Origin of the sequence: Streptosporangium sp. NPDC051023 (assembly GCF_040689595.1) — a bacterium.
In the GTDB taxonomy this organism is placed as follows: Bacteria; Actinomycetota; Actinomycetes; order Streptosporangiales; family Streptosporangiaceae; genus Streptosporangium.
The window spans coordinates 1-41,616 of record NZ_JBFBCE010000085.1; the positions used below are offsets into that span (position 1 = coordinate 1).

The 41,616-nt window shown below is 69.3% G+C and carries 37 protein-coding genes; 14 read left to right on the forward strand and 23 right to left on the reverse strand.

Annotation, left to right across the window (positions count from 1 at the left end):
* Positions 1–100: 100 nt before the first annotated feature.
* Complete coding sequence (arc, locus tag AB0395_RS38025) at positions 101–1,864, reverse strand: proteasome ATPase (RefSeq protein ID WP_366289759.1); 1,764 nt, start codon at positions 1,862–1,864, stop codon at positions 101–103.
* 205 nt (positions 1,865–2,069) lie between these two features.
* Positions 2,070–2,948: a tRNA (adenine-N1)-methyltransferase gene (locus AB0395_RS38030; protein WP_366289762.1), complete on the reverse strand. Its 879-nt coding sequence runs from the start codon at positions 2,946–2,948 to the stop codon at positions 2,070–2,072.
* 139 nt (positions 2,949–3,087) lie between these two features.
* Between AB0395_RS38030 and AB0395_RS38035 the strand changes: the two genes are divergently transcribed.
* On the forward strand, positions 3,088–4,200 hold the full coding sequence (locus AB0395_RS38035; protein WP_366289765.1) for a GNAT family N-acetyltransferase: 1,113 nt from the start codon (positions 3,088–3,090) through the stop codon (positions 4,198–4,200).
* Positions 4,201–4,205: 5 nt separating this feature from the next.
* On the opposite strand, the gene AB0395_RS38040 is transcribed toward AB0395_RS38035, so the two are convergent.
* Entirely contained in the window at positions 4,206–4,994 is a 789-nt protein-coding gene (locus AB0395_RS38040) for a serine/threonine-protein kinase (protein WP_366289768.1), read from the reverse strand.
* Between the two features lie 111 nt (positions 4,995–5,105).
* Here AB0395_RS38040 and AB0395_RS38045 point away from each other — a divergent pair, with 111 nt between their 5' ends.
* On the forward strand, positions 5,106–7,160 hold the full coding sequence (locus AB0395_RS38045; RefSeq protein ID WP_366289771.1) for a cation:proton antiporter: 2,055 nt from the start codon (positions 5,106–5,108) through the stop codon (positions 7,158–7,160).
* 57 nt (positions 7,161–7,217) lie between these two features.
* Here AB0395_RS38045 and AB0395_RS38050 read toward each other — a convergent pair whose 3' ends face one another.
* The 4 genes from AB0395_RS38050 to AB0395_RS38065 form a co-directional block, all read right to left on the reverse strand.
* The gene (locus AB0395_RS38050) at positions 7,218–8,771 is read right to left on the reverse strand and encodes an FHA domain-containing protein (protein ID WP_366289774.1); all 1,554 of its coding nucleotides are present in this window, start codon (positions 8,769–8,771) and stop codon (positions 7,218–7,220) included.
* Positions 8,768–9,205: a hypothetical protein gene (locus AB0395_RS38055; protein WP_366289777.1), complete on the reverse strand. Its 438-nt coding sequence runs from the start codon at positions 9,203–9,205 to the stop codon at positions 8,768–8,770. The genes AB0395_RS38050 and AB0395_RS38055 overlap by 4 nt, the downstream gene beginning before the upstream one ends.
* 36 nt (positions 9,206–9,241) lie before the next feature.
* On the reverse strand, positions 9,242–10,777 hold the full coding sequence (locus tag AB0395_RS38060; RefSeq protein ID WP_366289780.1) for a hypothetical protein: 1,536 nt from the start codon (positions 10,775–10,777) through the stop codon (positions 9,242–9,244).
* Between the two features lie 160 nt (positions 10,778–10,937).
* The gene (locus tag AB0395_RS38065) at positions 10,938–12,029 is read right to left on the reverse strand and encodes a site-2 protease family protein (protein WP_366289864.1); all 1,092 of its coding nucleotides are present in this window, start codon (positions 12,027–12,029) and stop codon (positions 10,938–10,940) included.
* A 182-nt stretch (positions 12,030–12,211) separates the two neighbouring features.
* On the opposite strand from AB0395_RS38065, the gene AB0395_RS38070 reads away from it, so the two are divergent.
* The 3 genes from AB0395_RS38070 to AB0395_RS38080 all read left to right on the forward strand — a co-directional run bounded on the left by AB0395_RS38070 (position 12,212) and on the right by AB0395_RS38080 (position 15,270).
* Positions 12,212–13,081, forward strand: a complete 870-nt coding sequence (locus AB0395_RS38070) for a RecB family exonuclease (protein WP_366289783.1) — start codon at positions 12,212–12,214, stop codon at positions 13,079–13,081.
* A 330-nt stretch (positions 13,082–13,411) separates the two neighbouring features.
* A complete protein-coding gene (locus AB0395_RS38075; RefSeq protein ID WP_366289786.1) occupies positions 13,412–14,587 on the forward strand; it encodes a sensor histidine kinase in 1,176 nt (391 codons plus the stop codon).
* A complete protein-coding gene (locus AB0395_RS38080; RefSeq protein WP_366289789.1) occupies positions 14,587–15,270 on the forward strand; it encodes a response regulator transcription factor in 684 nt (227 codons plus the stop codon). Before AB0395_RS38075 ends, AB0395_RS38080 begins: the two co-directional genes overlap by 1 nt.
* A gap of 114 nt (positions 15,271–15,384) precedes the next feature.
* Here the strand turns inward: AB0395_RS38080 and AB0395_RS38085 are convergent, their stop codons facing one another.
* The 8 genes from AB0395_RS38085 to metH all read right to left on the reverse strand — a co-directional run bounded on the left by AB0395_RS38085 (position 15,385) and on the right by metH (position 26,602).
* Positions 15,385–16,446, reverse strand: coding sequence for a dipeptide ABC transporter ATP-binding protein (locus AB0395_RS38085; protein ID WP_366289792.1), 1,062 nt, complete (start codon positions 16,444–16,446; stop codon positions 15,385–15,387).
* Positions 16,447–16,507: 61 nt separating this feature from the next.
* Positions 16,508–17,548 (reverse strand): ABC transporter ATP-binding protein, encoded by a 1,041-nt coding sequence (locus tag AB0395_RS38090; protein WP_366289795.1) that lies wholly within the window; start codon positions 17,546–17,548, stop codon positions 16,508–16,510.
* Positions 17,545–18,558, reverse strand: a complete 1,014-nt coding sequence (locus AB0395_RS38095; protein WP_366289798.1) for an ABC transporter permease — start codon at positions 18,556–18,558, stop codon at positions 17,545–17,547. Before AB0395_RS38095 ends, AB0395_RS38090 begins: the two co-directional genes overlap by 4 nt.
* An 81-nt stretch (positions 18,559–18,639) precedes the next feature.
* On the reverse strand, positions 18,640–20,421 hold the full coding sequence (locus tag AB0395_RS38100; protein ID WP_366289801.1) for an ABC transporter substrate-binding protein: 1,782 nt from the start codon (positions 20,419–20,421) through the stop codon (positions 18,640–18,642).
* A 61-nt stretch (positions 20,422–20,482) separates the two neighbouring features.
* Positions 20,483–21,493, reverse strand: a complete 1,011-nt coding sequence (locus AB0395_RS38105; RefSeq protein WP_366289804.1) for an ABC transporter permease — start codon at positions 21,491–21,493, stop codon at positions 20,483–20,485.
* Positions 21,494–21,755: 262 nt separating this feature from the next.
* Positions 21,756–22,298: a cellulose synthase gene (locus tag AB0395_RS38110; RefSeq protein WP_366289807.1), complete on the reverse strand. Its 543-nt coding sequence runs from the start codon at positions 22,296–22,298 to the stop codon at positions 21,756–21,758.
* A 169-nt stretch (positions 22,299–22,467) separates the two neighbouring features.
* A complete protein-coding gene (locus AB0395_RS38115) occupies positions 22,468–23,118 on the reverse strand; it encodes an HAD family phosphatase (protein ID WP_366289810.1) in 651 nt (216 codons plus the stop codon).
* 19 nt (positions 23,119–23,137) lie between these two features.
* Entirely contained in the window at positions 23,138–26,602 is a 3,465-nt protein-coding gene (metH, locus tag AB0395_RS38120; RefSeq protein ID WP_366289812.1) for a methionine synthase, read from the reverse strand.
* 250 nt (positions 26,603–26,852) lie between these two features.
* Between metH and AB0395_RS38125 the strand changes: the two genes are divergently transcribed.
* The 4 genes from AB0395_RS38125 (at position 26,853) to AB0395_RS38140 (ending at position 29,588) form a co-directional block, all read left to right on the forward strand.
* Entirely contained in the window at positions 26,853–27,707 is an 855-nt protein-coding gene (locus AB0395_RS38125; RefSeq protein ID WP_366289815.1) for a PAC2 family protein, read from the forward strand.
* A 189-nt stretch (positions 27,708–27,896) separates the two neighbouring features.
* Entirely contained in the window at positions 27,897–28,544 is a 648-nt protein-coding gene (locus tag AB0395_RS38130; RefSeq protein ID WP_366289818.1) for a hypothetical protein, read from the forward strand.
* A 152-nt stretch (positions 28,545–28,696) separates the two neighbouring features.
* On the forward strand, positions 28,697–29,173 hold the full coding sequence (locus AB0395_RS38135) for a peptide deformylase (RefSeq protein ID WP_366289821.1): 477 nt from the start codon (positions 28,697–28,699) through the stop codon (positions 29,171–29,173).
* Positions 29,174–29,384: 211 nt separating this feature from the next.
* Positions 29,385–29,588 (forward strand): cold-shock protein, encoded by a 204-nt coding sequence (locus AB0395_RS38140; RefSeq protein WP_366289824.1) that lies wholly within the window; start codon positions 29,385–29,387, stop codon positions 29,586–29,588.
* A 336-nt stretch (positions 29,589–29,924) separates the two neighbouring features.
* Here the strand turns inward: AB0395_RS38140 and mshC are convergent, their stop codons facing one another.
* The 5 genes from mshC to AB0395_RS38165 form a co-directional block, all read right to left on the reverse strand.
* Positions 29,925–31,148: a cysteine--1-D-myo-inosityl 2-amino-2-deoxy-alpha-D-glucopyranoside ligase gene (mshC, locus tag AB0395_RS38145; protein WP_366289826.1), complete on the reverse strand. Its 1,224-nt coding sequence runs from the start codon at positions 31,146–31,148 to the stop codon at positions 29,925–29,927.
* Between the two features lie 91 nt (positions 31,149–31,239).
* A complete protein-coding gene (locus tag AB0395_RS38150) occupies positions 31,240–31,956 on the reverse strand; it encodes an NRDE family protein (RefSeq protein WP_366289829.1) in 717 nt (238 codons plus the stop codon).
* A 33-nt stretch (positions 31,957–31,989) separates the two neighbouring features.
* Positions 31,990–32,751: an SCO1664 family protein gene (locus AB0395_RS38155; RefSeq protein ID WP_366289832.1), complete on the reverse strand. Its 762-nt coding sequence runs from the start codon at positions 32,749–32,751 to the stop codon at positions 31,990–31,992.
* Positions 32,748–33,326 carry a DUF3090 domain-containing protein gene (locus AB0395_RS38160; RefSeq protein ID WP_366289834.1) on the reverse strand — a complete coding sequence of 193 codons (579 nt, stop codon included), beginning with the start codon at positions 33,324–33,326 and terminating at the stop codon, positions 32,748–32,750. The genes AB0395_RS38155 and AB0395_RS38160 overlap by 4 nt, the downstream gene beginning before the upstream one ends.
* 10 nt (positions 33,327–33,336) lie before the next feature.
* A complete protein-coding gene (locus tag AB0395_RS38165; protein WP_366289837.1) occupies positions 33,337–34,035 on the reverse strand; it encodes a histidine phosphatase family protein in 699 nt (232 codons plus the stop codon).
* A gap of 65 nt (positions 34,036–34,100) precedes the next feature.
* Between AB0395_RS38165 and AB0395_RS38170 the strand changes: the two genes are divergently transcribed.
* Positions 34,101–35,045 (forward strand): aldo/keto reductase, encoded by a 945-nt coding sequence (locus AB0395_RS38170; RefSeq protein WP_366289840.1) that lies wholly within the window; start codon positions 34,101–34,103, stop codon positions 35,043–35,045.
* 175 nt (positions 35,046–35,220) lie between these two features.
* Positions 35,221–36,165, forward strand: coding sequence for a hypothetical protein (locus AB0395_RS38175; protein WP_366289843.1), 945 nt, complete (start codon positions 35,221–35,223; stop codon positions 36,163–36,165).
* A gap of 12 nt (positions 36,166–36,177) precedes the next feature.
* Here AB0395_RS38175 and fabI read toward each other — a convergent pair whose 3' ends face one another.
* Both fabI and AB0395_RS38185 read right to left on the reverse strand, forming a co-directional pair.
* Positions 36,178–36,942, reverse strand: a complete 765-nt coding sequence (gene fabI, locus AB0395_RS38180) for an enoyl-ACP reductase FabI (RefSeq protein ID WP_366289846.1) — start codon at positions 36,940–36,942, stop codon at positions 36,178–36,180.
* Between the two features lie 3 nt (positions 36,943–36,945).
* Positions 36,946–37,650 (reverse strand): beta-ketoacyl-ACP reductase, encoded by a 705-nt coding sequence (locus AB0395_RS38185; RefSeq protein ID WP_366289849.1) that lies wholly within the window; start codon positions 37,648–37,650, stop codon positions 36,946–36,948.
* Positions 37,651–37,727: 77 nt separating this feature from the next.
* On the opposite strand from AB0395_RS38185, the gene AB0395_RS38190 reads away from it, so the two are divergent.
* Positions 37,728–39,227, forward strand: coding sequence for a TldD/PmbA family protein (locus AB0395_RS38190; RefSeq protein ID WP_366289852.1), 1,500 nt, complete (start codon positions 37,728–37,730; stop codon positions 39,225–39,227).
* 121 nt (positions 39,228–39,348) lie between these two features.
* Positions 39,349–40,716, forward strand: a complete 1,368-nt coding sequence (locus tag AB0395_RS38195; RefSeq protein WP_366289855.1) for a metallopeptidase TldD-related protein — start codon at positions 39,349–39,351, stop codon at positions 40,714–40,716.
* A gap of 125 nt (positions 40,717–40,841) precedes the next feature.
* Here AB0395_RS38195 and AB0395_RS38200 read toward each other — a convergent pair whose 3' ends face one another.
* A complete protein-coding gene (locus AB0395_RS38200; protein ID WP_366289858.1) occupies positions 40,842–41,054 on the reverse strand; it encodes a dodecin in 213 nt (70 codons plus the stop codon).
* Between the two features lie 73 nt (positions 41,055–41,127).
* On the opposite strand from AB0395_RS38200, the gene AB0395_RS38205 reads away from it, so the two are divergent.
* Entirely contained in the window at positions 41,128–41,439 is a 312-nt protein-coding gene (locus AB0395_RS38205) for a DUF3099 domain-containing protein (RefSeq protein ID WP_366289861.1), read from the forward strand.
* Positions 41,440–41,616 lie beyond the last annotated feature (177 nt).

Below are 41,616 nucleotides of genomic sequence, written 5' to 3' on the forward strand. Positions count from 1 at the left end.
GCCCAGGACGAAGACAAGGTTGAGGACCGCGTTGAGCGCGAAGGAGCCGACGGAGACCAGCAGCGGGGTTCGGGTGACGCGCTGTTGTCCGGTCGTGCCGTCAGAGGTACTGACCGGTGTTGGCGACCGTGTCGATGGACCGGCCCGCCTCGGTGCCCTGCTTGCCCGTCACGAGGGTGCGGATGTAGACGATCCGCTCGCCCTTCTTGCCGGAGATGCGAGCCCAGTCGTCGGGGTTGGTGGTGTTGGGCAGGTCCTCGTTCTCGGAGAACTCGTCCACGCAGGCGGCCAGCAGATGCTGGATCCGCAGGCCCTTCTGCCCGGAGTCGAGGAACTGCTTGATGGCCATCTTCTTGCCGCGGTCCACGATGTTCTGGATCATCGCGCCGGAGTTGAAGTCCTTGAAGTACAGGACCTCCTTGTCGCCGTTGGCGTAGGTCACCTCGAGGAAGCGGTTGTCCTCGCTCTCGGTGTACATCCGCTCGACCACCCGCTGGATCATGCCGGAGATGGTCCCCCCACGGCTGCCGCCGTGCTCGGCGAGATCGTCCGGGTGAAGCGGAAGGTCCTCGATGAGGTACTTCGAGAAGATGTCCTTGGCCGCCTCGGCGTCCGGCCGCTCGATCTTGATCTTGACGTCCAGGCGGCCGGGCCGCAGGATCGCCGGGTCGATCATGTCCTCGCGGTTGGAGGCACCGATCACGATGACGTTCTCCAGGCCCTCGACACCGTCGATCTCGGACAGGAGCTGGGGAACGATGGTGTTCTCGACGTCGGAGGAGACGCCGGAGCCTCGGGTCCGGAAGATCGAGTCCATCTCGTCGAAGAACACGATCACCGGGGTGCCCTCGGACGCCTTCTCCCTCGCACGCTGGAAGACCAGGCGGATGTGGCGCTCGGTCTCACCGACGTACTTGTTGAGAAGCTCGGGACCCTTGATGTTGAGGAAGAAGCTCTTGCCGGACTGACCGGTCTTCTCCGCGACCTGCTTGGCCAAGGAGTTGGCGACGGCCTTGGCGATCAGCGTCTTGCCGCAACCGGGCGGGCCGTACAGCAGCACGCCCTTCGGGGGACGGAGCTTGTGCTCACGGAAGAGGTCGGCGTGCAGGTAGGGAAGCTCGATGGCGTCCCGGATCTGCTCGATCTGCCGCATGAGCCCGCCGATCTCCTCGTAGGAGATGTCGGGCACCTCCTCCAGAACGAGCTCCTCGACCTCGGACTTGGGAATGCGCTCGTAGACGTAGCCGGAGCGCGGCTCCAGCAGCAGTGAGTCGCCCGCCCGGATCGGCTGGTCGAGCAGTGACTCGGCCAGTCTCACCACCCGCTCCTCGTCGGCGTGCGAGATCACCAGCGCGCGCTGGCCGTCCTCAAGGAGCTCCTTGAGCATCACGATCTCGCCGAGCTCCTCGTATCCGAGGGCCTCGACCACGTTGAGCGCCTCGTTGAGCATGACCTCCTGGCCACGCTTCAGCGATTCGACGTCCACTGCTGGACTGACGTTCACTCGAAGTTTGCGACCGCCGGTGAAAACCTCCACCGTGCTGTCTTCCCTGGACTCGAGGAACACGCCGAAGCCGGATGGCGGCTGCGCCAACCGGTCGACCTCCTCCTTGAGCGCGACGATCTGGTCCCTGGCCTCCTTGAGGGTGGCCACCAGACGCTCGTTCTGGCCGGTTACGGCCGCGAGGTTCGCCTGCACTTCATGGAGACGCTCTTCGAGGATCCTGGCCTGCCGGGGAGACTCCGTCAGCTTCCGACGTAGCGCGGTGATCTCCTCCTGCAGGAAGGAGACCTGTGTTGTGAGGTCAGCGACCTCCCGTTCGCGCTGCGCGGCTCGAGCCTCAGCGTCGTCGCGAGCTGCCACGGCGTCACCTCCTTCCCAGTCGAGACCGACTACTCAAAACCCTACCCATCTGGGGGCTGTCCCTTACCTGGCCGAGCAGTGCTCGTATGACTACATTAAGTAGGCAATGAATAATCCCTTATGGTGCGTTTAGTCCATGGAGCATAAGAACACGGGAATCTGTTCCCGCGTCACGCCCTGACGCACCCTCGTGGCCGAATCGTCATCAAGTGGTGGAAGACGCGGAAGACGCAGCCTCTTCGCCATATGCCCCCTTTGCCGGACGCCTGCGACGGGGTGGTGGCGTCACCCCGTCCGCCATGCGACGTGCCGTGACGAGAAACCCGGTGTGGCCGACCATCCGATGGTCGGGCCGTACGGCGAGGCCCTCGACATGCCAGTCGCGAACCAGGGTCTCCCACGCATGAGGCTCGGTGAAACTCCCGTGTTCGCGGAGAGTTTCCACCGTGCGGGACAACTGGGTCGTAGTCGCCACATAACAGCAGATGACACCACCTGGAGTGAGGGCCTTGGCCGCGGCGTCGACGCACTCCCACGGAGCAAGCATGTCCAGGATGATCCGGTCGACGTCGGTCTCGTCGAGCGCGTCCACGAAGTCGCCGACGACCAGGCGCCACTGGTCCATCGGACCACCGTAGAACTTCTCCACGTTCTTGGTGGCGACCTCGGCGAAGTCCTCGCGCCGCTCGTAGGAGGTGACCCTGCCCTCAAGGCCGACGGCGCGCAGCAGGAAGCAGGTGAGCGCGCCCGAGCCGACGCCCGCCTCGACAACGCGCGCACCGGGGAAGATGTCGGCCATGCCGACGATCTGCGCCGAGTCCTTCGGATAGATGACCGCGGCGCCACGCGGCATGGACAGCGTGTAGTCCTGGAGCAGGTGTCTGAACGCGAGATACTGGGTACCGCCGGACGAACGCACCACCGACCCCTCGGGCTGACCTATCAGGTCGCTGTGCGGGATGCCGCCCTTGTGCGTGTGAAAGACCCCGTCTTCCTTCAGCGTCACCGTGTGACGCTTGTTCTTGGGATCGGTGAGCTGAACCTGATCCCCGGCCTGAAACGGCCCATGCCTGCGAAAACCCATGCCCGCAAGGTTATCGGCGCACGGCCGCCGCCCGTCCCGTCCCAGCGGGCCGAGGCAGGCGCACCCCCTGTCCCGGCGGGGACCGCGGCTACCTGGAAATGATTGGTCGGCTTTCGCGGGAAACTGATAGCACTTGAGGATGCTCCCACGAGATGTGATCCTTTCCAGGGAAGTCATCCTGCGCCCGCCGACCCCAGCGGACATCGAGCCGATCGCTCGCGCCTGCGCGGATCCGCGGATCCACCGCTTCCTACCGGCGCTGCCGGTGCCGTACACACGCGACGACGCGGTCGCCTACCTGAAAGCGGCCGAGCAGGTCTGGGAGGCGGGCGGTGCCCTGTTCGCCGCCGCGGACCCCGGGACGGACGAGTGGATGGGGAACATCGAGCTCAAGCCGCTCGACGCGCGGGGCAACGGCGAGATCGGATACCTGGTCGCGCCATGGGCGCAGGGGCGCGGGGTCGCGACGGCGGCCACCAGGGCGCTGACCGACTGGGCCTTCGCCCTCGGCGTGCGGCGCCTCGAACTGCTGGCGAGCGTGGAGAATCTGGCCAGTCAGCGGGTCGCGATGGCGGCGGGCTTCCACCGCGAGGGCGTCAGGCGCTCCGCCGAGGCCCTCAGGGACGGCACCCGGGGCGACCTGGTGGCCTTCGCCAGGCTGCACGGCGAATCCGGGGAACGCCTACGGCCCTTCCTGCCCTCCTTCCCCGGCGGCTCGCTGTCCGACGGAGTGGTACGGCTGGTGCCACTCGGCCCCGAGGACACGCACGACTACCACATGCTCGAGAACCTGCCCGACGTGGTGCGCTACAGCGTCCCCCCTGAGGGGCCGGACCTGGTGAGGGCCGAGCGCCTGTGCCGGGAGACGGGCGCGCACTGGCTGGCCGGCGAGCGGGCCGAGATGACCATCAGGGACGCCGGGACGGGCGCCTTCGCCGGGCACATCCAGCTCACCTCCATCGTGCCCCTGCTGGGCCAGGCGATGACGGGCTACAGCATGCTGCCCGGGTTCCGTGGCAGGGGTTTCATGACCAGGGCGGTGAACCTGCTGGTGGAATGGGCCTTCGAGCACACCGCCCTGTCCAGGGTCGTCGCGGGCACCTCCCCCGCCAACCTCGCCTCGCACCGGGTGCTCGAGCGCGCGGGCTTCACCAGGGAAGGTCTCGTCCACGGCCTACTGCCGGGCCCGGGCGGCACCCGCCTGGACGACCTGCGGTGGTACCGGCTGCGGCGGGGGCGCACGGGAGCCTGACGGCCTCAGGCGAGCAGCGCGTAGAGGCGGTCGGCGACCCCTCTGGCGGTCGGACGCTTGGCCACGTCCCCGATGCAGGCCTGGACGAGCTCCGCCAGCTCGGGCTCCAGGTCGCCGTTGACCGACGGCTGTGTGGCGTAGACCTTGCGCAGGGTCAGCAGCGGGTCGTGGACGGGCAGCTCGCCGTACAGGCCGGTGCGGGTCACCGCCCAGTGCAGCGTCGCGCCCAGCGACCACACATCCCCCGCGGGGGACGGCCGTTCCCCCTGCAGCAGCGCGGGGTCGGTGAACTCGACCGAGCCGATGTCGCCCATCCCGGTCACCGTCGCGCCCGGCATCAGCACCTGCGACAACCCCAGATCGGAAAGCTTGCCCCCGGTCTCGGTGAGCAGCACGTTGCCGGGCCGGATGTCACGGTGCACGATGCCCTCCTCGTGCAGCGCCTGGGCGGCGTGGGCCACGCACGCGATCGAGCGCAGGATCCGCTCCCGCGACGGAGGCTCGGCGGGCAGTCTCAGGGAACCACCGGGGAGGTACTCCATCGAGTAGTAGAAAACCCCGCCCTGCTGCCCGGCGTCGTAGAGCGTCACGAGGTACGGCGAGCGCACCGCCGCGAAGGCCTTCAACTCCCTGGTCGCCCGCCGGAAGGCGTCGGTCCCGGTGCCCCCGACCACCTTCACCGCCACCAGCTCCGCCTCGACCGGCAGCCGCCGCGGCCTCCTCGCCAGATAGAACTCGCCATGGTTACCCGCCCCGAGCGGGCGGACGAACTCGTAGTCGGCGATGCCTTCCACCAACAACTCCCCTCAACGCACTGTGCGACACTCGCGGTGACATCCCGCAGACGGTAACGTCGCCTTGGTCATTCTCGGGGCTTTTCATTACTTACGGGAAGCGTGTCCCCAGTGCTCCACGTCGATCTGCTGCTGCTCGACCTCGTGATCGTCCTCATCGCGGCGCGACTACTCGGAGCCGCCGCGAAGCGGCTCGGCCAGCCTGCGGTCGTCGGCGAGATCGTGGCCGGCATCCTGCTCGGCCCGACCCTGCTCGGCCCGATCATCGGCGAGCGGCTGTTCGGGGCCGAGATGCGGCCCCCGCTGCAGGCTCTGGCCGACGTCGGGCTCGTGCTGTTCATGTTCGTCGTCGGCATGGAGCTCGACCAGAAACTGGTCAGGGGCAAGGGCAAGATCGCGGTGACCGTGGCGCTCGGCTCGACGCTCGTGCCGTTCGCGCTGGGCTGCGCGCTGGCGCTCGGCATCGCGGGCGACCACGTCGGCGGTGCGAAGACGCTGCCGTTCGTGCTGTTCATGGGTGCGGCGATGGCGGCGACCGCGTTCCCCGTGCTAGCCCGTGTCCTCACCGACCGGGGGATGCAGCGCATCACGCTCGGCGGCCTCTCGCTGGCCTCCGCCGCGGTCATCGACGTGCTCGCCTGGACAGCGCTGGCCGTGGTGATCGGCATCGCGGGCGCCGGTGAAGGCGAAGGGCAGTGGAAGGTCATGTTGGCCGTGCCATACGGGCTGCTGATGTTCCTGGTGGTCCGGCCGCTGCTGGCCCGTCTCGTACCCGCCTATGAGAAGGCGGGCAGGCTGACCCCCGGGCTGCTGTCGCTGGTGCTCATCGGCCTCATCGTCTCCTCCTGGGCCACCGAGTGGATGCACGTGCACTTCATCTTCGGGGCGTTCGTCTTCGGCGCCGTGATGCCCCGCGAGGGCGCGGAGCGGCTCAACCACGAGATCCTGGAACGCCTCGAACAGCTCGCCGTGCTCCTGCTGCTGCCGATGTTCTTCGTGGTCGCGGGGCTCAACGTCAACCTCCGCGCGCTGGACCTGTCCAGCCTGGGGACGCTGGCCGCGATCCTGGCGGTGGCGATCGGCGGCAAGCTGCTCGGCTCGTACGCCGCGGCGCGGACGCAGCTGCCCGGCCGGCAGGCGTGGGCGATCGCCACGCTGCTCAACACCCGAGGCCTGACCGAGATCGTCATCCTCAGCGTCGGCCTGCAGAAGGGCGTGCTCGACGACGAGCTGTACTCGCTGATGGTGGTGATGGCGCTGCTCACCACGGCGATGACGGGACCGCTGCTGCGGAGGATCTACCCCGACCGGCGGGTGGCACGCGACATCGCCGAGGCCGAGCGCGCCGCCCTCGGCGTGACCGCCGCCTACCGCGTGCTGGTCGTCGTCCCCGGCCCTCCCGGTGAGCAAGCCCGGCTGGCGGAGCTCGCCGCCGCCTTGGCTGGGGCCGGGTCCTCCTCCGAGGTGATCCTTGCGCACCTGCGGCCCTACCCGGACGAGCGCCTCGAGCTCGGAGCCGGTCTGTCGTCCGAGCTCGCCGAGCTGGCCGAGACCCTCCAGGAGCTGGAGTCCCTCGCGGGCGTCGTCCGCGCGCACGGTCCCGAGGTCAGGGTGGTGAGCCGGTTCAGCGCCGCCGTCGGCACCGAGCTGCCCGAGTTGGTCGCCGGGGCGGCCCCGGATCTCGTGGTGCTGCCGTCGGGAACCCCCGGCTACGCCGGGATCCGCGACGCGACCGTCTGTCCCGTGGTGACGGTCTTGTCGCCCGGCTCCCCCGGCCTGCCGCTCGGGCTCCCCGCGGGACCGGTCGCGGTGCGTCACGACCCGGGGGACGAGGCCGCCGCCCGGGTGGCGCTCACCCTCGCCCTCACGGGCGGCCGCCCCCTGATCGTCGCGGGCGGCAGTAGGGCCGCCGCCCTGGCGAGGCGGCTGGTCAAGCTCGGGGTCGCCGCCACCTCTGAGGCGGTTCCCGAGACGGCGCTGGTCGTCGCCCCGGACACGGGCGGTGACACAGGCGGGGACACTGCCAGAGGCGTGCATCTGCTGGTCCGCGCGGAGCAGGACGCCGATCCCGTCGACTGGGCGGCGGCGGTCTCTGCGCTGCGTGCCACGCTCTCGCGGGGCCGGGAGCCGGCGGAACCGGATCCCGTGGCCGCCCCGCAGGGGTGAGCCGGGCCACCGCCCCGGTGCCCGCTCACGTGCCGGTGCGGTGGATGGGCCGTCTTGCTAGCGGTTACGGTGCGACTCGTAGCGCATCGTGCGGGAGACGCCGATCCGCACGGTCGTGCCGGGCAGGATCGCGACCGGCTCGTTCGGCGGGATGTCGTAGAAGTTGGGGTCGCCCGGCGGCTGAATCTGGGTGCCGTTGACCGAGCCCAGGTCGACCAGGTTGACGTCCCAGCCGTCCAGCGCGACCCGCAGGTGGCGGCGGGAGACCGAGCCGTCGGGGCTGGTGACCTTCGCCGGGCGGACCGAGCCGTCGGCGACCTCCGGGGCCCGCTCGGGGTCACGGCCGACCAGGTAGTCGGTGTCGAGGCGGAGCGTCATGCCGTCGTCGAGGAGGAGCACGCCCAGCGGCGGGCGCGGCCCCTTGTAGGGAACGAGTGTCCGCTGGACCAGCGCGATGCCGCAGACCGCGCAGTACGGCACGCGCGGGTCGTTGAAGTGGTCGTTCTTGCAGTCGACCCCGTAGACGAGCGGCCGTGACTCGGGCTGCGGGTCCGCCTGCCCCGGCAGCGGCGCCGAGACCTCCGCCCCGCCCTGGGAGGCGCCCGGAGTCAGCAGCTCGTACTCGAAAGGCTGGTCGCGGACGTCGGGAGAGTCTCCCCCTGGAGCGCCGGGCCTGGCGGGCTCGACGTCCTCGTGCTGGATCATCGGGGGGACGTGCCCCTGCGCCGGTCCCTGCAGCGGGAGCCCGGGCACGGGCTCAGAGTGCCACGCCTGGGGCTGGGGGAGGGCGGGCTGCGGCGTCGGCGGGGCCGACGAGGACGCGGCGTAGTGGTCGGGAGGCCCCATCGGGTAGGGGGCGGGCGGGGCGCTCTCCACCGGCGGCGCGGACCACTCGGGGTGCGCCGAGACGGGTGCGGGGGCCGACCACTCGGGGTCCGACCACTCGGAGGGCGAGGAGACAGGCGAGGAGACAGGGGGGAGGACGGCCTCGGCGGGCTGCGACGACCACTCGGGCGTCGGCGGGACGGGCTCCGCCTGGGCGACCGGCTGACGAACGGCCTGGGGGACGGCCTCAGCCCTGGACTCGGCCCTGGACTCGGCAACGGGCTCCGGGCGCCAGGCCTGCCTGGGCTCCGCCCCGGCCTCCGCCGGGGCGCACACGACGCCGCCGCCGATGACCACACCACTGTCCAGCCGGGCGAACGGGTGCGCCTGCCCCGCCTCGGGAAGGCGCAGCTCGACCCGGGTGACCGGGCCGGGCACCAGCCGGTCGGACCAGGTGAGCGCGTCACGCCCGGCGAGCTGGACCTCGCCGCCGGAACCGGTGACCGAGGCGAACGCCGGGCCGCTGACCAGCACGGCCACTCCTGAGGACACCGGACCGGCGACGGCGCACGCCACGGGCTCGCCCATCATGACCGCCAGCACCTGGGCGACGCGACGAGCCAGCGCGCGGCCGTCCCCGCCGGAGGCGGCGGTCTCCCTGAGCGCGCCCAGCAGGTCCTCGACGACCGCCTCGGCCGCGTCGCACACCAGCAGCAGGCCGCCCACGTGGGCGACCAGCCCGTTGCCCGGAAGCGGACGCACCGCTCCGAAGCCCTCGTCGGTCACAGAACTCTCCCTCCCCGAAAACGCCACCGGATGAACGGCACCCGCATCGGCCCGTTCGCCACCAGCCACACGCAGATCCAGACGACGGTGAAATGCATCCAGAACGCGGCAGGTGGGACAGGGTCAATGAAACCAACCGCACCGGACCGTAGCAAAAAGTACAGCAGAAGGCCTTCAGGAACGAGTGTCAGCAAACCAAACAGCGTCGGCCAGTCCTTCTCCCACCGAAACTGCATGAGGAAGTGATAGACCAGCTCCCAGACGACTCCCAGCACGGCCACCGCCAGCAAGACCAGCAGCCCGTTGACGTAGCGGCCGCCGAGACCCTCTGAGGAGCCTGGCAGCACCGGGACGATCAGCAGCGTGACGATCACGCCCACGGTGGCGAGCAGGAAAAGGCGCGTCTGTACGCGCCCGAGCAAGGTCGGAACCACGGGGGAACTACTCTCCTTACAACGACGTACGGCCGCTCACAACGACGTGTTGAAAGCCCACTTGAACCACTGCGACGTCGACCGCAGCGGCCCCATCTTCTTGACGAACCCTCGCCTGGCGAGGTTGTCGGCGATCTCCTGGGCCGCGACCTGCAGTCCGAGGAAGGTGTCGACCCCGGGGAAGTAGCCGCCGAGCGTGGCGGATCCCGAGGCGTAGAGGGCCCCGTCACCACTGGCCGTGCCCTTCACCTCGAAGTGCCGCTCGACCTCAAGCCTGCCGACCGGGTTGCGGAAGGCGCCGCTGTGCTGGAGCAGGTCCGCGAAGATCCGGTGCTCGGAGATGTCCGCCTCGAGCCCGGTGCAGTCGATGATGTAGTCGGAGACCGGTTCGCGGACGATGCCGTCGCTGCTGCGCACGTAGCTGACCAGCCGCCCGTCCTTGGAACGTTCGACCCGGTCGACGGTGCCCTGCACGGGGTGGTAGTAGCCACCGCTGCGACCGGCGCGCATCTGCTCCTGCCAGTGCCTGCGGTAGGGGGTGTTGGTGCCGCCCATCTCCTTGTACTTCGCGGCACGCTGCGCGCCTTCCAGCTTGCGCATCTGCGCCTTCAGCTGGCCGCCCCACACCGACTTGGGATAGTTGAAGCCCTGGTAGGCCCAGCCGTCCCCGCCCTTGCGGCGGGCCCAGATGTGCGGGCCGTGCGAGCCGGTGACGAAGGTGCGGAAGATGTGCACGATCTGGGTCTGCAGGCCGTACTTCTTCCGGTCGTCGAACAGGCGCTGCAGCACGCGGGAGGCGACGATGCCGCCACCCCGGATGACGACCGTGCCCGGACGGGTCTTGAGGAACTCATAGACCTGCTCGTGCGGCTCGTAGGCGTTCACGACGTGCTGGTAGTCGTCGTGCTGCGTGCGGAACTCCTGCAGGTCCGGCAGGAACTTCAGGCCCGGGTAACCGATGGCGAGGTGCACGAAGCGCGAGCGGAAGATGATGCGCTTGGTCGGCACGGCCCCCTCCGGCGGGGTGACGACGGTGAAGTAACCGCCGCCCGCCCTGCGGCGGACCATCCGGACCTGGCCCTTGACCAGCATGTCCCAGTAGCCGATGCGCTTGGCCTCGCGTTCGAGGCTCTCGAAGACCGTGCCCGCGCGCGGCGTCCAGTAGTCGTTCAGCAGCGGCTCCGTCAGGAGCTGCCACAGGTAGGCCGGGGTCTTGTCCTTCCAGGTCTCCTGCAGGCCGTACGAGGGGAAGCCCCAGATGTTGTCGGGCCGGGAGGCCGAGTCGGAGCGGATCCGCTCGCCGCGGGGGATCTGCGAGCACCTGGTGAGGAACTCGTAGGTCTGCCACGGGGTGTCGATGTTGGAGATCACCCGCATCTGGGAGGTGGGGACACCGTAGATCCGCAGGTAGTCCAGCGTCACGAAAGAGCCCATGCCGCCACCGACCGTGAGGAACGGGATGTCGTACATGGGGATCCCCGCGGCGGCGACCATCTGGTCGCTCCATTCGGGCGTGCCGAGCAGCTCCTGGGTGAGGTCACCGGCGGGGGCCGGCGTGTGGGGGGGTGCCAATTCTGCGTCCCTTAGCTACATGGCCAACCGGTTCAGTTGGCCAGAACACTAGTCCTGGTGCGCGCCGAAAACGAGAGGGCGGACCGTCGGATCGTCTCCGGACCGCCGTGCCGTACGGACACGCACCCAGTCAGACGTCCAAAGAGGCCCCGTGGTTCGCCTAAACTCCGCTGAACACCCGGTTCACGTCGGCGGTCGCCAGCACCCCGAAGATCTCACCGCCGCGCTCGACCAGGAGGTACTCCCCGGCGGGCGCCTCGCGCATGGCGTCGATCAGGGCCTCCCCCGACAGGTCGGCGGCCAGCACCAGCGACGGTTCGAGGTTGCGTGCCAGGGAGCCCGCCGTCACCCAGGGGCGGCGGTTCTCCGGGGTCGCCTCGACCGCGACCTCGTTGACGATCCCGGTGGGACGGCCCTCGTGGTCGACCACGACCATTGCCCCCGCCTGGGCCTCCGCGGCCCGGCGCAGCGCCTCGGCGAGCGGCACGTCACCGGTGACCGGGATGGCGCGTCTGGCCAGGGCACGGGCGTTGACCTGCGGGATGCGGGCCCGCACCCGGGCACCGCGCAGCGACTGGGTCGCGCCGAGCCAGATGAAGGAGGCCAGCAGGATGGACCAGACGAGCATGCTCGGACTCGGTGCCTGCCCGCTGACCAGCGCGAGGCCGACGGGCACCGCGACCAGGCCGACGGCGAGCACCCGGCCGACCCAGGCCGCGGCCACGGTGCCGGAGCCCGCGTTCCTGGTCGCCTTCCACACGCCCGCGCGCAGCATGCGCCCGCCGTCGAGCGGCAGCCCCGGTAGCAGGTTGAACACCCCGACGATCAGGTTGGCCAGCCACAGCTGGAAGGTGAGGACGCCGAGGATGGTGTTCGGGTCGATGACCCGGTAGGCGAAGAACCCGACGCCCGCCAGGCCGAGGGAGAGCAGGGGGCCGGCGAAGGCGACCATGAACTCCCTGCTGGGGGTCTCCGGCTCGCGCTCGATCTCGGAGACGCCGCCGAGCAGGTAGAGGGTGATGCGACGGACGGGCAGGCCGTACATCCTGGCGACCACGCAGTGGGCCAGCTCGTGCAGGAGCACCGAGACGTACAGCAGCACCGCGAAGACGAAGGCGACGACATAGGTCATCGGGATGTTCAGCCCGGGCAGCCGGATGCTCACCGACTCCTGGAAGGTGAAGGTGATGAACGCCGCCACGATGAACCAGGTCGGCGAGACGTAGACGGGAATGCCGAACGGCCGCCCCATCCGCAGTCCTGGGTTGTCCTGGCGCGGGCTCTCGCTGCTCACCGCTGGCTCACCATTCCTCGCTCACTTCGCCTTCAGGCCTCGATGCTACGCGCCATCGGGCCCCCCGCAGACGTCCCGATGCCAACCTCGGCCCCAAACTGCCGTCCCGAACTGTCGCCTCAGTGACCTACAGTGCGGACATGTCACTGACCGAGCCCACGATCATCGGAGCCCTGTCGCCGTCCCGCGCCGGTGACTTCATGACGTGCCCGCTGCTCTACCGCTTCCGGGTGATCGATCGGCTGCCGGAGCCGCCGTCACCCGCCGCGGTGCGCGGCACGATGGTCCACTCGGTGCTGGAGCGCCTCTACGACCTTCCTGCCCCCGCGCGCACCTCGGCCGCGGCTCTGGAGCTGCTCGAGCCGCAGTGGCGCAGGTTGCTGACCCAGGAACCCGCCTACGGCGACATGTTCGCCGACGAGGCCGAGCGGGCCGAGTGGCTCGCCCAGGCGGGCGCCATGCTGGAACGCTACTTCACACTGGAGGACCCCACCTGCCTCGAGCCCGCGGAGCGGGAGCTCTATGTGGAGGCGGTGCTGGACAACGGCCTGATGCTGCGCGGCTACATCGACCGGCTCGACGTGGCGCCGACCGGCGAGGTGCGGGTCGTCGACTACAAGACGGGCAGCGCGCCCGGCCCCGCCTTCGAGGCCAAGGCGCTGTTCCAGATGAAGTTCTACGCGCTGACGCTGTGGCGGCTGCACGGTTCGATCCCGCGCCTGCTGCAGCTGATGTACCTGGGGGGTGGCGGTGAGGTCCTGCGCTACGCCCCGGACGAGGCGGATCTGCGCGCCACAGAGCGCAAGGTGCGGGCGCTGTGGACCGCCATCGAGCGGGCGATGGAGACCGGTGAGTGGCCGCCGAGGCCCAGCCGTCTGTGTGACTGGTGCCACTACCAGGAGCTGTGCCCGCAGTTCGGCGGCACTCCCCCGCCGCTGCCCGAACGACAGCCCGGCGACACCGTGCGCAGCACGAGGCGCGCGCCCAGGGCCGCGACCGACGAGCTCTGAGCGGACGCCCGCGGCCCCTTCCCGTCCCTTCCTTGCCCGTACGGGGCTCTCGGGGGCCGGTGAGGGGCTGCCTCCCGGAAAGCCCAGCGGCCCTGGCCCTGGAGGCCCGCACAGCCCCTCCCGCGCCCTCTCCCGGTGTCCCCCATGCCCTGCCGCCTGTCCGTGCCCGCGCGCGTCCCCGGCCGCCCCTTGGAAGACACCTTCCAAGAGCCGTAAAACCCTCTGGACTCTCCAGGAACTCACGCGTTCCTGATCGGTCATCCGTGAGTATGAGGGCGATATCCACCCGCAGCAGGGTGGCGGCAGGGGCTGGGCGCCTAAATTGATTGTGTGCGCAACACCCCCGGCGGCCTGCGGGTCTGGCTCCACGATCGCCCGTTGGTCCCCGACGCGATCCTGGCGGTAGTGCTCGCGGCGGCCGCCGTGCTTTTCCTGCGCGCCGACCCGCCCCGTCCCGGGGTGCCGGACGGCCTCGCCGTCATCCTCGTCGTGGCCTGCTGCCTGTCCCTGGTGCTGCGCCGCAGTAAGCCGTTCCCCCTGCTGGTCCTGGTCTGCCTGGCGGGCGTCGTCCTCACCTTGCTCGGCCTGGACGGCCTGCCGCTCTGGCCCGCCACGCTGACGCTGGTCTACACGGTCGCCGCCCACCGCGGCCTGGCGCTCAGTCTGTGCGCGCTGGCCTGGAGCTTCGCCTGCCACCTCGTCTCCGCGACGCTGGGCGGCGGGCTCGGCGCCTGGGGCGTCCACCTGCCGTTGGCCGTCCTCAGCGTCACCCTGTGGATCACGGGCCGGAGCGTCCGGCTTCGCGAGGCCTACCTGGCGGAGCTGCGCGACCGGGCCGAGCGCACGGAGCGGGCCAGGGAGGCGGACACGCGGGCGGCCAGGGCCGAGGAGCGTTCCCGCATCGCCAGGGAACTGCACGACGTGGTCGCCCACCATGTGAGCGTGATGACCGTCCAGGCCTCTGCGGCACGCCGGGTGCTGGCGACCAACCCCGAAGGGGCCAGGGAGGCGCTGTCGGCGATCGAGGAAACGGGCAGGACGGCGATGGCGGAGATGCGCAACATCGTGGGCGTGCTCAGGACCGACGCCGCGCCCGCGGAACGGAACCCGCAGCCGGGAGTCGGGGAGATCCCCACACTGGTCGAGCAGATGCGCGAGGCGGGCCTGCGAACGCAGCTGTGGATCGAGGGAGAGGCGAGGGGACTGCCCCCCGGCGTCGACCTCGCCGCCTACCGGCTGGTCCAGGAGGCGCTGACCAACAGCCTGCGGCACGCAGGGCCTCTGGCGCGTGCCTGGGTGACGGTACGGCACGAGCACGGCCAGCTGGCCGTACAGATCGAGGACGACGGCCAGGGGCTCGACAGCGCCCGCGCGGGTGATCGGACCGGTCACGGTCTGGTCGGCATTCGCGAGCGTGTCGCCCTCTATGGTGGAGTCCTGAGGATCGGCCCGCGCCCAGAGGGTGGATTCGAGGTCAATGCCCGGTTTCCTCTCAAGGACGTGTGATGACGATCAGAGTGCTGCTGGTGGACGACCAGCCACTGCTGCGCACCGGCTTCCGTCTCATCCTGGAAGCAGAGTCCGACGTCACCGTGGTCGGCGAGGCCGGGGACGGCAAGGCGGCCCAGGACCAGTCGCGCGCGCTGCTGCCCGACGTGGTGCTGATGGACATCCGGATGCCGGGCGTCGACGGCATCGAGGCGACCCGCAGGATCGTCCGCGAGGCGACGGGCGGGGCGCACGTCCCCAAGGTGCTGGTGCTGACGACCTTCGACCTTGACGAGTACATCGTGGAGGCGCTGCGCGCCGGGGCCAGCGGCTTCCTTCTGAAGGACGTCCCGCCCGACGAACTGGTGCAGGCCATCCGGGTGGTCGCGGCGGGCGACGCCATCGTCGCGCCGAGCGTCACCCGCAGGCTGCTGGACAAGTTCGGGGCACGCCTGCCCTCCGCGTACCAGCAGTCGACCCCCGCCCGCCTCGACCGGCTCACCGAGCGCGAGCTTGAGGTGCTGCGGCTGATCGCCAGAGGCATGTCGAACGCGGAGATCGCCGCGGAGCTGGTGGTGAGCGAGACGACGGTCAAGACCCACGTCGGCAACGTGCTCACCAAGCTCGGCCTGCGCGACCGTGTCCAGGCCGTGGTCCTCGCCTACGAGACCGGCCTGATCACCCCGGGCGCCATCCCCTAGAGCGGGTGGCCGCCCCGATGTGACGGGGATCCGCGAACCGCCCCGGCGACGGCCGCGGGAAGACACTCGTCTCGTACGGCCCGGCGGGCCGTACGAGACGAGGTGCGGGACGGATCAGGCAGAAACGGTCTCCGCGGGCTTCGTCTCGCCCGCGTTCGGGGCGTTCTCCGGGAAGTGACAGGCGACCTGGTGCCGGGGGGCCAGCTCAAGCAGCGGCGGCTCGACCGTCTTGCAGATCTCCTGGGCCTTCCAGCACCGGGTGTGGAAGCGGCAGGCGGCAGGCGGGTTGAGCGGGCTGGGCACGTCGCCCTGGAGCCGGATGCGCTCGCGGTCCTTGCGGCGGGCCGGGTCGGGCACCGGTACCGCCGACATGAGGGCGGTGGTGTACGGGTGCATGGGCGAGTCGTACAGGGACTTGCGGTCGGCCAGCTCGACGATCTTGCCGAGGTACATGACCGCGACCCGGTCGCTGATGTGCCGGATGACCGACAGGTCGTGCGCGACGATGACGTAGGTCAGGTCGAGCTCGTTCTGCAGGTCCTCGAGGAGGTTGACCACCTGGGCCTGGATCGACACGTCCAGCGCGGAGACCGGCTCGTCGGCGATGATCAGCTTGGGCTTGAGCGCGAGCGTGCGGGCGATGCCGATGCGCTGGCGCTGGCCGCCGGAGAACTCGTGCGGGTAGCGGTTGTAGTGCTCCGGGTTGAGGCCGACCAGCTCCAGGATGTCCTGGACCGCCTTCTTCGTGCCCTGCTCCGACTTGATCCCCTGGATGCGGAAGGGCGCGCTGACGATGGCGCCGACCGTGTGCCGGGGGTTGAGCGAGGAGTAGGGGTCCTGGAAGATCATCTGCACGTCGCGGCGGAGCGGGCGGATCCTCGGCTGCGACATGTGGGTGATGTCATGGCCCTCGAAGAGGATCTTTCCTCCCGTCGGCTCAAGCAGCCGGGTGATCAGCCTGCCGGTGGTGCTCTTGCCGCAGCCGGACTCGCCGACCAGGCCGAGCGTCTCCCCCCTGCGGACGTCGAAGCTGACCCCGTCGACGGCCTTGACCGCGCCGACCTGGCGGCGGAGCAGGCCCTTCGTCACCGGGAAGTGTTTCTGGAGCCCCTGGACGGACAGCAGCACCTCGGGCTCGGCCGAGGTGGCGGCGCCCTTGTCTTCCTGCGAGGTCACGCGCCCTCCCCCGTCACTCGCGGGCATCCCGTGCGCCCACCGGCTCGCTGGCTACGCTCGCTCACGTGCTCTCCATCATCGGCTTGATCTCGTTGTCCCAGATGGACCGCCGCTCCGTGCGAGGCATGTGGCAGCGGACCAGATGACCGCCCTCGGTCTCCAGCAGCTCGGGCACCTCCGAGGTGGACTTCCCCTCGGTACGGCCCACGAAGCCACACCGGGGGTTGAAGGCGCAGCCGGACGGCACGTTGATCAGGGACGGCGGGGTGCCCTTGATCGGGAGCAGCCGCTCGGTCCGCTCACGGTCCAGGCGGGGCATCGACCCCAGCAAACCCCAGGTGTAGGGGTGCTCGGGCCGGTAGAAGATGTCCTCTGCGGAGCCGTACTCGATGCACTTGCCGCCGTACATCACCAGGATGTCGTCCGACAGCTCGGCCACGACGCCGAGGTCGTGGGTGATGATGATCAGCGCGGAGTTGAACTCGCGCTGCAGGTCGGTCATGAGGTCCAGGATCTGCGCCTGGACGGTCACGTCGAGGGCCGTGGTCGGCTCGTCGGCGATCAGCAGCTCGGGGTCGCAGGAGAGCGCCATGGCGATCATCGCGCGCTGGCGCATGCCACCGGAGAACTGGTGGGGGTAGTCGTCGACCCGCCTGTCCGGCTGCGGGATGCCGACCCGGCCGAGCATGTCGATCGCGTGCTTGCGGGCGACGCCCTTGCTGACCTTGTGGTGGATCCGGTAGGCCTCGACGATCTGGGCCCCGACGGAGTAGAAGGGATGCATCGCGGACAGCGGATCCTGGAAGATCATCGCCATCTTCTTGCCGCGCAGCGTCCGCACGTGGTCGGCGCTGGCGCTGACGAGTTCCTCACCGTCGAGCCAGATCTCACCGGAGATCTTCGCCCTGCCACCCTTGTGCAGGCCCAGGATGCCCAGGCTGGTCACGCTCTTGCCTGAGCCCGACTCGCCCACGATGCCGAGGGTCTTGCCCCGCTCGAGCTTGTACGACAGTCCGTCGACGGACTTGACCAGGCCGTCTTCGGTCGGGAAGTGGATGCGCAGATCGCGCAGCTCGAGGAAGGACTCGGGTGGAGTCGTCATGAGAGCCTCACCCTCGGGTCGACCACCGCGTACAGGATGTCCACGATGAGGTTGGCCAGGACGATGAAGAAGGCCGCGAACAGGGTCACGCCCAGCACCACCGGCAGGTCGTTGCCGCGGATCGCGTCGATGACCAGCTTGCCGATGCCCTGGATGGAGAAGGTGCTCTCGGTGAGCACCGCGCCGCCCAGCAGCAGGCCCAGGTCGAGGCCGAAGATGGTGAGGATCGGGGTCAGCGTGGCGCGCAGGGCGTGCTTGGTGACGACGGTGCGCTCCCTGAGCCCCTTGGCGCGAGCCGTGCGGATGTAGTCCTCACCCATCGTCTCCAGCATGCCCGCCCTGGTGAGCCGGGCATACAGGGCCGCGTAGAGGAACGCCAGGGTGATCCAGGGCAGCACGAGCGCCTGGAACCACATGACGGGGTTCTCCGTGATGGGGGTGTAGCTGCCTCCGCCGGGGAAGATGCCGAGCGTGTAGGCGAACACCGACAGGGACAGCAGGCCGGTGAAGTAGATCGGCAGCGAGACGCCCGCGAGCGCGACCGTCATGGCCGCCCTGTCGAGCACGCTGCCACGTCTCAGCGCGGAGACGACGCCGATGCTGACGCCGGTGACGAGCCAGAGGACCGCGGCGCCGATCGCGAGCGAGAGCGTCGCGGGAAGGCGGTCGAGAAGCGTCGGCCAGACCGGCTGGTTGTTGTTGAAGGAGAAGCCGAAGCAGGGCGCGGGGCACTCGGCCTTCTTGGGGCCGAGGGAGTAATCCTGACCGGCGACGATGCCCTGGGCGAACCGTCCGTACTGCACGAGGAGCGGATCGTCCAGATGCAGCCGCTTGACTGCTCCCTGAATCGCCTCGGGTGTGGCGTCCCGTCCCACGTAACGCGAGGCCATGCCCTCGGGGGTCTGCCCCAGGGCGCGCGGGATGAGGAAGAAGATCGCGAAGGTGGCCATGCTGACAACGGCGAGCATCAGCACGGCGGCGATCACGCGGCGGACGATGAATGCGACCACGATCGTTCGGCCGGAGTGCCCGGGAGGATCGCTCCCGGGCACCGTCAGGCCTTCACCTGCCTTTGGCTAGCTAGAGAAGGACTACTGCTTGACGCCCAGCCAGGTGTAGTCGTACATCCCCCAGGCGGGGTGCACGTACACGTTGGTCAGGTTGGAGGGACGGAAGATCAGGGTCTTCTCGTAGACGAACGACATGAACGCCGCCGACTCCATGACCTTCTGGTCGACCTGCGCCCAGATCTCGTTGCGGGCGGTGGCGTCGGGAGTCTGGATGCCCTTGTCGAGCAGCTCGTTGATCGCCGGGTCGTTCAGCTCCATCTGGTTGTAGTTGCCGGAGGGCTTGATGGCGCGGCCGTCGACGATCTGCGACAGGAAGCCGAAGCCGGACGGCCAGTCGGCGCCCCAGCCGGCGATCATGATGCCCAGGTTGTTCTTGTGCACGAAGTCCGGCTTGCCGGCGTACTGCGCGCTCCAGTCACCCGAGGGGTACTTCTTGATGGTCAGCTTGATGCCGACCCGGGCGAGCGAGGCCTGCAGGGCCTCGGCGACCTGGACCTCCTTGGTCCGGTCACCGCGGACCGCGAGGTTCGCCTCGAAGCCGTTCGGCTGGCCACAGGCCGTCAGGGCCTCCTTGGCCTTGGTCAGGTCACCCTTGTGGTCGGCGCCGTTGGGGTAGAGGTCGAACTGCTTGTAGCCGACGGTGGTCGGGGTCATCGCGGTGGTGCCGATCTCACCGCCGAGCGGGCCGCCCCACGGTGCCTGGGTGGCGGTCTTGTCGGTGGCGTACTGCACGGCCTTGCGGCACTCGACGTTGTCGAACGGCTTGACCTTGGTCGACATCATCGCGTAGCGGTTGAACGGCGTGAAGGGGTTGTCCGTCGAGTCCTTCAGCTTGGGGTCGCTGACAACCTTGGCGCGGCCCGCGGGCTGCATGCCGGTGCCCGCCAGGTCGACCTGGATCTGCCCGGCGATCAGGCGGTTGTCGATGTCCTCGCCGTTCTGGCCGTACTGCACCTCGATGCGGTCCGGCAGCTGCTTGCGGGTGGTGTCGGTCGCCGGGTCCCAGTTCGTGTTCCTGACGAGGTTGAGCTGCTTGCCGACCTCGTAACTCTCGAACTTGTACGGGCCGGTCGAGACGACGGCCTTCTCGTAGTCGACACCGGTGTCCTTGGCCTGCGGCACCGGGGCGGTCTGCGGGTTGGAGACCAGGAAGTCGAACTCGGAGAACGGCGCCTTGAGCTTGAAGACGACGGTGTAGTCGTCGGGGGTCTCGATGCCCTTGAAGTCGTCGAGGTTCTTGTCCTTGTAGGGACCCTTGTAGTCACCCGCGTCGAGGTACAGCGCGAAGTACTTCGGACCGTCGGTCAGCTCGTCGGTGAAGTTGCTGCGGGCGACGGCGTACTTGATGTCCGCGGCCTTGACCTCGGTGCCGTCGTCGTACTTGATGCCCTTTTTGAGCTTGTAGGTCCAGGTCTTGCCATCGGCGCTGACCTCACCGGCGGACTCCGCCAGGTCGGGGACCAGCTTCAGGCCCGCCTCACCGGGCTGGGCGGTGTAGGTCATCAGAGGACGGGCGTACAGCCGCGTGAAGTTCCAGTTCCAGGCGTAGTAGGTGTTGCCCGGATCCGTGGAGTCCGGCTCGTTGGTCAGCGCGAACTTGAGCGTGCCGCCCTTGGCGTCGGAGGGGTTGACGACCTTGGTGTAGGCGTCGTTGTACTTGGCGGTCGAGGCGGCGGCGCCGTCGGTGGCCTTGTTCCCGGAGGACGTGTTGCCACCGCCACCGGCCGTACCGCCGCAGGCGGCAAGCCCCATGGTCAGCACGGTACCCAGCGCGGCGAACGCCAGGGCGTTGGTCTTCCTCATCGTGGTGGTACACCCCTTGTCATGAGTGACGGTGATATGGAAAAACGGTCGGGTTCTCGCGCTACCGGGCGCGCGGATCGAGGGCGTCCCTGAGCCCGTCGCCCAGCAGGTTGAAGGCCATAACGGTGATGAAGATCGCGAGACCGGGGACGATCATGAAGTGCGGGGCGATCTGGTAGTAGTCCACCGCCCGGGTGAGCATGCCTCCCCAGGAGGCCTGGGGCTCGTTCACACCCACGCCGAGGAACGAGAGCGCCGCCTCGAAGAGGATGTTCGTGGGAATGAGCAGCGTCGCGTAGACGAGGATCGGCGCCACGAGGTTCGGAAGCATCTCGCGGAAGATGATGTAGCCGTTCCCCGCACCCAGCGACCGCGCCGCGTCCACGAACTCCCGCTCGCGCAGCGACAGCGTCTGACCGCGCACGATGCGCGCGATGTAGGGCCAGCTGAAGAAGCCGATGATGAACACGATCACCGCGATGCGCAGGCCGTTCCCGCTGAGACCGAGCGCCTGGTCGGGCAGCGCGCCCACGATGGCGATGGCGAACAGCAGCAGCGGGAAGGCCAGGAAGACGTCCATCAGCCTGCTGATGATCGTGTCGACCCAGCCACCGAAGAACCCGGCGAGCACGCCCGCCAGCGAGCCGATCACCACGGAGAGCAGCGTGGCGAGGAAGGCGACCAGCAGCGAGATCTGGGCACCGGAGAGGATCCGGGCGAAGAGGTCGCGCCCGTTGAGCGGCTCGAGGCCGAACGGGTGCTCCAAGCTGATCCCGCCCCACGGCCCGATGGGGGCGCTGGTGAGCGGGTCGACGAGATCGTTGTGCGGGATGTTCGGCTGGTCGCCGAACAATGCGATCAGACCGCCGAAGGGACGCTCGGCGAAGATGGCGACCAGGGTCAGGAAGACCACGACGAAGGCGCCGAAGATCGCCGCCTTGTCTCGCTTGAGGCGTATCCACGCGATCCGACCGAGCGAACGGCCTTCGATGGCCTTTCCGCCCGCCCCTTCAAGAACGGCCTCGGGCTTGGCCTCCATGGCCTGCCCCGAGACATCGAGCGGTGCGGTCATACCAGTGGCCCCCTGGGTCCCAGACGACATTGTCCGATAACGCGTTCCCTGGTCGGGCAGCGCGCGTGAAGTCTATGGGCCGTTTGACGGTCCCGTGACGCAGAATCTATGGGCTGATCTGCGCTGACTAGTCCCCTGAGGCGCTATGTGGCTCAACTGTGATTCATGCGAAATTCATTTGTTTTGATCTTGAAGGGAATGTCTGGGAGCCGTTCTGCTTGTGTCTCGGATTCGTGACATTGCACCAGAAGGTGACTCTGAGTCATCCGATCCCACGGCGCTTGAGAATGGCTTCGATATCCGAGAAATCATCGTCTGCGGCGCCCTTCGCGGCGGGCGCGGCTTTGCTGGGCCGGGACTGGGGCTGAGGCTGAGGCTGGGAGTTTCGCTGGGGCTGGGTTCGAGGCTGCGGTCCCGCGGTGACCCCGGGCCTGGCGGGCCCCGCAGCCGCGGAAGGCGCGGAAGGCGCGGAAGGCTCCGGGGCGGCCGAAGGCGTGGAGGAGCGTCGGCGGCGCAGCACGCCGGACACCAGGAACAGGACCGCCGACAGCGCGGTCACGGCGACCCCGGCCCACACCATGGGATTGAGAACCAGGCCCGCGAAGAACCCGACGATCGCCGTGCCGACCTGCCAGAGGGCGGGCAGCGCGCCGGTCAGGTAAGCCGCCGCGGGCAGCAGCGACCAGGCCACACCACGCAGCCCCGCGGCCGCCCCCTTGCGGCGCATCAGCAGGAAACTCAGCACCAGCCCCACACCGGTCACTCCGGCGCAGAGCGGCAACCACGCGATCTGATCGAACGACATAGCGGACCGCCCCTCGGTATCGGCTTACCCGATCCATCCTGGCACGCCGGAATGAGGCCGTTCCTCCTCCCAGGGGAGGGATCATCCCCTAGGGGTCACGAGGGGTCACGCCTCGCGTCCCCCAGGGACGATCACGACGCCGGGGCGGCTCAGGGGCTCTCGACGGCGGTCACAGGCCCGCGGCGAACAGCTTCCGCAGGACGTCGACGTCGACCTCGCGCAGGGACTCGACGACCAGGCGGCCGGGTGCGGCCGGGATGGGCAGCACGCTGGGCACGGCCACCACCCGGCAGCCCGCCGCGGTGGCCGAGGTCACCCCGTTCGGGGAGTCCTCGAGCACGACGCAGCGGGTCGTGGCGACTCCCAGCAGACGGGCGGCCCGCTCGTACGGCTCCGGGTCCGGCTTGGTCCTCTTCACGTCGTCGCCGGTCACCACGTGGTCGAAGTTGTGCCTGCCGATGCCGTCGAGGCACGCCTCGGCGATGGGCCTGACCGACGAGGTGACCAGCGCGGTCGGCAGGCCGGCCCGCCGTACGGCCGACAGCAGCTCGGCGGCGCCCGGCATCATCTCGATCCCGCCCGAGAGCCTGGTGGTCATGCCCTCGAGCATCCAGGCGGCCACCTCCTCCGGGTCGGCGTCGGAGCCGGAGGCCTTGAGCATGTAGGCCACGGTTGACGGCATGGAGCCGCCGACCAACTGCTCCTGATCGGTCGGCCCCCAATCGCCGCCGAGCCGCTCCATCACCTCGGTCTCGACCTGGAACCAGACCTTCTCGCTGTCGACGAGCAGCCCGTCCATGTCGAAGAGAACCGCGTCCATTTCCCGAAACCCCTTACGGTCAGACGTTGAAATAGTTGGCCTCGGGATGGTGGACGATCAATGCTGAGGTCGACTGCTCCGGGTGGAGCTGGAACTCCTCCGAGAGGTTCACGCCGATCCTGGTCGGGTCGATCAGTTCCATGAGCTGGACCTGGTCCTCCAGGTTGGGGCAGGCGGGGTAGCCGAAGGAGTAACGACAGCCGGTGACGTTGACCTTCAGCATGTCCTCGAGCGACTCGTCGCCGCCGATGCCCAGCTCGGAGCGGACTCGCGCGTGCCAATACTCCGCCAGCGCCTCGGTGAGCTGCACCGAGAGACCGTGCAGCTCCAGGTAGTCGCGGTAGGCGTCCTTGGCGAACAGCTCCGCGGCGGCCTCGGAGACCCGGTTGCCCATCGTGGCGACCTGGAAGGCGACCACGTCGACCTCGCCCGAGTCCCTGGACCTGAAGAAGTCGGACAGGCACAGGTGCCGGTCACGGCGCTGGCGCGGGAAGGTGAACCTGGTGCGCTCATCGCCCGCCTCGTCCAGGATGATCAGCGAGTCGCCGTCGCTGACGCACGGGAAGTAGCCGTAGACGACGGCCGCCTCGAGCAGGCCCTCGGTCTGCATCCGCTCAAGCCACATCCGCAGGCGCGGCCTGCCCTCCGACTCGACCAGTTCCTCGTAGGAGGGGCCGTTGCCGCCCCGCGTGGCCTTGAGCCCCCACTGGCCCATGAACGTGGCCCGCTCGTCGAGGAACGCGGAGTACTCGGCTAGAGAGATGCCCTTGATGACACGCTCGCCGTAGAAGGGCGCCCGCGGCACCGGGTTGTCCGCGGCCACGTCAGAACGGGCGGGCAGCTCCTCGACCGGGGTCCTGACCAGCTTCGCGCCGGTCTTGACGCGCCGCTCGCGCAGCACGGGCAGCGTCGCGCCCTCCTCGCCACGCTTGACCGCCATGAAGGCGTCCATCAGGCGCAGCCCCTCGAAGGCGTCACGGGCGTAGCGGACCTCGCCCTGGAAGAGCTCGGCGAGGTCCTGTTCGACGTAGGCGCGGGTGAGCGCCGCCCCGCCGAGCAGCACGGGGTACTTCTCCGAGATGCCCCTGGAGTTCATCTCCTCCAGGTTCTCCTTCATGATGACCGTGGACTTGACCAGCAGCCCGGACATGCCGATGACGTCGGCCTTATTGTCCTGCGCCGCCTCCAGGATCGCCGAGACCGGCTGCTTGATGCCGAGGTTGACGACCTCGTAGCCGTTGTTGGACAGGATGATGTCGACCAGGTTCTTGCCGATGTCGTGCACGTCGCCCTTGACGGTGGCCAGCACGATGCGGCCCTTGTTCTCGCCCTCGACCCGCTCCATGTGGGGTTCGAGATAGGCGACCGAGGTCTTCATCACCTCGGCCGACTGGAGCACGAACGGCAGCTGCATCTGGCCGGAGCCGAACAACTCACCGACGGTCTTCATGCCGTCCAGCAGCACGTCGTTGACGATCTCCAGGGCGGGGCGCTGGGCGAGGGCCTCCTCGAGGTCGGCCTCGAGGCCCTTGCGCTCGCCGTCGACGATGCGGCGCTTGAGCCGCTCCCACAGCGGCAGGCCGAGCAGCTCGGCCGCCCTGTCCGCCTTGACCGAGGCCGCGTCGACGCCCTCGAACAGCTCCATGAACCGCTGCAGCGGGTCGTAGCCCTCGCGGCGCCGGTCGTAGACCATGTCCAGGGCGACCTGGCGCTGCTCGTCGGGGATGCGCGACACCGGCAGGATCTTGGAGGCGTGCGCGATGGCCGAGTCGAGGCCCGCATTGACGCACTCGTTGAGGAAGACGCTGTTGAGCACGATGCGCGCGGCCGGGTTGAGGCCGAAAGAGATGTTGGACAGGCCGAGGACGGTCTGCACGGCCGGGTAGCGCCGTTTGAGCTCCCTGATCGCCTCGATGGTCTCGACGCCGTCGCGACGGGTCTCCTCCTGGCCGGTCGCGATGGGGAAGGTGAGGGTGTCGACGATGATGTCCTCGACCCTCATCCCCCACTCGTTCCTCAGGTCCTCGATGGTCCTGACGGCGATCCTGACCTTGTCCTCGGCGGTGCGGGCCTGGCCCTGCTCGTCGATGGCCATGACGGTCACCGCGGCGCCGTGCTCGCGGACCAGCTTCATGATCTTGTGGAAGCGCGAATCCGGGCCATCGCCGTCCTCGTAGTTGACCGAGTTGACGATCGCGCGCCCGCCGAGCATCTCCAGCCCGGCCTCGAGCACCGCGGGCTCGGTGGAGTCGAGCACGATCGGCAGGGTCGAGGCGGTGGCGAAGCGGAACGCCAGCTCCCTCATGTCGTCGGCGCCGTCGCGGCCGACGTAGTCGACGCACAGGTCCAGCATGTGGGCGCCGTCGCGGGCCTGCGCCCTGGCGATCTCGACGCACTCCTCCCAGTTGCCCGCGAGCATCGCCTCGCGAAAGGCCTTGGAGCCGTTGGCGTTGGTGCGCTCGCCGATGGCCAGATAAGAGGTGTCCTGGCGGAAGGGGACGCTCTGGTAGAGCGAGGAGGCCCCCGCCTCAGGACGGGGGCGGCGGGCGGCCACCTCGTGGCCGCGCACCCGTTCGACCACCTGGCGCAGGTGCTCCGGCGTGGTACCGCAGCAGCCGCCGACGAGCGAAAGGCCGTAGTCGCGGGCGAAGGCCTCGTGGGCGGAGGCCAGCTCCTGCGGGGAGAGCGGGTAGTAGGCGCCGTCCGAGGTCAGCACGGGCAGTCCCGCGTTCGGCATGCAAGAAAGGCGCACGCGCGCGTGGTTGGCCAGGTAGCGCAGGTGCTCGCTCATCTCGGCGGGACCGGTCGCGCAGTTGAGCCCGATGACGTCGACGCCGAGGGGCTCGATGGCGGTGAGCGCCGCGCCGATCTCGGAGCCGAGCAGCATCGCGCCGTTGGTCTCGATCGTCACCTGGGCGATGATCGGCACATCCCTGCCCGCGTCGGCGATGGCCCTCTTCGCCCCGACGACGGCCGCCTTGACCTGGAGCAGGTCCTGGGAGGTCTCGATGATGAGGGCGTCGGCTCCGCCGGAGATCAGTCCCGCCGCGTTGTCGTAGTAGGCGTCGCGCAGCACGCGGTACGGCTTGTGCCCGAGGGTCGGCAGCTTGGTGCCCGGGCCGATGGAGCCGAGCACATAGCGGGGGCGGTCCTGGGTGCTCCACCGGTCGGCGGCCTGCCTGGCGACACGGGCCCCCGCCTCTGAGTATCGGAAGACGCGCTCGGCGATGTCGTACTCGCCGAGGGCGGCCAGGTTCGCGCCGAAGGTGTTGGTCTCGACGCAGTCGACCCCGACCTCGAAGTAGGCGTCATGCACGGCGCGGACGATGTCGGGACGGGTGACGTTGAGCACCTCGTTGCAGCCCTCGTGGCCCTCGAAGTCGTCGAGGGTGACGTCGTGGGCCTGAAGCATCGTCCCCATTGCCCCGTCGGCGACCATCACTCGCTCGGCCAGGACTTCACGGAAAGACGGAATGCTTGTCATGGGGACAAGACTACTGGGAACCGTCCTGCCGTCACCGTTCATGACGGCGATCGCACCCGTGGCCGGAAACGGCCGGGTCGGCGCACGTCATGGCCGTCGCGACGTGGTCGCGGCGAGACGCCTCCGAACGCGGCGGACGGGCCGTGACGTCCCGATCGTGCCCGCCGCTCCGGGAAGGTGACGTAAAGCCCCCCTCACCGCATAGGCTTAGCGGGATAGTACGGCGAGGAAACCCAGGAGGAGGCCGCGCGTGATCGAACTCGAAGGTCTACCCGAGCTCGTCGACCCGGTGCTGATCGCCGCGTTCGAGGGGTGGAACGACGCGGGCGAGGCTTCGAGCGGAGTGATCGCACACCTCGAGGGCGAGTGGAAGGCGACCCCCTTGGTCTCCTTCGATCCTGAGGAGTACTACGACTTCCAGGTGACACGCCCCGTCGTGGAGATGGGCGAGGGCCTGACCAGGTCCATCACGTGGCCGACGACCAAGCTGTCCGTGGCTCGCCCTCCCGGCTCTGACCGCGACGTGGTGCTGCTTCGCGGCATCGAGCCCAACATGCGCTGGCGCGGGTTCTGCGAGGAGATCATCGTGATCTGCCGCGAGCTGGGCATCGAGCTGGCGGTGCTGCTCGGCGCGCTGCTCAACGACTCCCCGCACACCCGCCCCGTGCCGATCGTGGGTTCCGCGACCGACGAGGGCCTGGCCAGGGCGATCAACCTGGAGCTGAGCCGTTACGAGGGGCCGACCGGCATCGTCGGCGTGCTCCAGCACGCCCTCGGAACCGCCGGAGTGCACGCGGTCTCGCTGTGGGCGTCCGTGCCGCACTACGTGGCCCAGCCGCCCAACCCCAAGGCCACCATGGCACTGCTGAGCCGGATGGAAGACCTGCTCGACATCCCGATGCCGATGGGCGCCCTGGCCGAGGAGTCGCGGGCCTGGGAGCACGGCGTGGACGAGCTGGCCTCCCAGGACAGCGAGGTGGCCGACTACGTCAAGGAGCTCGAGGAGCGCAAGGACGCCGCCGAGTTGCCCGAGGCGAGCGGGGACGCCATCGCGGCGGAGTTCGAACGTTATCTTCGCCGCAGGGATCGCGACGGCGATGGCTGAGACGCCCGCCACATAGTTATAATCATTTACTCCTTTCTCCACGGATTTAGAGTGATAATCGGTGCCCATCCGGGTTCCCCCGGATCACACCGGGTTGCACCACCGGCTCGCAACGATCGGACCACCAGGAGAAACACCGTTCTGTAAACACCGGTGAACGGGCCCGTCACCGCGCCGAACATTGTCCACGTGACAGCGCACGTTAGGGCGATCATGGCCACTCCACAGCTCGACCCGCACCAGAAGGCACAGGAAGCGCGACGCCGCGTCCTAGAGATGGCCGTATTCATGAAACGTGAGGACGGTGAGAACGCCCCCTCGTACCCGCGCGTGCGGGGCACGACCCCGGGGCAGGCGGTGGACATGTTCCTCGCCCTGCTCCAGGACCGGCTCCCGGTCTGGCTCCGCATTCTCGACGATCTGATGTACCTCGTCGGCAAGGGGCGGGTGAACGACAACCTGCTGCCCATCGCACGGGCGGGCATCGACTACTACTCCGAGGTCCAGTCGGCGGCGCTGCCCGCCTTCACCTCCCCCTCGGTCACCGTCCGCTTCCGCGAGGCGATGCGCGACAGCGAGCTCGGCCCCATGTCCGAGGTCGTGCCGCTGGCCGAGTACCTCGCGGCCGAACAGCGGATCGGCCGGATCTCGGCGGAGGCCGACCCGCTCGCCAGCGCGCGGCTGCTGCTGGCCGGATGCTTCCGCCACGCCTACTACGAGATGTTCGTCGGCACCGGGTTCCTGCCCTCGCGGGACGACAGCGCCGAGGAGATCATCCGGGAACTGCGGCTGGAGCGCGCGCCGGGAGACTGCGCGCCGCCCGGCACTCCGGAATGACCACGCGTGCCGGCTCCCCTCCGCCGGCACGCGGCCGAAACGGGCCCGCATGCGCACGGCGTGCCGGAAACGCGACGAGACCCCGGCGACGGTTGAGCCGGCACGACAACGGGAATCGTGTGCGTGACCGTTCGTCGCCTCGGGGAGTGTGCGTGACCGTCCAGCCGATCCGACTGTTCGCCGATCCGATACTGCGGACCGCAGCCGAACCGGTGACCGACTTCGACCGCGAGCTGCGCGGCCTGGTCAAGTCGCTCCAGGCGACCCTGCGCGCGGGAGCGGGCCGCGCGGGCCTTGCCGCCCCGCAGATCGGCGTCTCACTGCGGGTCGTCGTCTACGAGCTCGACGGCAGATCGGGCCACCTGGTCAACCCGCGGCTGGAGCTGTCGGAGCGGCGGGTCGTGGCCGACGAGGCGTGCCTGTCTGCCCCCGGCCTCTGGTGGCCGCTGGAACGCTCCTACATGGCCACCGCCCGCGGCCGCGACATGTTCGGCAAACCCGTCACCCTCCGCGCCCTGGGGATGCTCGCACGGGTCCTCCAGCACGAGGTCGACCATCTCGACGGCACCCTCTTCGTCGACCGCCTCCCCTCCGAGGAGCGGGAACGCTTCTTCGCCTCCATCCCATGACTTGCCGAGCACGAAGCTAGCTGATAGTGTTTTTCGGTTGCAGTCGTAGTTCTCAATCAGCCTTATCATCTCAAGTGCTCAATGAGGTCCGCCGACAGCGGGCATTCCAGTTTCTCCCGATGGTTTCCGCGGGTGCATGGTAGGGTCCGCAACGCAGCCCCGAACCGCCGACCTGGCGGTCCGGTGAGGCTCCCAATGAGGAGAAGTAGTTTTGTCTGAAGGCACCGTTAAGTGGTTCAACGCCGAAAAGGGTTTCGGATTCATCGCGCCGGATGACGGCAGCGCCGATGTGTTCGTGCACTACTCGGCCATCAACTCCGGGGGCTACCGCAGCCTGGAGGAGAACCAGCGGGTCAGCTTCACCACCACGCAGGGTCAGAAGGGCCCGCAGGCCGACCAGGTTCAGGTCATCTGATCTGAACTCAGGACATCAGGTCTTCCCGACCTGATCACATGCCTCAGTCCGGGCCCGTACCGTTTCGGCGGTGCGGGCCCGGACGCTTTTCCCGGCGCGCCGTCGCCTTCCTGCCTGTCGCGCGGATGCTCTCCCCGCCCCCGGGCGCTCGATCGGACGGCTCGCCCCGCGGTGCCTGGGCGGGCCGTCCTGGACGCCCCCTGCCCGCTTCCCGGTCGCGCGGGGCCCGGGATTCCTGCGGGCCCCGCACCGCCATCAGAAACGCCTTCCAGCCGTTTCCCGCGGCACTCACGGTCCCCGCACCACCCGGGCGCAGGAGACCGCTCAGAGTCGTTCTCAGAGCTCGACGCCGAGCAGCGCGTCGGCGACGTCCCTGACGAGCGCGGGCGCCGCCGGGTCCGTGCCTCCGTCCGCCAGCGCCCGCTCCGCCCAGTCGTCGATGATCGCGAGTGCTCCCGGGGCGTCCAGGTCGTCGGCCATCCTGGCCCTGACCTCGCCGAGCAGGCTCTGCGCCTCGGGCCCCGCCTGCAGCCCGGTGGCCGAGCGCCAGCGCGCCAGCCGTACTTCTGCGGTGGCTAGCTGGTCCGCGGTCCACTCCCAGTCGGCGCGGTAGTGGTGCGCCAGCAGCGCCAGGCGGATGGCCATCGGGTCGGTCTGCCCGCGGAGCCTGGAGACGAAGACCAGGTTGCCCTTGGACTTGGACATCTTCTCGCCGTCGAGGGCGACCATGCCCGCGTGGACGTATGCCTTGGCGAAGGGCCATTCTCCACAGGCCACGTGACCCTCGTGGGCGCCGCACTCATGGTGCGGGAAGATCAGGTCGGAGCCGCCACCCGCGACGTCGAACCCGCTGCCCAGGTTGGCCAGCGCGATCGCGGTGCACTCGATGTGCCAGCCCGGCCTGCCCCGGCCAAGGCGCGAGGGCCAGGACGGCTCTCCCGGGCGTTCCGCGCGCCAGAGCAGCCAGTCGAGCGGATGCTTCTTGCCCGGCCTGGCCGGGTCGCCGCCGCGCTCTGCGGAAAGGGTGAGCATCAGCTCCTCCGGGTATCCGGAGACGGCGCCGAACTTGGGGGCGGCCGCGACGTCGAAGTAGACGTCACCGCCGAGGTCGTAGGTCGCGCCCTTATCGCGCAGGCGCTCGATCAGCTCCGCCACCTGGTCGACGACCTCGGTCACGCCGACGTACTCGCGCGGCGGGAGGATGCGCAGCGCCTCCATGTCGGTTCTGAAGAGCTCAATCTCGCGCTCAGCCAGCTCGCGCCAGTCGATCCCGGTCTGCTCGGCTCGCTCGAGGAGGGGATCGTCGACGTCGGTCGCGTTCTGGGTGTAGTGGACCTCGTGACCGGCGTCCCGCCAGGCACGGTTGACCAGGTCGAAGGCGAGGTAGGTGTTGGCGTGCCCGAGGTGGGTTGCGTCGTACGGCGTGATGCCGCAGACGTACATCCGCGCCGTGGGGCCCGGCCTGGTGAGGCCGGTCTCCCCCGCGGCGGTGTCGAACAACCGCAACGGGACACCGGCACCGGGAAGCCGAGGGACCTTCGGCGCAGACCACGATCTCATGTGTTGAGCCTATCCAGCAGACAGACCGCCCTGATCAGACAGGGACGGTGGGCGGTACGGGGCACTTTCTCAACCGCGGGAACCCTGCGGATCATTCCGGCAGGACACGGCGGAACGCCGCCGGGTCCCCGGGATCGCCGGTGAAGTCGTAGCGGACGCCTCCGACGGACAGGCCGAGCAGGGAGACGGACAGGGAGCCGAAGACCCGCCCTCCGGGCAGCTCATGACGGACGATCATGGCGCGGGGGTCGTCCCGGGACAGGCCCGCCCCCGTGGCCAGTTCCCGCCACTCCTCCCAGCGACCGCCGATCGCGTCCGGCCTGGCCGCCTTCGCGAACAGCGGGCGGAAGAACGCGACCCGCTCGTTCTCCTCGCCCCGCTCCCAGCCACTGTTGACGATCATGTGCGTTCCCTCGGGAAGCTTCTCATCCCACAGCGCGACGCCGTCCCAGTGCCAGAGGCGCGCTCCCGCGGGATCGGCCACGAGCAGGTGGAAGGGGTCGTAGCGGGCCGGGTCGAAGCCCGCGAGGTCCCCCTCCGCCGCCACCGCCAACGGCAGGCCGCCGCGTGACAGGCGGGTCTCCTCAGGGGCGAGGACACCCCTGCCGTTGACCAGGGCGCCGACCCGCCCGGCCACGGGGTCGACGGCCAGCCAGGTCCCGCCCGCCAGAAGGTCGCGCCCACCGATCAGGCCCGGCCAGTGCGGGCCAGGGGGAAGCCACGGCCGGTCGGCGAACTCGTCGCGCACCCCGACCAGGATCAGGGGGATCTCCGCACTCGGATCGATGCTGACGACAACCGTGCACATGCCCGGCAGGCTACGCCTTCGCCGGGACGGACCTCAGATCGGGGGCCAGGGAATGGCGGGCCAGTCCTGCGAGGGAAGGGGGTGCAGGCCCGTGTCGAGAAGCCTGCGGACCCGGTCCCAGGTGGCCTCGACCTCGGCAAGGGTGAGGAGCTCGCGGAGGCGACGGCCGAGGCGTCCCTGCTCCAGGTCCCGCTCAAGGCGGGCGAGGACGTTCACCGCCTCGCGGGACAGGGGCTTGCCGCGCCATTGCCAGAGCACGGTGCGCAGCTTGTCGTCGACGGAGAAGGAGACGCCGTGGTCGACGCCGTGGACGTGCCCGTCGGTGAGCGGCAGCAGATGACCGCCCTTGCGGTCGGCGTTGTTGACGACGGCGTCGAAGACAGCCATCCGCCGCAGGGCGGGCTGGCGGCTGCGGATCAGGACCATCAGGTCGGCTTCCGGGTCGGTGTCGATCCAGAGCTGGCACATTCCCGGCCCGAACGGGCCGTCGCGATAGACGGTCGGCGGGACGATCCGCCAGCCGGTCACCGCGGAGACCTCAAAGGCCGCGACCTCCCGGGAGGCGAGCGTCCCGTCGGGGAAGTCCCAGAGCGGTCGCTCCCCACGCACCGGCTTGTAGACGCAGGCCGCGGAGAGGCGGCCGAGCCGGACCGAACAGTAGAGCGTCATGTTGGTCGCCTCGACCAGACGGCCCTCGACCTCCAGCTGGCCGTCGCGGAGCAGACGCAGAGCGTTCTCGTCGTCCAGTCCCGCCGCGGGCGCCGCGCTCAGCGTGAACTCGCTCTCGGCACTCATTCGCCTCCTTCGCCCTGTGAAGCGCTACTACCCCGGTAACCATTGAGACGCACGCAAATATGCCCATCGGCATCGAGCGGCTGGCCGCAGAGCGGGCACGGCGGACGCCCCGCCGCGACAAGGGCGATGGCGCGCCTGGTGAAGGCCCTGGCAGCACCCGGGCTGATATGCACGCGCAGCACCGCGGGCTCGGACAACGACTCGGACAACGGTGACGGCTCGAAGTCCTCGTCCTCCGCGATGGCCTCCTGGGCCTCGATGACCACCTGGGCGGTGTCGGCGTCCCATGCGAGCGCCATGGTGCCCACCCTGAAGTCCTCGCTGATGGGCACGTCCAGCGGGTCGTTGTCTGTGAGCGCGGCGGGGGCCGTCGCGGGCACCTGGGCACCGCGCCGCAACACCTCGTCGAGCAGCTCGTCCAGGCGATCCGCCAACGCGGCGACCTGGAACTTCTCCAGCCCGACGGTTGTCAACCGGCCCTGACCCCGGGCCTGCAGGAAGAACGCTCGTGATCCAGGTTGCCCCACGGCACCGGCCACGAATCTCTCGGGCGGGTCGTAGTCGAAGACCGGCATAGCTCCGACCTTACGTGGTCCCGGCTCCACCGCCGACCGCGGCGTCGCTCCCGGTGAGGTTTTGTCCCCCGTCCTCGTCCTCCGAACCCGCGGGGGGCCGCAGGCCCGTCACATCCCCGCCCAGGTCGTTGAGCCTGAGCACGAAGGGACGCAAGGGGGTGTAGCGGATCGCGGTGAGCGAGGCGGGGTCGGCGGTTATCCGCTGGAACTGGTCCAGGTGCACGCCCATCGCGTCGGCGACGACGGCCTTGATCACGTCTCCGTGGCTGCAGACGAGATAGACGGCGTCGGGGCCGAGCCGCTCGTTCCACTCCCTGACCGCGTTCACCGCCCGGTGCTGCACGGCGGCCAGTGACTCCCCTCCCGGGAACGTCACGGCGCTCGGGTGGGTCTGCACGACCTTCCAGAGCGGGTCCTTGGCCAGCTCGCCGAGCGGGCGCCCTGTCCAGTCGCCATACCGACACTCCCCGAACCTGTCGTCGGTCAGCACCTCGGTGCCGCGCCCGGCAGCCACGGCCTGGGCCGTCTCCTGGCAGCGCTCGAGCGGGCTGGAGACGATCGCGTCCAGTTCGAGCGGTGCCAGCCGTACGGCCAGCGCCTCGGCCTGCGCCCGGCCCGCCTCGCTGAGGTGGACCTCCGGCGTCCAGCCCGCGAGCACAGGACCGGTGAGGTGGGTCAGGCCATGTCTGGCCAGCAGCAGGGTCGTCACGCGGGCAAGTCTTGCAGGCCTTGCTCCACTACTTTTAACTGGCCGGGCGGTACCCTGGCCGGATCATGGAGCAGCGCTATGTGGGCCGGAGCGGCCTGTCGGTATCCCGCCTTGGACTGGGGACGATGACGTGGGGGCGTGACACCGGCGCAGAGGAGGCCGCGGCGCAGCTCCGGACGTTCGCCGAGGCCGGGGGCACTCTCATCGACACCGCGGACGTCTATACGGGCGGCGAGGCGGAGAGGCTGCTCGGGCGGCTGATCCGCGACGCGGTGCCGCGCTCGGAGCTGGTGCTGTCGACGAAGGCCGTGCTCACCCCCGCCGGGCGCAGGCCTCGCGATGCCTCGAGGAGGCATCTGATCGCGGCCATCGACGCCTCGCTGACCCGCCTCGGGGTCAACGAGGTGGACCTGTGGCAACTGCACGCCTTCGATCCGGACGTGCCTCTAGAGGAGACCCTGGCCGCGGTCGACGCCATCGTGTCCTCGGGCAGGGCGGCGTACGCCGGGGTCTGCGACTACACCGGCTGGCAGCTGGCGGCGGCCGCCGTCAGCCAGCGGGCGGTTCCCGGGCGGGTGCCGATCGTCGCGGCCCAGGTCGAGTACTCACTGCTGGCGCGGGAGGCGGAGCGCGAGCTGATCGCGGCGGCCGAGCACGTCGGCGCCGGGGTGCTGGCCTGGTCACCGCTGGGCAGGGGGGTTCTCACCGGCAAGTACCGCACGGGCATCCCCGCCGACTCCCGGGCCGCGACCCCGCACTTCGCCGACTTCGTCACGCCATATCTCGACGAGAGGTGCCGCAGGGTCGTGGAGTCGGTGACGACTGCGGCCGAGGGGCTCGGCGTCTCGCCGCTCTCCGTCGCCCTGTCCTGGGTCCGCGACCAGCCGGGGGTGACCTCGGCCATCATCGGCGCCAGGACCCAGGCCCAGCTGGCGGGAGCGCTCCAAGCGGAGGATCTCAGCCTGCCGGTGGAGATCAGAGAGGCGCTCGACGACGTCTCCGCCGACTGAGGCGGAAGGACGGAAACGGCGGAAGCAGAACGAGAATCCATCTCGCGTATCACTACTCGATACCGAATGGCAACTTTACGTGGAAAAACCTGGCCTCCCCACAAAACTGTCAATGGTGACAGGAGGGGCACCCAGGTGTCAGCGAAGTTCCGTCACCGATGTGCAAGGGGGACAATTGCGAACTGCGATCTCTGCCGGCGCCCTGGCGCTGACGCTGGGCGGCCTGCTGCTCGTCGTCGCGCCCGCCCCCGCGAGCGCCGCCACCTGGATGGGCGACTGCGAGGACGGCGGACTGCTGGGCGGGGTGACCGATGGCCTCTGCAAGGCGGTCGACGCCGTGGGCACCGTCGTGAACGGAATAGCCGCCGGCCCCACCTCCGACACCGGCGGCCTTGACTACAACGCGGAGATCCCGCCCAATGGCCAGAAAGATGGAAAACCCAAAAAGGGAGAAAAAGCCGGAAAGAACGAGAAAAACGGGAATGCGCAGAGCGGAACGGGCGGCCTGGGTGAGGAGAACGACCTGGACGTCGCTCGGCAGGTCACCTCCCCTGACCCGGCAACCGACGCCTTCGCGACGCCAGAGGCGGACGATACCCGTGAGGAGGGCCTGTTGCCCAAGGATCTCAGCAGCGTCTGCTCCCCGCTGACGGGGTCTCCCGAATGCCCGAGCACGTCGGCGATCTCGACCCCGGAAGAGAGCGCTCCCCCCTCGGTGTCCCCGCGCCCGAGCCCCTCGCGCAGGAGCAGGCCCATCCCGACCGACGAGGAGACGGCGGCGCCGTTGCCGAGGGAGCCGTTGCGTCCCCCGCAGACCCGCGGGCGCGAGACTGAAGGGAACGAGCACGAGGACGAGGCGCGGCCCGAGGTCTCCACCCCGCCTCCCGTGGTCGACGCGGAGGCTCCCCGGCTCGAGCTCCTGTGGCCGACGGGCCCGGTCATGCGGAAGTTCCAGCGGGCCGTCACACCGACCCGGTCATCGGACCCCCTCGGCACCGCGCTCACCACCGCCCTGCTGATCGCCGCGATCCTCGCCGTCCGCGTGCTGTACGCCAGGCGGATCGGCGAGGAGTCCATACCGCTGGAGCCGCTCCGAATGAAGCGGCACAGGACGGCCTAAGCGGGCGCCCCTTTAGGAGCCGACCGCGTGCACGCCTCCGTCGACGTGCACGATCTCACCGGTCGTGGCCGGGAACCAGTCGGACATCAGCGCCAGGCACGCCTTGGCCGCGGGCACGGTGTCGCTCAGGTCCCAGCCGAGCGGCGCCTTCTGCGGCCAGCTGTCCTCGAACTCCGCGAAGCCCGGGATGCTCTTGGCGGCCATCGTGCGCAGCGGCCCGGCGGCCACCAGGTTGACGCGGATTCCATGCTTGCCGAGGTCGCGGGCGAGGTAACGGGAGCAGGACTCAAGGCCGGCCTTGGCCACGCCCATCCAGTCGTAGACCGGCCAGGCCCTGCTCGCGTCGAAGTCGAGCCCGACGACCGCGCCGCCCTCCTTCATCAGCGGAAGGCAGGCCACGGCCAGCGACTTGAACGAGTAGGTCGAGACATGCAGCGCGGTCGCCACGTCCTCCCACGAGGTGTTCAAGAAGTTTCCGCCGAGGCAGCTCTGCGGGGCGAAGCCGATGGAGTGCACCACGCCGTCGAGGCCGTCCAGGTGCTCGCCGACCCGGTCGGCCAGCGAGTCGAGGTGCTCGGTGTTCTGCACGTCCAGCTCGATCACCGGCGGCGGCTCCGGCAGCCGCTTGGCGATGCGCTCGACCAAGCTGAGCCTGCCGAACCCGGTCAGCACAACCTGCGCGCCCTCCAGCTGGGCCAGCTTGGCGACGGAGAAGGCGATGGAGGCGTCGGTCAGGACGCCGGTGACCAGGATGCGCTTGCCTTCGAGGATTCCCATTTGTCAGTGCCCCATTCCCAGGCCGCCGTCAACGGGGATCACGGCCCCGGTGATGTAGGCGGCGTCCTCACCGGCCAGGAACCTGACCACGCGCGCGATCTCGTCGGTGCTGGCGTAACGGCCCAGCGGGATGTTCTTGCGGATCTGCTCCTGGTAGGCCTCGTCGAGCTCGGCCGTCATGTCGGTCTCGACGAAACCCGGGGCGACCACGTTGACCGTGATGCCCCGCGAGCCGAGCTCCCTGGCCACCGACCTGGCGAAGCCGATCAGCCCCGCCTTCGAGGCCGCGTAGTTGCTCTGCCCGGCAGAGCCGAGCATGGCGACCACCGAGGAGATGAGCACGATCCTGCCGCGCTTGAGCTTGAGCATGCCACGGGTCGCGCGCTTGGCCACCCGGTACGCGCCGGTCAAGTTGGCGTCGATGACGTCGGTGAAGGTCTCCTCCTTCATCATCGGCAGCAGCGTGTCCCGGGTGATGCCCGCGTTCGCGACGAGCACCTCGACCGGGCCGTGCTCGGCCTCGATCTTCCCGAACGCCGCGTCGACATCGGCCGTGCTGGTCACATCGCAGCGCACACCGAACAGTCCCTCCGGGGGCTGTCCTGAGCGGTAGGTCACGGCGACAGCGTCACCGGCCCTGGCGAATTCGCGGGCGATCGCGAGGCCGATGCCGCGATTGCCGCCGGTTACGAGAACAGATCGAGCCATGTAGCCGACGCTATCGGCTACCCGGGGGTAAACCTCTTGTCCGTGAGGGACAAGATCACAGGGTTAGGATCGTTGACATGCGCCAGATCGATCCCGATTTCCTCGCCCTGCCGATGAGGCGGCTGGCGGACGCGGCCTTGCAACGTGCCCGCGACCTCGGCGCCGAGCATGCCGACTTCCGGTTCGAGCGTGTCCGCGCGGAGACCCTCCGCCTGTCCGACGCGCTGCCCGAGGGCTCCGGCGACGCCGACGACCTCGGCTACGCCGTACGGGTCGTCAAAAACGGCACGTGGGGCTTCGCGGCAGGCATCGAGCTCACCGCGGAGGCGGCCGTGCGGGTCGCGGAGCAGGCGGTGGAGGTGGCCGTCGTCTCGGCCGCGGTCAACCGCGAGCCGGTCGAGCTGGCCGGGGAACCGGTCCACTCCGACGTCACCTGGGTCTCCGCGTACGACGTCGACCCGTTCGACGTGCCGATGCGCGACAAGGTCGCCCTGCTCGCGAGCTGGTCGGAGGGTCTGCTGCGGGATCCGCGGGTCGACCATGTGCAGGCCTCGCTCATGCAGGTCAAGGAGCAGAAGTTCTACGCGGACACGGCCGGGACCTCGGTCACGCAGCAGCGGGTGCGCATGCATCCCCAGCTGGAGGCGATGCGGGTCGAGGACGGCAGGTTCGAGTCGATGCGCACACTCGCCCCGCCGGTCGGCCGGGGATATGAGTACCTCACGGGTACCGCATGGGACTTCCCGGGCGAGCTTTCGCGCATCCCCGAATACCTGGCGGAGAAGCTCAAGGCCCCCTCCGTCGAGGACGGACGCTACGACCTGGTCATCGACCCGTCTAACCTGTGGCTGACGATCCACGAGTCGATCGGGCATGCGACCGAGCTGGACCGCGCCCTCGGCTATGAGGCGGCCTACGCCGGGACCAGCTTCGCCACCTTCGACCAGCTCGGCACGCTGGTGTACGGCTCGCCGGTGATGAACGTCGTCGGCGACCGCACCGCGGAACACGGCCTGGCGACGGTCGGCTACGACGACGAGGGTGTAGCGGCCAAGCGGTTCGACATCATCTCCGACGGCGTCCTGGTCGGCTACCAGCTCGACCGGCGGATGGCGCTGCTGAAGGGGCTGGGCGCCTCCAACGGCTGTGCCTTCGCCGACTCCCCCGGGCACACCCCGATCCAGCGCATGGCCAATGTCTCGCTTCTTCCCGCCCCGCAGGGCCCGTCGACCGAGGAGCTCATCTCCGGGGTCGAGCGCGGCATCTACGTGGTCGGCGACAAGAGCTGGTCCATCGACATGCAGCGGTACAACTTCCAGTTCACCGCCCAGCGGTTCTACCGGATCGAGAACGGCAGGCTCGCGGGCCAGCTCCGCGACGTCGCCTATCAGGCGACGACCACCGACTTCTGGCGGTCGATGACGGCCGTCGGCGGACCGCAGACCTACGTGCTGGGCGGCGCGTTCAACTGTGGCAAGGGCCAGCCTGGCCAGGTCGCCCCGGTCAGCCACGGCTGCCCCTCCGCGATCTTCCGTGACGTACGCGTCCTCAACACCCTGCGGGAGAGCGGCAAGTGAGCGGGCAGAGCGGCAGGCACGGGCTCCAGGGCCCGGTCGGGAAGAACGCGTTCACGAGCGGGCAACCGACGAACACCGCACGCCAGGGGACGCCCCTGCGGGCAACCGGTCAAGGAGTGGGATGAGTCCCCAGGAAATCATCGAAAAAGCCCTGGACCTCTCCACGGCCGACGACACCGTCGTGATCGTGGACGAGACCTCCAGTGCCAACCTGCGGTTCGCGGGCAACACGCTCACGACCAACGGCGTGACCCGCTCGTCGCAGCTCACCGTGATCTCGATCGCGGGACGGGGAGTTGGCGTGGTCTCACGGGCGGCGGTCCGCCCCGAGCAACTCGCCGACATCGTCGCGGCGGCCGACCACGCGGCCGAGGACGCGCAGCCGTCGGAGGACGCGAGGCCGCTGATCGAGGGCGCCCGCTCCGCGGACTGGGACGCGGCGCCCGAACCCACCTCCATCGGGGTCTTCGGCGCGTTCGCCCCGGCTCTCGGCGAGGCGTTCGCCGCCGCCGAGGCGGGCGGGCGCAGGCTGTACGGCTTCGCCGAGCAGGTCGTCACCACCACCTTCATCGGCACCTCGACGGGGACCAGGCTCCGCCACACGCAGCCGACGGGGCGTTTCGAGCTGAACGCCAAGTCCCCGGACATGAAGCGTTCCGCGTGGGCGGGCGTGGCCACCCGTGACTTCTCCGACGTGGACGTGGCGACGCTGGACGCCTCGCTGGCCAGGCGTCTTGAGTGGGCGAAGAACCGGATCGACCTGCCGGCAGGCCGATACGAGACACTGCTGCCGCCGACGGCCGTGGCCGACCTGATGATCTACCTGTACTGGACCGCCGGGGCCAGGGATGCGCTCGAGGGCCGCACGGTCTTCTCCAGGCCCGGCGGCGGCACCCGCGTCGGAGACACCCTCTCCCCCCTTCCGGTCCGCCTATACAGCGACCCCGCCGTGCCGGGCATCGAGTGCGCGCCGTTCGTGGTCGCGCACTCCTCCAGCAGGCAGAGCTCGGTGTTCGACAACGGACTGTCGCTGGCGCCGACAGACTGGATCGCGGACGGGGCGCTGGCGCACCTGCTGCAGACCAGGCACTCTGCGGAGCTGACCGGCCTGCCCGTGACCCCGGCGACGGACAACCTGATCATGACGGGCCCCGAGGGCGGCAGGTCGCTTGAGGAGATGATCGCCTCGACCGAGCGCGGCCTGCTGCTCACCTGCCTGTGGTACATCCGCGAGGTCGACCCGCAGAGCCTGCTGCTGACCGGCCTGACCCGCGACGGCGTCTACCTGGTCGAGAACGGCGAGGTCGTCGGCGAGGTGAACAACTTCCGTTTCAACGAGAGCCCGGTCGACCTGCTCGGCCGTCTCACCGAGGTCGGGGCCGCCGAGCAGACCCTGCCCCGCGAGTGGAACGACTACTTCACCCGCACCGTCATGCCCGCGATCCGGGTGCCCGACTTCAACATGTCGACGGTCAGCCAGGCCAGCTAGGCCGAGCCGGACGCGGCGGGCGTGCCCTCGGGCCGCCCGCCCTCACGGGGGTCTCCCCGTCACGGCCCCGCACCGTCCCCGCCGTCTCAGGGACGGCGGGGCGTAGAGCGGGAGCGCCGTACGGGTCAGGTGTCCTCGAGGCGGAAGCCGACCTTCATGCCGACCTGGAAGTGCCCGATCTCGCCGTCGACGATGTGCCCTCTGACCTCGGTCACCTCGAACCAGTCGAGATGGCGCAGGGTCTGCGCGGCGCGCCGGACCCCGTTGCGAACGGCCGCCTCGATGCTCTCCCCCGACGTGCCGACTATCTCCGTCACCCGGTACGTACGATCCGTCATCGCGTCCTCCTTGCCGAAGGCCATGGTCGCACGCACTTTCACACCCGTCTGAGGCGAGGTCTAGGTTGGAGGTGTGAAGAGATGGCACAGGCGGCAGACGGTGCACCAGGTTACCGACGCGCGGCCTTCGCTGAGCGAGGACATCGGCAAGCGCGAGAGGAGCTACTTCATCAAGATGGGGATCCGGCTGGTCTGCCTGGTTCTCGCCTTCACCGTACCGGCCCCGTTGCCCGTGCGGCTGCTGCTCTTCGCCGGTGCGATCTTTTTACCGTACGTTGCCGTTATCGGGGCCAACGCACCACGCCGCGAAGCCGAGAGTGTCTTCGACGTTACGGATAACAGCCAGAGCGAGATTCCACGCCACCGACGCGAGATCGGGTCGTGACTAACTCTTGACGCATCTCAGGGGTTGGAGGTGTACGCTTTAACCAAGTGCCCTGGTCCCCCGTCGGGGCACTGGTGCCGGCGTTCCGGGCCCCCGTCGGAACGCCGATGAAGCGACGCCGGGTGGTTTGCCCAGATCTGAAGTGATCACGTCTTAACTCAAGTCACTACAATAAGA

What these genes read in the sequence shown, in the direction of transcription:
- AB0395_RS38200 (WP_366289858.1), bottom strand. Translation starts at nt 41,054, where the DNA reads ATGACGGATCGTACGTACCGGGTGACGGAGATAGTCGGCACGTCGGGG.
- AB0395_RS38190 (WP_366289852.1), top strand. Translation starts at nt 37,728, where the DNA reads ATGCGCCAGATCGATCCCGATTTCCTCGCCCTGCCGATGAGGCGGCTG.
- AB0395_RS38070 (WP_366289783.1), top strand. Translation starts at nt 12,212, where the DNA reads ATGTCACTGACCGAGCCCACGATCATCGGAGCCCTGTCGCCGTCCCGC.
- AB0395_RS38080 (WP_366289789.1), top strand. Translation starts at nt 14,587, where the DNA reads ATGACGATCAGAGTGCTGCTGGTGGACGACCAGCCACTGCTGCGCACC.
- AB0395_RS38115 (WP_366289810.1), bottom strand. Translation starts at nt 23,118, where the DNA reads ATGGACGCGGTTCTCTTCGACATGGACGGGCTGCTCGTCGACAGCGAG.
- AB0395_RS38030 (WP_366289762.1), bottom strand. Translation starts at nt 2,948, where the DNA reads ATGGGTTTTCGCAGGCATGGGCCGTTTCAGGCCGGGGATCAGGTTCAG.
- AB0395_RS38110 (WP_366289807.1), bottom strand. Translation starts at nt 22,298, where the DNA reads ATGTCGTTCGATCAGATCGCGTGGTTGCCGCTCTGCGCCGGAGTGACC.
- AB0395_RS38090 (WP_366289795.1), bottom strand. Translation starts at nt 17,548, where the DNA reads ATGACGACTCCACCCGAGTCCTTCCTCGAGCTGCGCGATCTGCGCATC.
- metH (WP_366289812.1), bottom strand. Translation starts at nt 26,602, where the DNA reads ATGACAAGCATTCCGTCTTTCCGTGAAGTCCTGGCCGAGCGAGTGATG.
- mshC (WP_366289826.1), bottom strand. Translation starts at nt 31,148, where the DNA reads ATGAGATCGTGGTCTGCGCCGAAGGTCCCTCGGCTTCCCGGTGCCGGT.
- AB0395_RS38195 (WP_366289855.1), top strand. Translation starts at nt 39,349, where the DNA reads ATGAGTCCCCAGGAAATCATCGAAAAAGCCCTGGACCTCTCCACGGCC.
- AB0395_RS38155 (WP_366289832.1), bottom strand. Translation starts at nt 32,751, where the DNA reads ATGAGTGCCGAGAGCGAGTTCACGCTGAGCGCGGCGCCCGCGGCGGGA.
- AB0395_RS38105 (WP_366289804.1), bottom strand. Translation starts at nt 21,493, where the DNA reads ATGACCGCACCGCTCGATGTCTCGGGGCAGGCCATGGAGGCCAAGCCC.
- AB0395_RS38185 (WP_366289849.1), bottom strand. Translation starts at nt 37,650, where the DNA reads ATGGCTCGATCTGTTCTCGTAACCGGCGGCAATCGCGGCATCGGCCTC.
- AB0395_RS38170 (WP_366289840.1), top strand. Translation starts at nt 34,101, where the DNA reads ATGGAGCAGCGCTATGTGGGCCGGAGCGGCCTGTCGGTATCCCGCCTT.
- fabI (WP_366289846.1), bottom strand. Translation starts at nt 36,942, where the DNA reads ATGGGAATCCTCGAAGGCAAGCGCATCCTGGTCACCGGCGTCCTGACC.
- AB0395_RS38065 (WP_366289864.1), bottom strand. Translation starts at nt 12,029, where the DNA reads ATGGGGCGGCCGTTCGGCATTCCCGTCTACGTCTCGCCGACCTGGTTC.
- AB0395_RS38160 (WP_366289834.1), bottom strand. Translation starts at nt 33,326, where the DNA reads ATGCCGGTCTTCGACTACGACCCGCCCGAGAGATTCGTGGCCGGTGCC.
- AB0395_RS38150 (WP_366289829.1), bottom strand. Translation starts at nt 31,956, where the DNA reads ATGTGCACGGTTGTCGTCAGCATCGATCCGAGTGCGGAGATCCCCCTG.
- AB0395_RS38100 (WP_366289801.1), bottom strand. Translation starts at nt 20,421, where the DNA reads ATGAGGAAGACCAACGCCCTGGCGTTCGCCGCGCTGGGTACCGTGCTG.
- AB0395_RS38035 (WP_366289765.1), top strand. Translation starts at nt 3,088, where the DNA reads ATGCTCCCACGAGATGTGATCCTTTCCAGGGAAGTCATCCTGCGCCCG.